This window comes from Microlunatus phosphovorus NM-1 (genome assembly GCF_000270245.1).
In the GTDB taxonomy this organism is placed as follows: Bacteria; Actinomycetota; Actinomycetes; order Propionibacteriales; family Propionibacteriaceae; genus Microlunatus; species Microlunatus phosphovorus.
In genome coordinates this window covers 403,700-461,370 of the sequence record NC_015635.1, presented here as the reverse complement: position 1 = coordinate 461,370, position 57,671 = coordinate 403,700, and the positions used below count along the sequence as shown (strand labels likewise).

Here is a 57,671-nt window from a genome sequence, read left to right as displayed (position 1 = left end):
CCCATCACGAAGAAGTCAGCGAGGGCGACCCAACTGGTCTCGTCTCCGCGTGAGGTACGCGATCTCGGCGGTGTTGCCGGCCAGCTCGATGGCCCGTTCGTAAGCGGCATGGGCAGCAGCTGAGCGACCGAGTCGGCGGAGCAGGTCCGCGCGGGTGGCGTGGTAGGCGTGATACTGGTCCAGCTCCAGTCCCTCGACCACCGCCAGCGCCACCTCCGGTCCGTCGAGCTCAGCGAGCGCGACGGACCGATTGAGCACCACGATGGGCGACGGGTCGATCGCCGCCAGCTGGTCATAGAGGGCGACGATCTGAGACCAGTCGGTGTCGCGGATGTCGCGGGCGGAGGTGTGTACGGCATTGATGGCGGCCAGGATCTGATAGCGCCCCGGGCGAGCGCGACCGGAGGAGACAGCAACCAGCCGCTCTCGGACCAGCGCCTGTCCTTCGGCAATCAGCCCGGCATCCCAAGCACCGCGGTCCTGCTCGTCGAGCGTGACCAGCTCACCCGACGCCGAGACACGCGCCGGCCGACGGGCCTCGGTGAGCAGCATCAGCGCCAGCAGACCAGTCACCTCACCATCGTCCGGCAGCAAGACCCGCAGCAGTCGAGTGAGCCGGATCGCCTCACTGGTGAGGTCGCTGCGCACCGCCTCCTGGTCGGGTGCCGAGGCAAGGTAGCCCTCGTTGAAGACCAGGAAAAGCACAGCAAGGACACCGGAGGTGCGGGCTGGGAGATCCTCGGAAGACGGAACCCGATAAGGGATCCCGGCAGCTTTGATCTTGCTCTTCGCACGAGTGATCCGCTGCCCCATGGTCGCCTCCTGCACCAGGAAGGCCCGGGCGATCTCGGCCACGGTCAGCCCGCCCACCAGCCGTAGAGTCAAAGCGATCCGAGCGTCCACCCCCAGGGCGGGGTGGCAGCAGATGAAGATCAGCCGGAGGCGATCGTCCTCGATCACGCCGACCGGCTCGGGAGGACTGTCGTCGAGCAGCATCTGAGCCTCCTGCTGCTTGTCGTCACGGCGGGACTCACGGCGCAGCCGGTCGATGGCGCGCCGGTTGGCGGTGGTGGTGATCCAGGCGCCGGGATTGGGCGGTACGCCGTCGGCGGGCCAGCGCTCGACGGCAACCGCGAACGCCTCAGCCGCCATCTCTTCGGCGAGATCCAAGTCGCCAAGACGCCTGGCCAGCCCGGCGACCACCCGGGCCCACTCCTCACGGTAGACCCGGGTGATCGCGTCGGCGATGAGTGTCATCAGCCCTGGAAGGGACGCACCTCGACCTTGCCCCGGCACGCCTTCGAGCCCTCTGCGGCAAGCCGCAGCGCGACATCGAGGTCAGGGGCTTCGATGATCCAGAAGCCGCCGAGGTATTCCTTGGACTCCAGATAGGGGCCGTCAGTGATCACCGGCTCAGCGCCCTGCCCGTCGACGACCGTCGCGGTCGTCGCCTGCGCCAGACCGTTCGCGAACACCCAGTAGCCCTGCTCCTGCAGCCGCTCGTTGAACTTGCCGGTGTCGGCCATGGCTTGCTTCATCGCCTCCTCCGAGGGATAGGTGCCGTACTCGGCGTAGTCGGCCGGTCCGTAGACCGACATCATGTACTGGGTCATCTCTGTCTCCTCACGTTGCGGGCCCGGTTCGGGCGCCCTCTCAACCGTGCTACGAACGGACTGGGCCCGATCCGACAAGCCGCACGCAGATTCGGTCCGGCAATTTCCATCCATCGGCGCGAATTCCGTTGCCGATGTGCCGCACTTCGTCCGGGTCTCCATCCACGGATGGAACTGACGAACGGGGCCGCGGTCAGAGCTGCAGGAAGCCGACGGTGCCGAAGATCAGGAAGAGGAGCAGGTAACCGGCACAGACTCCTGCGGCGCCGAGCAGGCTCACCTTGACCCCGGCGCCCTCGACGGGATCGAGCCAGCGCCTGAGCAGACGTGCGGACAGTGGCATCAGCACCCAGGTCAGCAGCACGATGCTGATCGCCAGGTTGAGGAAGGTCCCCAGCCAGGGCTGAGGGGCGATGGCGCTGAGTGTCGGACCGACGAACTTCGCCAGCAGCATCACCGTGGGATAGAGCACCAGCAGGATCGCGAGCGCGGTCTTCCAGTCGGGCGTGACGACGGCCTTTCCGTCGGTGACGCGAAGCGTGGAGCCAAACGTCGTGGCGGTGGTGACCTTGGCCTCCTCACTCAGGTGTGCCTGGAAGCGTGGCAGGGCTTCGGTCAATGCCGGGGACGCCAGCCATGCTTCGAGTTGGCTCTCCGTCCGGAACCGGATGACCGATGACCAAGATGTCAGGATGCCGCCGGGCGGAAAGACACTAGAGCCCTCCCAACCAGGCTGGGCTCGCTCCAGTTGGGCCAGGTGCTCGGCGGTCTCCACGAAGGCCGCTTCGCGGCCGGACTCCACGGCCTCGTTCACCACCACGACCCCCGGCGTACGGGGAGCGCCGTCGATGATGAACTCGATACTGGCGCGCTGATAGCCGGAGCCGGTGATCAGGTCGCGGGCGCGATCCAGCCAGTCATGCACCGACGACTCCTCGCGGAAGCGCACCGCGATCGCCCAGTCCAGCAGCGGTGAGGCCAGCACCGACGCCTGCCATCCGAAGAAACCGGCATCCTCAGCCGCGTCCGCGGCGACTCGCTCGGCGAAGGCGGCGAAATCGGCCTCCTCCCCCACGCGGTGGAAGCTCATGACGACCGTCGTACGTCCATCGCCCATCGGATACCTGCCTTCGCTACGCCGCAGAGTCGGTCCCTGAACGCCCCCGTGTGCGTCCGAGGCGAGAGACTAGCGTGGATCCGCGAGCCTTTGCTGGAAACGGTGGATCCGCAGCAGCGCGGCGCCGATGGCCTCCGGCCCGGCCGCCAACGAGAGCCTGATCGCCGTCCCGCCGTGGACGGTGTCGAAGTCGGCGCCGGGCGTCACCGCGACCCCCTCGGCGTCCAGCAGGGCCGCGCACCAGGCAGTGCTGTCGGTGTACGGACCGAGCTGGTCGGCGATATCGGCCCAGATGTAGAAGGCGCCGTCGGCGGGTGCGACCTTCGACCAGCCGAGATCCGGGACCGCGTCCAACACCAGCGACCGGGCTGCGGCGAACTCCCGTACGGCCGCCTCGGCCTCGGTGTAGGAGCATTCGGTGAAGGCCCCGATCGCAGCGTGCTGTGCGGGCACAGGCGCACAGAGCGCGTAGTTGCCGGCGAGCGCGTCCACGGCACCGACGAGATCGTCGGGGACCAAGGCCCAGCCGAGCCGCCAGCCGGTCATCCCCCAGAACTTGGAGAACGAGGAGATGACCACCGACATTCGATCGTGCTGCCAGGCACAGCTGCCCGGTCCGACTCGCTCGGCCAGGGAGGCATCGACGATGCCGTGGTAGATCTCGTCGCTGATCAGCCGTACGTGGTGCTCGGCACACCAGGCGACCAGCTCGGCCAGTTGCTCGTGGCCGACCATCGTCCCGGTCGGGTTCGCCGGCGACGCGAGCATCAGACCGGCGACCGGTCCCTCGGCCAGAGCCTGGTCCAGCAGTGCGCGAGTCGGTTGGAACCGCTCGGCCGGTCCGCACCCGAGCTCGACGACCTGGCAGCCGAGGCTGGTCAGGATGTTCCGGTAGGCCGGATAGCCGGGCCTCGCCAGCAGCACCCGGTCACCGGGATCGAAGGCCGCCAGGAAGCTCAGCACGAAGGCGCCGGACGAACCCGTGGTGATCGCGATCTGCTCGACCGGGATGTCGAGGTCATACCAGCGTCGGTAGTGGCCGGCGATCGCCTCCCGCAGCGGACGGATCCCGAAGGTCTCGCTGTAGCCGAGTGGGGTCCGGTCGATCATCAGCTCACCCAGCCGTCGTTTCACGTCCGACGGAGCGCCCTGGGACGGCTCACCCGCGCAGAGCGAGATCACCTCGCGTCCGGTGGCGCGGAGTTCGGCAACCCGCTGCAGGACGGTCATCACGGTGAAGGGCGGCACAGCCGACCGCTTGGAGGGAGTGATCATCTGGCTCGCTTCCGCGCTCGGTAGGCGGCAACCGCCGCCCTGTTGCCGCAGTTGCCGTCGTCGCAGTAGCGCTTCGAGCGGTTCTTGGAGAGATCGACGAGGACGTCGTGGCAGTCGTCGGCGGCACAGGTCTTCAGCCGCCCCCAGTCATCGGCGCGGACCAATTCCAGGAACGCCATCGCGGCCTCGGCGGCCATCCGCTGAGCCAGCGGCGCATCCGGCGGGGTCACATGCAGGTGCCAGTCCCACTCGTCGTGCCTGGTCAAGAAGGGGCGCGCATCGGCGGCAGCGAGGAGGTCATTGATGATCGGGACTGCGGCATCGCGATCGGCGACCTGCCACAGCCGCCGGAGCTGGGTCCGCACGGCGCGTACCTCGGCAACCTCGTCCGCGTTGCCCAGGATGACGCCCGTGAAGGGATGCTGCGCCAGCCAGACCTGCAGCCCGGCCGGGTCTGCGAGCGCATCCACACCGTCACTGTCCACGGTGTTCACCAGCATCGCCGCTTCGACCAGCGACACCTCGGTGTCATAAGCGAAAACCATCTTGACTCCTGACACCTCCCCTCGTAGTGTCATTAGCGTAGATCAATTTACTCATTACTAGTAGGACCTCGCACTGTGCCCAGCACCGCCAGCCAGCCTGCCGCCACGGCAGTGGGCAGCACCACCGTAGACCTGCGGACCGGTTTGCCGATCGCGCTGGTGTCGGCCGCGGCCTTCGGTCTTGCCGGACCGTTGGCCGGCACGATGCTGGTCACCGGGTGGTCACCGGCCGCCGTGGTGGCCGGCCGAGTGGGCGGAGCCTTCCTGGTTCTGCTGATCCCATGCCTGTTCCTGCTCCGCCGTACCGGACTGCCGTCCGGCCGGCAGACCCGGCGGATGATCGCGTACGGGATCGTGGCCGTCGCCGGCGGCCAGCTCTGCTATTTCAACGCCGTTCAGCATCTCTCGGTCGGCGTGGCGCTGCTGCTGGAGTATCTGGCGCCCGTGCTGTTGATCGGCTGGCTCTGGTTGCGTCGCGGCCAGCGGCCGAGTGCGACGAAGCTGGTGGGAGCGGCGCTGTCGCTGGCCGGGCTCGCGCTGGTGCTCGATCTGACCGGTGAGGTACGGATCAGCCTGGTCGGCGTGGCCTGGGGGCTGAGCGCCGCGCTCTGCCTGTGCGGCTATTTCCTCATGTCGGAGCGCACCACCGCGGCGCCACCGCCACTGCTGATGACCACCGTCGGCACCGGCGTGGGGGCTGTCCTCCTGCTGCTGGCCGGAGCAATCGGCATCGTCCCACTGACAACAGCTTCGGCTCCGGCGCTCTTCGCCGGACACCCGGTGCCGTGGTGGGTGCCGATGCTCGCCCTGGCCTTGGTGTCCGCCGCTTTGGCATACATCAGCGGCATCGAGGCAGTCCGGCGGCTCGGGAGTTCGATCGCCTCATTCGTGGCATTGTCGGAGGTGATCTTGGCGGTGGTCTTCGCGGCCATCCTGCTGGGCCAGATCCCCACTCCCGTCCAGGTCGTCGGCGGAATCTTGATCCTGACCGGCATCGCGGTGGTGCAGACGCCGCCGGGCACGCTCGTCGGTCCGCGTAGTACCCGTCGCCGCCTTGACCATGGTCGGCGATGACGGCGAGATGGCAGGTCAGTGCAGCCGTGGGCCCAGTTTGATGGTCATCGCGTCCTGATCTGCAATCACCTCGCCGATCGACCAGAGTGCCGCCTTGATCTGATGACCGGTCGCGGTCTCATACGCCGGCACGGCGAGCGCCAACGCGGCATCGTCCAACTCCACGAGCTCGGCTTCGAGTTCGACGCCATCACTGAACATCAGGTCCACACCCGACGCTCGCACCGGGAGTGCCACCGCTGCCGGGCCGCGTAACCGGACGCCACGGAACAAGTGGCTGTAGGAAACGGTCAGCTCGAGGCGCATCAGTCACGCCGGTCCGAGGTCAGGCGAAAGCCAATGCTCAGGGGAATGCGGGTCTCGTAGCTGGTTGGGGTCGTCTTCCCAGTCGCAGACGGGGCACCACTCGCAGGCGCTTCGCTCCGGCAGAGTGCGCTCACCACAGCAGGGGCAGGGCAACGGCCGACCGTCCTCGAGAGCGCGCAGGTACTTCCTGGTAACGGCGTCTTGGACGCTCCGCGCCAGCGGGTCACCCAACCGGGTGAACCACCGCCCGGGCCGGGAGAACGCCCGGATCTCGGCCCACACGATGTCGTCCTCGTCGATTTGAACGGCGAAGCGTTCCTCACCGATCTCGGGGTGCCCTGGCAGCGTCCCGTAGGCGAACCCACGCTCGGTCGGGGTGTCGATGTAGTCGACGACGCGTACCGGAGCGGTGAACCTGAGCGGCCCGAAACGGAGCCGCAACACCACAGCCTGGTCGAGCGATACCGGCGACGCAGTATCAACTCGGACCCCAGCCCGCCGGTGAGCGTTCCAGCTGAGCAGCCGCTGCGAGGCCTCGATGAACCATTCCTGGCCGAAACCGATCTGACGCCACTCGTGCAGATGCCGGTAGCCGGACGGCAATTCAGCTGCTGCAGTCGCCCCGACCTCGTCGTACGTGAGCACCGAAGAGGACTCCCCACTGTCACCCGACGCCGCTGACCCGGCGCTCTTCCCAGCATCTCTCCGACTGCGGTCTGTCATGCGCGTCCCGCAGAATCGCCGATCAGTGGTTTGGCGAAGTCGCAGATGAGGTCACCCAACCGTCGCGGCTGCGACTGGTTTGCATTGTGACCAGCCCCCGGCAGCATGACCAAGTCGGCTCGGGGATGCGTGGCGGCCAACCGCGCGGACCGTTGCCGGAAGTGAGCCGGGCTCTTCTCCCCAGCGAGGACCCACAGGGGACAATCGATAGTCGCGTAGGCATCTAAGCGGACACCGAGCCTGACCATCGACTCGTAATCGTCGATCTGACGAGGTACGAACTGTCGAACCACCGGCAGCAGTGCCAGCGCCGGCGCAACGGCGCTCCACCAGTTGGGTGCTCTGAAGCCCTCACGGAGGTAAATCTGCAACGCGCGGCCGACATGCCCAGCGTCGAGGGCAGCGCGAGCCCGTGGCCCGAGACCTGGCTCACCAAAAGGAAGCTCAGGCAAGGGGGTCGGCGGTTCGTAGATGATCCCGCCCGCAAAGGGACCCGAATCGGCAGCCAACGCCTCGAGCGCAATGAGTGCGCCAGATGAATGGCCGACGATGACGCAAGGCTCATCGAACCCACGGGCGACGTCCAAGACCTCTGCCACCTGGTCCGCGATGGCCTGCTCCAGTCGAACCGGGATCTCCAAGCGATACAGCCGTCGACGGATCAGCACAACCCGATAGCGCGTACTCATCGCCTTGGCGACCCGCAGCCACGGCACCTCGTTGCCCATCCCCCCGTGGACCACAAGAATCGGACGCCCACGACCCAACTCCCGAACCATGGGCGCTCGCTCGGCAGTCACCCCGTGATTATGACCCGGCATCGCCCCCGCGCGGATCTTCAGCGTCAAAGGTCAGCGACGTCGTACTCCGTGACATGAAACTCGCGGACGTACGCGGATGGGTTGGCGTCGTCCTCACCAGACGGACTGCTTCGGAATGCCTCCAGCTCCGCTCGGCTCGACCACAGCTCGGCAATCGCCACCCAGGCTGGCTCGACAGGGTCGGCCGTGACCGTGAAATGCAGGCATCCGGGCGTACGTCGGGCTGCTTGAATTGCCCCCAGCGACACCGCGAGGAACGAGTCACGGTTTTCGGGATCCACGACCAGATGACCCAACACAGCAATCATGGTCTTTCACACTATTCGAGCGGTCCGTTCTCGTCGAGCGCCGAGAATGTCGAGCGCCAAGAATACGGAGGAGGATCTGATGACGTTCTTGCTCGCGCAGATCGCGGGAATCTTCAGTTCCGGTGAGCTGAGCACTGTCTCCATCTTGTTCGCCGCCGGGTATGTGGATCATCAACGACCGGAGTGGATCGAGTTCGACGGCCCCGAGGAGTTCATCGCGATCGTATCGAGCGCACGGCGGTCGCTGGCCGACCTTCGAGTCCATGCCTCAGATGTCGTCCGAGTGGGTGATGTGGAAGCTGGCGTCCTGCACTGGGCTGGCACGGCCGACGACGACACTCACGTAGAGCGCCGCACGGTCGAGATCCTCAGACTCAAGGACGAGCACGTGGAGGAGCACTGGGGCCTCGAGCTCTCGAGGTCGGTTGCGGCCACGACCCCAAACGACGATCTGACCGTGATCACCACCCCGGACCCACAGTCCAACAGCGATTTCGGAGCGCTTCTCGCAGCACTGGGTGAGCGCCCCAATCACCGGATGGTGGAGGCTGCGCTCCGGGCCACCGGTTGGACCAAGGTGGCGGCCGGGGACTGGGCAATCGCACTCCGCTCCCCCGACGGAACCATGGCGGCCAGGATCAGCCCGTTCGATCCGACCGGTCCCTACGCCGCTGCGCTGTACCGAGAGGCGACGGCGACCGGACAGGTTCCGATCCTGCATGCGCACCGCAGGCTGGCTGGCGGAGGTGACCTTCAGATCATGGAGTGGCTGGATCCCGTCCCCGAACACGTCGCCGCAGCCGTCCACCGGGCAATTGCGGAGCGAGCTCCCGAGTACGAGGAACTCGTTGACACGATCCAGCGCATCCACGAACGAGCGAAAGCAGAACTGCCCTGGTGCGGCCCGCTCGACGACAATCCCAGCAACATCATGCGCGCGTCCGACGGGCACCTTGTCGTGACCGATCTGTTCTACGCCGACGGACCGGACCTGTACGCGACCGCCGCAGAAGACCCGGATCTCGTCGTCGCGCGGATTCCGGAGCACGAGCGGCGATATCTCACCGAGATCCCACTCGCCGGCTCAGGCGGATGGCAGCCCGGAGACCAAGAAGCAATTCGCGCCGGCATCGACGCCGCCGAGGTCCGCGCGATCCTTGCCAGCGCCACCCGTGACGCTGCTTCAGCTCTGGCGGCTGAGGGCCTCGGTGACCTTTCGGGTCGTCTTCACGGTCGTTCAGGCCCCGCGGCGCTAAGCGCGCGCTCCCGGCGCATGGAATCTCGGTAGTACTGGAGTGCGGCTCAGTAGTCGCTACCGATGTCCGCGAGAACGGGTAGTTGAAGACTGAACTTCATGTCACGCATCATTTTCGCCACCACGCCCGCCGACGGCCACACTGTCCCCGCGTTGCCCATCGTCCGCGCTCTGATCGAGCGCGGCCACAGCGTCCGGTGGTACGCCGGCCGCAAGTACGCCGACCGGATCCAAGCCATCGGCGCGGAGTATCTGCCGATGAGCGACCACGACTTCAGCCTGGTTGGACTGGACGACTTCTTTCCCCAGCGAGCAGAACTGTCCGGTCTCGCCAAGCTGAAGTTCGACATGGCCGTCGCCTTCTCCCAGCCCGCCCGGACCCACCTGGCCGATCTGCTGGCCGCCCTCGAGGACGAGCCGGCCGATCTGATCGTCGGCGACACCGGCTTGATCGCGGGCCCCATGCTCAGCGAACTCGGCGGGCCGCCGTTCGCCGCGTTCGGGGTCAGCGTGGTCGGGTTCCCGAGTCGCGACGTACCGCCGTTCGGACTGGGGCTCCGACCGACCACCGGTGCTCTTGGGTCCCTCCGCAACCAGGTCCTGCACACATTGGTGCGGCGGACCTTGTTCGCCGGGATGACCGACGCCGTCAATGAGGTCCGGGCCGATTTCGGCCTGCCTGCCCGCGACGAGATCGTCTTCGAGTACATGTTGCACGCTTCGCTCTATCTCCAGTTGGGCGCGAAGGGCTTCGAGTACCCACAACGCAATCTCCCGGAGCACGTGCGCTTCGTCGGACCTGTCAGGCCGCTGCCCGTTCAGGGCTGGACGGAGCCGGACTGGTGGTCGGATCTGGATGCCGGCAAGCCGGTGATCGTTCTCAACCAAGGCACCGTGGCGACCGACCCGACCGAGTTGCTCCAACCTGGTTTGGCCGCACTGGCCGGCGAGGACGTCCTTGTGGTGGCGGTCACCGGCGGCCGGGATCCACGTGAACTCGGCCCGCTGCCGGCGAACGCCCGGGTCGAGCGGTTCATCCCGTTCGACCGGTTGCTGCCGCGGGCCGACGTACTGGTCACCAACGCCGGCTTCGGGGCGGTTCAACTCGCCCTGGCCGCCGGGGTGCCGATCGTTGCGGCCGGGAAGACCGAGGACAAGGTGGAGGTCGCAGCCCGGGTCGGCTGGTCGGGCGTCGGGATCAACCTTCGGACCCAAACGCCGCGACCGGAAGCCATCACCGCCGCCGTCCGCCAGGTGCTGGGCGACGAGCGGTTCCGCCGGAGAGCAGCGGAGCTGCAGCTGGAGATAGCCTCGACCGGTCGCGAGTTGGCAGCTGCCGAGGAACTGGAGAAGCTGCTGTCCGGAGCCGCAACCGATCGAGGTTCTCGACCAAGTCGAGCAGGCCGTTGACCTCGGCGCTGGTCACAAGACTGAACCTCAGCTCTGGACTACCGGAGCAAACGGAATCAACTCGAGTTCTGTCCGCTCGTGATCCGCGTCCTCGTGCCTTGTCCGGATCATCGCCGAATCCTCCGAGACGTTCCCGCGGGAACGTCTCGGAGGACTGTCCGACGACCTGTGCCGTACATTGCTCAGGCCCGTGTAGCCGTGTCGCCCAGGTTCCTGGACCACAAGACACTGGCGATGCCGACCGGCGGGTCAGGGGCCGACGCTGAATCCGTACCGAGCTCCCGCGCTCTTCCCGACCACGAAGGTCGGCCGGTATCGGTCGATCGGGAGTCCGATCAGCACACCACCGGTGTTCTTGTTCTCGCCGGGAACCCCGATCAGCGACCGGGTCGCCCCGGTGGCGACCGAGCCGCCGAGTGAGGCGCCCATTCGGTCGCCGGTCTCGGCGTGACCGGGAACGCCTTTGCTGTTCTGCGTCCAGCCCTTCCCGGTGCCGATCGTCTGGACCATGCCGGCGTCGCGCTTCTTGCCGACGTCCTCACCCGGGGCGCCGACGAGGAACAGCGTGCGCGATCCGGATCGCATGCTCGACACGGCCGCCCCGAACTGGTCACCCCGTTCTGAGGTGCCGGCCATCCCGGCTGAGTTCTGGTTCACGGTCCGGGCCTTTCCACTGAGGTCGGCGGTGGCCGACGAGATGCGGGCAATGGTCACGGCTCCCGCGTCCACGGCGCTACCGACGTCCTCCCCCGGCGAACCCACCAGCAGGGTGGTCGTGCCAGGGGTCGAGCCCGGCACCAGGTGCACCGCTGCGCCGAACCGGTCGCCCTTCTCCGCGGTTCCCGGCACACCGTCGGTGTCCTGGGACAGCAGGAGGGGGCCCGGACGGTCGGGATCGGTGCCCACGATGTCGACCAGCACGGCGCCCGCGCCCGCCCGGCCTCGAGTCGGGAAGCCGGGCATGCCCATGGCGATCTGGCCACCGGCGGCCGCGAGCGACGATCCGAGAGCGGCTCTCGATTCGGGAGCGTCGGTCACCGGCTCCCCGAGCCAAGTGATGTGGGTGTCGTGGACGTCGGGGTCCTCGTCGGCATCGATCCAGAACGAGGTCACTTGGCCGGTGTCCGGGATACCGTCGATGTCCCTGCCGGGTGAGCCGACGTACAGCGTGCCCGGCCGAGAGGTGACCTGGCCGGCGCCGCGTTGTTCGGTGGCCAGGGCGGCACCGAACCTGGCGCCGGACTCGCCGGGCTGCTCGAACAGGTTGCGCAGCGCGAACCGCTTGGCGGAGCTGCTCCAGTAGTAGGTGTAGACCACTCCGCTGCGCCGCAGGTCGGTCCGGGTGCTTTCCTCGGGACTGCCGACGACCAGTTGGGAGCACAGTGCCTCGTCGCCGGGAGCCTCGTACGAGGACAACGAGGTGAGTGCGGTGCCGAAGCCGTGGGGCCCGGCGATGGTGGTGGTGTGCGGCTTGCCCTTGTTGCTGAGCCGGACCTGCACCGCACCGGGCTTCCCGGATCGTCCGGGTATGCCGACCGCGACATCGGGCGCCCCGTCCGCATCGAAGTCGGAGCTGGGAGTCCGGCATCCGCTGGCGGACTCGGCCGTGGGCGCTTGCCCGGTCATGCCGATCGTGGCCAGGGTGGCGATCGCGGTGATCGCGCCCAGGATTCGTCTGCGCCTTCGCATTGTTGTCTCCTTCTATCGGTCGCTTCTATCGGTCCAAATGACAGCTTCGACGTTAGAAATATTGAGCGCACTTGGTCATCGGGAGTGCCTCCCCATTTGTGTCGGCGTACTCCCCATATATCGGTGGGACATATCGGAGGGTCGCCGTACCGGCGGGTCCTTTCGTGGACTGCCGTAGTGACATCCTGGGGCCCATGGTCGAGATCGACGCGATGACGTCGAGCGGTACGCGGCTGTTGGAGCGGGCATCGCAGCTCGACGCGTTGCGTGCCCAGCTCCTCGATGCCGCCGCCGGCCACGGGTCGTTGACGCTGGTGCTCGGGGAGTCGGGCGTGGGCAAAACCTCACTCGTACGCGCCCTCGCCGAGGAACTACCGACCGGGAGCAGGTTGCTGTGGGGAGCGTGTGACTCGTTGAGCACGCCCCGTCCGCTCGGCCCGTTGCATGACATCGCGTTCGAAACCCGCGGTGACCTGCTGGCTGCGCTGGCCAACGAGCGGCCACGGTATGAGTGCTTCACCGGTCTGGTTGCCGAGCTGCAGGCCCCTCGGCCGCCCACACTGGTGATCATCGAGGATGTCCATTGGGCCGATGAGGCAACACGTGACCTGCTGGTGTTCCTCGGCCGACGGGTGGCACGCACCCGAGCAGCAGTGGTGGTGACCAGTCGCGATGACGAACTGGACCGCTCTCATCCGCTGACCGCCACCTTCGGGCGGCTGGCGACTCTTGGTGGCGTGTCACGGCTGAGGCTGGACCGGCTCGGGCCGGCCTCGGTTGCGGCCCTGGCCGCCAAGGTGGGCGCCGGACTGGACGCCACCGAACTCTTCGAAGTCACCGAGGGCAACCCGTTCTTTGTGACCGAGGTGGTTGCGGCCGGATCGGTGCACGGTGTGCCGGTGAGTGTCCGTGACGCCGTCTTGGCACGGGCGGCGCCCCTGTCGGCTGCGGCCCGGCAGGTGCTCGACGCCGTGTCGCTCGCACCGGCGGGAGCGGTGCCGATCGACGTCGTACTGACCGTGGCGTCGGTGTCGGCGGACGTTCTTGACGAGTGTGTCACTGCGGGAATGCTGCGGATCAGCGGCTCGACGGTGTCGTTTCGCCATGAGCTCGCCCGGCGCGCGATCGAGGACGCGATGCCACCGGCTCTCGCCCGGGCCGCCCAGCTGCGGCTGCTTGCGGAACTGGAGCGGCGCGGGGCCGATCCGGCAAGTCTCGCCCACCACGCCGAACGTGCCGGCGACATTGAACGGACAGCCCGGTATGCGGTGGTCGCAGGGGACGCCGCGAGCCGCGCCGGCGCGCATCGATCCGCGGCACAACAGTACGAGCGCGCGCTTGCGGCGGGTGCCCTTGGACCGGAGGACGCGGCGCGTACCTGGGAATGCCTTGCTCGTGAATCGTCGACCTTCGGTGATGACGTCCGGGCTCTCGCGGCCTCCGACAAGGCGCGGCTGGCGTGGCAACGGCTGGATCGGCCGGACGACGAGGGGCGCGTGATGGCCAATCGTGCCCGCGTCCTGTGGGACATGGCGCATGGTGCGGAGGCACACGAGGCGGTACGCGAGGCGATCCGGCACTTCGACAACCGGCCGGACAGCCGGGACAAGGCAGTCGCGCTGATGAGCGGGGCGGTGCTGCTGATGCTGGCCGACGAGTCGGAGGAGGCGGTCGCATTGGGGCGGCAGGCGGCCCGGCTGGCCACCGACTACGGCGACAACTGGACGCTCGTCCGCTCTCTCAATGCCGTTGGTTCGTCATTGTGGCTGTTGGCGCCCGACGAGGCCGAGGAGCCGCTGCTGCGGGCTCGGCGCCTGGCAGAGGAGATGGGCGATGACATCGCCGTGTCGGGGGCGCTGATCAATCTCGGCTCCGGAGCCGGGGATGTCCGACGCTATGCCCAAGCCGACCGGTGGCTACGTGCGGCTCGCGACTGGTGCGCAGACCGCGATCTCGATCGCAACAACGGCTATGCGACAGCCTGGCTGGCTCGGCTGAGTTTCGAGCACGCCGATTGGCCGACCGCTCTGACAATCGCCGAGCAGGTCAAGGACGATCCCGCCATCACGACGCGGATAGTGGCGCTCACCGTCATCGGACGGGCACGAGTCCGGATAGGCCGAGACGACGCCGACGAGCCGTTGAACGAGGCTTGGCGACTCGCCGAGAGCAGCGGAGATCTGCAACGACTCTCCGGTGCCGCGGCAGGCCGTGCCGAGTCGGCCTGGATTCATGGACACCCGGAACGGATTCCGGCGCTGGTGCGCGACACGTACGAGCTCGCGCTGCTCCGGAGCCAGCCTTGGGCGATCGGCGAACTCGGCTACTGGCTCTGGCGTGCGGGTGAGCTCGAACTGTTGCCGTCCGGTGCCGCCGAGCCCTTCGCCGCGCATGTCCGCGGTGAGTTGTCGAGTGCGGCGGCGCTGTGGAACGAGCTCGACTGCCCGTACGAGGCGGCCGCTGCCCTTGCCGACGGACACGAGGCTGCCGACCTGCTGCGCGCTCTCGAGGTCTTCGACCGGCTGGGCGCCGCACCCGCGGCAGACGCCTTGCTCGCTCGGATGCGTGCGGTGGGCTCCGCCGTCGTCCCGCGGCGGCCATCGCGCCGGACGGCCGCCAACCCGGGCGGGCTAACCGTACGCGAGTTGGAGGTGGCCCGGCTGCTGGGCGAGGGGCTCACCGATGCCGAGCTCGGCGCTCGACTGCACATCTCGGTGAAGACCGCCGGCCATCATGTCTCGGCGATCCTGGCCAAGCTCGGTGTGGCCTCGCGTCGCGAGGTCGCTGCGGCGTTGACCGCCGCGGAAGATGGGGAGCCGCGCGCCAGGAGATAGGGAACGGTCCCGATTCCGTGGCTTTCGGAGTCGGTGAGTCTGGATCACAGCCGGCCCGGGTGGTCCGGGCGAGAGCGAGAGGATCCGACATGACCCGCTACCTCGTGCAGCGCACCTTCCCGAATGGACTGCACCTTCCGATGACCGATCGCGGAGCCGAAGGGCTCACCGGAATCGTGCAACGCAATGCCGACCAGGATGTGACCTGGGTGCAGTCCTTCGTCACCGACGACAAGATGACGACCTTCTGCATCTACGACGCTCCCAGCCCCGAGGCCATCCGGCGAGCCGCCGAGGCCAACGGGCTTCCCGTCGACTCCATCACCGAAGTGCGGGTGCTCGACCCGTACTTCTACCACTGAGGCGATGGAGTCGGGACAGGGCCAGATGGAGCGGAACAGGGCCAGACCTGCGCCGGCCTGGCAGGCACAACTTCCGGAGAGGCCGACGGAGCCGGCTGCACTGAGGCCGAAGGCGCCGACTCCGGCTCCGGTGAGGCCAGTGGCACCAGGTCCGGTGGCACCGGCCGCGCCGCCCGGCGTGGCGCAGCTGGCGTGGTTGCAGTCCGCAGCCGGGAACCGCGCGGTCGGTCAGCTCCTGCGGCAGCGCCCAGCGACAGCCGGGAGGGGGACGCGTCCGGTCCCCGTCCAGCGTTGCGGACCCATCCCACACGAGGTGTGCCCCTGCAACGAGGAGAACGAACTCGGCGCTCCCGTCCAACGGATTCCGTCCGCCCCGGCGCCTGCACCGCCGGCCAAGGCAACTCCGCGCGTACCCACTCCGGCACCGATCCGCTCCACGCTGGACGAGAGCGAGATCAAGGACATCGAGGACTTCTCCACCTACAGTGTGGGCGAACGGCTGGGGTTCGTGGTTCGGCTTCACCAGGAGCGCTGGGTAGGACCCGGCGACGAGTCGGCGTTGGAACGCATCTGGCGGAGCTTCGGGGAACAGCTCCCACAGATCGCGGGTGACAACATCGCCTTGTTCAACGCCAGCATCGACTACGGCGCCGAGCTCGACGACCTACCCGTCGTGGTGCGTCATCGGCGGGCCTTCGAAACGGACGTGAAGGGCACGGCAGCCCGATTCCTGTCCGACAACCGCGGATACGTGACCCAGCAACTGGAGCAGCTCGGCCTGGCGCCGGGTGGCCCGACCGGCACGGCACAGGACGCCGCACTGCGGCGGGCTGACGCCCTGGCCGAGATCCGTCAACACGCCAAGATCATCGCGCGGGCTCAGCAGGCGCAGCGGCAGTTGCGGACCCTGCAGGTCGGCTGGGCGATCGACTACGAGGAACGCCCGCGGGGCGGCTGGCGGCGGATCGGCCCCTTCCCCTCGCTGTTCAACCCTGCCGGCCGGCCGCTCCAGGGGCCGCGCGGCACCGAGCACCCGCCGCTGCCGAAGTGGGAGGACGTCAATGCTCGTTACCGTCCGCTGAGCGATCTGATCGTGGGCATCACCAACGCCGACCCCGCGGTGTACGCCGCGATGCGCGACGAGAACCTCCCGGCGCTGGCCGGCGACGATCCCCAGGCTGTATTGAACGTGGTCGGGAGGTCGCTGCGCGCCGTGCTGGCCGACATCAACGCCACCGGTCCCAAGATCTCCTCCGGCGATCTCGACTACCGGGATCTGGTGCCCATCCATCAGCAGCTGTTCGGTGGCATCACCCGCGGACCGTCCCAGACGGACTGGTCGACTCCGTTCGGAAAGTCGATCGGCAAGAAGGTGCTGGCCGATCACCAGGCCAGTGAGTTCTGGATCGCCCTCGGGCTGGGCAGCCTCGCCGCGGCAGCGTTCATCGTGGCTGAGCTGGCGACCTTCGGCTCGGCCACCTTCTTCGTCGCCGCCGGGGTCGGTCTCGGCGCCGGGGCTGTGCAAGCCGGACGAAGCTGGGAGAAGTACTTCGACATGGCCACCGCGGCCCGAGCCACCGTACGCGACGACCGCAGCGTGTTGAGCCGGGGTCAGGCGTCGGGAGCGCTGCTCGCGGCGGTGTTGGACACCGCGTTCCTGTTCCTCGACGCCTACCAGGTGGGAGCCAAGGGCGCGCGAGCCGCCGCCGGCACGACGGAACGTGTCGCGAGCAAAGAGGCCGCCGAGCAGGCCGAACGCGAGGTCGCGGCGCTAGCACGGCGCGAGGCGGCGGAGATCGCGCAAGCGTCGGAGCAGCGGGCCGGAGCCGCCGCGGGGCGGCAAGTGGCAGCAGGGACCGGCAGCTCCGTACTGCACGAAGTGCCCGTTCAGATCGGCAAGGGAGGCCACCGGCTCAAGATCATCGAGGTTGCCGGGCGGCTCACGTTGTGGCTGTGCTCGGACTGCATCATGCTGATCGAACACGTCCAGGCGATTCTCGAACGCATGCCGGCCGCTCACCCTGTTCGCGACGACCTCACCACGATCCTGGCGACCGCACAATCGGTGCAAGGCAGGTTCACGGCCGGTGCCATCAAGAGTCCCCGGCTATTGCGCGAGACCAACGACCTCGCCACCCGTCTGTCGGAGCTGTCGGCACGACATGCCGACATCGAGGGACTGGTGTTCTTCCGGACTTGGATGGCAGGCACCACGGAGGCGGTGACGATCATCGGCGAGGACACTGTCCGACGATTGACGGCCGAACTCGGAGCGGAAGGATACGTCCAGCTGGTGCGCGATCTGGGCCCGAAGGCCGTGCACGAACTGGATCAGCTGACCGGACCCGAGATGCGCCAACTCATCGCCCAACACGGCCGGGACACGATCCGCTGGGTCGGCGATGGCGGGCTGAAGGCAGCCCAGGCTCGTACGCTGCTGAGCGAGCTCCCGGCAAACATGCTCACTCGTTTCCGAGAGGGCAGCGCGAAGGTGTCCGCCAACGTGGTCGAGGAAGCTCTGGTGCAGTTCGGCGCTCCGACATTGGTGGGGCTCGGGACGATGCTGGGCACCAGGTTCACCGGCAACGTTCTCGACGAGTTCCGCCGCTGGACGATGTTCTCGGTCTATCCCACACTCCAGCGGCTCGTGGAAGCCGGCAGTGGCGCAGTCGTCCGTGCCCTCCCCCGCCTGACCGGTCGCACGCTCACCACCATCGAAACTGAGCTGAGCCGTGCAGGCATGCAGGGCCCGGTGATCGAACGCGGCATGCGGATCTGGACGCATGCCGATGGGTCCGTGGTGCGCATCAAGGTCGCCCCGCCCGCCCTCAAGGAACGCTCCGCGCTACCGCATCTGGTCTAGGAGATTTCGGACAAACCGAACCGGTTCGGCGGCAAGAAGGACATCATCGCCAAGGTTGCCGAAGGTGGGCAGCTGATCCCCGCCGGGACCAAAGCGGCCACCGTCGGTCTGAGCGATTGGTTCCGCGGAGTCACCGGCCGACCGCCGACCGAGGCCGAACTCAAGTTCTTGATGAATCTGTGGGGAGAGGCCGGTCACCGCCCGATCATCATCCCGTGAGAACGGGAGTGCCATGCCGTTCGAGTTCCATTTCCAGCCCTCGCGTGATGCCGTTGTAGCCCTGCGTCCTGAGGCGATGCCCGCATGCTCGAACGCTCGCACCAAGAAGGCCTGTAGCCCTGGGACAGGATGTTCGTCAACGGACACTGCGCACACTGGCGAGCGGTCGCGGCGTACGCGCGCGCACGTCCGACGGCATGGGCGAGCGCTATCGGCGGCTGGACCGGCGATACGCTCACCGCGGACGTGTGTCTCGTGACCCCGCCGCATCACGTGCGGGTGACGATCGACGCCGGCCGTGAATCGTTCGTGTTCGATGACGACGGCACCTGGATCCGCACCATCATCGACGCGACCAGGCGCCCTACCCGGGCGGGCCGAGCAAGTCATTCCAACGTTGCATGGATCCAGAGCCAAGCTGTGCGATCTTGCCGTGACATCCCGGCAGAATCGCTCAACTAGCTACCGGAGACGTTCCCGCGGGAACGTCCTCAGCAGTCAGGATTGCCCGCCCTTGGCGGCGTGAGCGCATATCAGCTCGGTGGCCGCCGGATGATCCTGGGGCCGATGAGCAAAGCCGGCCAAGACCCGGTGTTCAGCACCGACGATTCGACGAGCGATCTCTTCGTACTCGTCGTTCCAGCCGCCGGTGAGAACGAGTGTCGGGACCTTCAACGCAACGTCGGCGGGCGTCGACAGTGTCCACGCTCCTGGTAACAGACGCTGCCGCTCAGCTCGAGGGAGCTCCGACGGTTCAGCCGGGCGAGGCTGCCGCTGACTGATCGCGGCCAGGAACTGCGACCAGAACTCTCCCGGCTCGAGATCGGCGGCTCTGTCGAGGACGGGAGACATGCGGGCAATGTGACCTTCGATTGCTGGCACGCCACGAGCGAGAGCGTAGGCGGCAGGCTCGATCAACACGAGCGCTTGGATCAAGTCAGGTCTCCTGCTGGCAACCGCCATGGCGATAGGTCCGCCGAAGGAGTGTGCGATCACGCAAGCCGGGCCATCGCAAGCGTCGATGATCCGTTGCTCCCAGGCAACCTGCGCGAAAGCGACTGGTGACTCGTCACCATAGCCCGGCATCGTCGTGAAGACGGCGTTCGGTAGATCGACTTGGCGCGGCCAGGCATCAGCCGGGCTCCGGCTCGTCGAGCCGTGCACGAAGATCAAACGCATGTCTTACACACTCCGAGTCTCGCCTACTGGGCTGAACGTCTCTCGGCATTGCTTCGGTCGCAGTGGGCCTGAAGTGCGGCGACGTCGTCGAGGTCCTTCTGACGCCGCCGAAGAGTCGGGTTCCACACCGGCAGCATCGTCTTGATCTCGATCTGAGCTCCTGGGCTGATCACCGGGGCCCTGGTGTCACCGATCCGACCGATGCGGCCGTCGAGCATCCCGACCGGCCACGGTTCGCCGGCCCAGGTCCCGCCAGCGACGACCGCGTTTCCCTGATCATCCAGCCGGATGATCGCGATCCCATGGTCGACTCGACCGCGACGCAGATCGATCTGTTGTTCCGGGTCGGCCGTAGTGACATCAACAAAGCCGTGTTGCAGCAGTTGCTCGCGCAGCCGGGCCGCATCCTCGACGAGCACGAACCAGTCAATATCCAGATGTTCCCGTGTCACGCGACCGAGGAAGAAGTCCATCGCCCAACCGCCCCGAAGCCAGACTGGTGCATTCAGTTCACCGGCTGCGTCGACCAGTTCGGCGATCGCAACCAACTGCACCTTGGCGAGGTCCTCCACCAGCGCCACCCTAGGCCCAGCAGCTTGCATGCTGCGGAGCTGCCTACTCTCCTCGACTCGGCCGAATCACCCGAGACGTTCCCGCGGGACGTCTCCCCCGGCTCGGCACCGATCCGGCAGCTTCCTTCCGCTACCGGTGCCACCTCGGACACCGGGCAGAACCCTGTGGCCCTTGACATTGGCCTTGCGAGATGACGGGAGAAACGCATTGGGATTCGATCCCCGAGTTCCCCGTTCCGGCGCGTGAGCTACGCAGACCACGAACGAGGGTCCGAGTCATCAGCAGTTTCGTGGTTCTCGCCTTCCCGGGGCGTGCATCTGCCCGCCTCAACAAGTCCGTCGAAGCTGGCGATGGGAAGCCTGCGAGAAGGAGTATTGGCACCTGATTTCGGCCAGATCAGGTGCCGAATCTCCTTCTCGTCGGCGGCATTCTGTTCTGTTGGGCGGTGTCGTCGAGGGCTCGGCTGACCGCCACGTCGCCCAAAGCTCTGGCTAGCGCCGGTCTGCCTCAGCTAGCAGTGCAGTTGCCAGGCGCACCATGGTCTTGGCCCTGTCGACCGTGATGAGGTTCGGGGAATAGTGGACGGCATCCTTGTCCGCGACCAGGCGACCGAGTTTGGTGGGCAGAGAGTGATCATGCAGTGCGACTTCGTTCAGCAGATCCACCGCCTGGCGATGGTCCTGACCACGGCTCCACTTGCCGAGATTCAGTCCGCAGATGGCGTCAGCCGCAGCGATTCCTGCCAGAACAGCCAGTGCCGCGGCGACGTGCGCCTCGCGGCGTTCTTCGGTCAGAACCAGTTCGGCGACTTCGAGAAACGCTCGCGCGTGGTCGCGCCGCGTCCGGCTCTCGGACGGCGTGCAGTCGACGATGCGACCCGAATGACGCGGGCTCACCGCAGCCTCGCCAACAGGTCGAGAAGACGCTCACCGTAGACCTGGATGGTCTCGCCGCGCCAGGAGCCGACGAGAGGGTCACCGTCGCTGGCCATCCGAGCCAGCGTGGTGGAATCCAGGTCGATGATCTGCGCGGCGTTGCCGGTCCACGCTCGGATCCGGCGATCGAGGTGGTCGAGTTGCTCCAGCCATCGGTCCTCGTCGAAACCGGACACCGGTTCGGGGCGCACCAGCAGAATGTCGATGTCGCTGTCCGTACCCGCAGTTCCCCTAGCGAACGAGCCGAACAATCCAGCAAAGCTCGGCTTGATCTCCCAGTGCGCAACCTCCTCGCGAATGTTGGTCACGATCTGATCCCTAATCCCGGTCAGTGCCGCAATGTGGGGAACGGCCACATGGTCACGGTTCAGCCGATAGACGGGGTAGCGCGCCAATGTCTCGACGAGCACCACACCCTGCGTGGCCAGCCGCGCCAATACCTTGCGGACGCCCTCATCACTCCCGCGCCCAAGGCGGCGGTGCACCTCTGCCGCGGTGCAGCCCGTGGTCGTGGCAGCCAGCACCTGCAGGACTCCGGCATCCAGAGTCGGCGTGACAGTAGCGAGCGGGAAGGACAGATCCACGGCTCAATGATCCAACTATCATTGGCATGAGTCAACTATAGTTGGATCACTTGCTGGAGGGTCGCCTCGGGTCAGCGTCGCATCGGTCGACCTACACCAGACGCCAATAGACTTCTCCAGTGCCCCACCAAGCCGCCAGCGGAGTTCTGATCGCGGGCACGTCCTCCGACGCGGGCAAGTCTTTGGTGGTCACCGGGTTGTGCCGGGCGCTGGCGCGGCGCGGGATCAACGTCGCGCCGTTCAAGGCGCAGAACATGTCCAACAACTCGATGGTCTGCGCCGACGGGTCGGAGATAGGGCGCGCGCAGCATCTGCAGGCGCAGGCCGCCGGCGCCGAGCCGACCTCGGCGATGAACCCGGTGCTGTTGAAGCCAGGGTCGGATCGGCGCAGTTTCGTGGTGCTCCGCGGAAAGCCGTACGGGACGTTGGAAGCCGGCCAGTACGCCACCGGCCGGGCTGCACTGGCGGAGGCGGCGTTCGCCGCGTACCAGGAACTGGCCGCAGCGCACGACCTGGTCATCTGCGAAGGCGCCGGTTCCCCGGCGGAGATCAACCTGCGTACCGGCGACTACGTCAATCTCGGGCTCGCACGTCGATTCAAGCTACCGATGATCATCGTCGGTGACATCGACCGAGGTGGGGTGTTCGCCTCCCTGTACGGGACGTACGCCTTGCTGGACGACGCCGATCGAGCGACATTGCGCGGTTACGTGATCAACAAGTTCCGCGGTGATCAGTCGATTCTGCAGCCAGGATTAGAGATGCTCACAGAGCGGACCGGGCTGGTCGGTCTCGGAGTGCTGCCCTGGCTACCGAATGTCTGGCTGGATGCCGAGGACACTCTGGAGGTCGGCGCCTGGCGTTCGTCGCCCAGAGCGAGTGGTGATCGTGATCGGCTGCGGGTGGCCGTGGTCCGGCTGCCACGGGTCTCCAACATCACCGATGTCGAGGCTCTCGCTGCCGAGCCGGGGGTGGATGTCCTGGTGACCACCGACCCTCGGGTGGTGGCCGATGCTGACCTGGTGGTGCTGCCGGGGACGAGGACGACGGTGTCGGATCTGACCTGGCTGCGCGAAACCGAGATCGCAGAGGCGGTGATGGGGCGGGCCAGCCAAGGGCGACCCGTGCTGGGGATCTGTGGCGGCTACCAACTGTTGGCCCGCGAGATCGACGACAAATTGGAGTCAGGCGACGGTGCGACGTCGGGGCTGGGTCTGCTTCCCATCCACGTCACCTTCAGCGACGACAAAGTGCTCGGTCGACCCGTTGGCTCCTGGCGCGGTCACCCCGTGGCGGCGTACGAGATCCATCACGGGGTCGCCGAACCGATCGACGGGACCGATGCCGAGCAATTCCTGGATGGCTGGCGGTCAAGGCAGACCTGGGGCACGATGTGGCACGGCACGCTGGAGAACGACGACTTCCGTAGGGCATGGCTGACCGAGGTCGCCGCAGCGTCCGGTTCTGACTGGCGTCCGCGGCAGGATGCCCCGGCGTTCGCCGAGCGGCGCGAGACCATGATCACGACCATGGCCGACGCGGTCGAGGAGCATCTCGACCTCGACCGGTTGCTGAGCTGGACCACTGCCCGCCCCACCAAACCGAACTTTTGGCGCAAAACCCCCGCTGCAGGTGGATTTCGGACCAAAACTCCGCCGAAGGGCGGCACCGGAGCCCGGTCGGAGGACCAAGCAGGATCGGGAGGAGACGCATGATCACGGTGCTGGTCATCGGCATCGGCAGCAGCAGTCCGGGCCACCTGACCAGGGAGGCCGTGGCCGCGCTCAATCGGGTCGACGTCTTCCTGGTCGCCGACAAACGGGCCAGGACCGACGACCCGGTCGCCCGCGATCTGGCCGCGCTGCGCAGCGAGCTGTGCCAGGCAGTGATCAGTCACGATGACTACCGAGTGATCGAGGTGGTCGACCCGCCGCGAGATCGAGAGACCTCGGGCTATCGCGAGGCGGTGACCGACTGGCACGCCCGCCGCGCACGCATCTACCGCGAGGTGATCGATCGTGAGCTGCCCGACGGTGGCACTCTCGGCTTCCTGGTCTGGGGAGATCCGGCGTTCTACGACAGCACGCTGCGGATCGTCTCCCAGATCCGCGATGCCGGTGTCGACCTCACCATCGAGGTGTTTCCGGGGATCAGCAGCTTCCAGTTGCTGGCCGCCCGGCACCAGCTCATTCTGAACACGATCGGCGGTCCGATCCACGTGACCACTGGTCGTCGGCTGCTGGAGGAGTTCAGCCCGGAACTGGGGACTGTTGTCGTGATGCTCGACGGCCAGCTGACCTGTCGCGGATTGGTTGACGATCATCCCGACCTGAAGATCGCGTGGGGCGCCCAACTCGGACTGCCCGATGAAGCACTGGTCCGCGGCCGGCTGGCCGACGTCGTTGACGAGATCGCCGAGCTCCGGACCGCGATCCGGGCCCGTCGCGGCTGGGTGATGGACGTCTACGCCCTGCTCTGGTAGTGCCACACCCTGCGCGGCTAGATCATCCCGGCAGCTCGGCCCTGACCTCGACGGCCTCGGTGTGCACCGAGACGGTGGTCTCGGTCATCGCGTTCGCTCCCCGGATCAGCAGACGATAGGTCCCGGGCGCCGACACCATGATCGAGAACCGGCCTGTCGCATCGGTCAACGCCGCGATGTCGGGCACCGGCACCGGGGCCGCAGCCACCATGACCACGGCCCCAGGTACCGGCTGGCCCGACGGGTCGGCGACGACTCCTTGAATGATCATGGTGGCGCCACCGACCCTCTCGATCTCGTCCTTCTCGATCAGGACTTCCAGAGCTGGAAGTTGTCGAACACCGGCTTGGTGATCCGGGTGCCGCTGTTGCTGCTGGCCCCACCGTACGCGTGCACAGCGACCCCGTACCGGCTGCCGTCCTTGATCACGTAGACGGCGCTGCCGCTCTGTCCGCCGAAGGTGTCGATCGTGTAGTAGACCTTCCGCGGGCCGAGGGCTGCGATCGCACTCGACTGGTACCACTGGGTGCCGGCCGGCTTATCCCCGGGATATCCGGACAGGTTCACCGTCATCGGCTGCAGGGTGGCGTCGGAGTAGTTGGCGAAGCCGAACCAGCCGGTGGTGTTCCCGAGTGGGGTCGGCAGCACCATGGCCCCGTAGTCGTACTCCTCGTTCGGGCCGTTGACGGTCCAGCCGGTGACGCTGCGCAGATTGGCCCGCGGGACCGTGACCGACCCGTACGGCAGGGTGGCGCCATTGCGTCCCGGCATCACCCGGATGCTCTGCACCCAGCCATGCCGCGGGGTGCCCGGCGCGTGGATGAAGACGCAGTGGCCGGCGGTGACCACGGTCTTCGGGCCGATGAACCAGCCGGTGCCGATCCACTGCGACCCGTCGTTGGCAGTGATCAGCAACGAGCAGTGCACCCGCCACGGGTAGTCGGCGGTGTTGTTGATCTGGATCCGGGTGTCAGGTCCGAGCACCGACTCGGTGGTGATCGCCGCGCCGTACGTCGCCTCGCCGATGGGCCGCAAGGCTGACGTGTCCGGTGCGGTCTCGGCCACCACTGCCTCCGCGGAGACGGCAATGACGGGCTCCACCTCGCCTATGACCGCGACGCTCTCCCCTTCGCCGCTCGACGCCTCGGCGACAACCTCGACGTCCAACTGCTCGTCGGTGTCATCGACCTCCGGCTGGACCGGTGTGTGCGGGTTCTCGAGTGTGTTCTCACTCATGGTCAGGTCCTCCTGAGTTCCGGCGACCTCCCCGATGGAGCCGCCTTTGATGGACCTGGATGAGCCTTGAAGCGGCCAGGGAGATACATCTCAGTCCCTCGCGCCGAAGTGAGTGCGCACTCACTGGTGCGCCAGGGTGGCTTCAACGCAATCGAAGCCACCACAGCGCACCAGTCGATGAATCACACGAAACGATCTGTGAGAGCAGCCACCTCGTCGAACTTCCTCTTGATCTCCGGCAAGGTGGCCGTGCCGTCTCGATACGACTGCTTGGACATGTCAATCTCGCCGAAGCGCAATCTGCCGGAGTCGCTGTCGATGACGTCGGCTACCAGGAGTTCACCACTCTCACGATCGAAGCCGCATTCGATCTTGACGTCGATGTAGACCCCACCTTGTTGCTTCCAAGCGTTCTCGATGACCTCGAAAGTCGAAACGGTACGGCTCCGAAGTCTGGCGATGAGTTCCGGCGAAACATCGGCGTAGCGGCTCTCACCCAGCGGCTCTTCGCTGATGAAGTCACCAGCTCTGGCAACTGGGCCAATCGCCTCGGCCGCCTTGTCGTTGGGCACGTACCGTCGTAGGACGCTGGCGTCGAAATCGAACTCCAGCAGCGGGTCGTGGTTGGCATCGTCCTTCTCGAAGACCTCAAAGACCACCTCGTCGAGGAGTGCGCCATCAACCAGGTCAGGAAAGCGATCTTTGAAGCTGGCGGTGGCGTACCGACGCGCCACCAACTCCAGCGGAATCATCTCCACTTCGCGCGCCCGGAAGGTGACGTCGTCGACACCGTTCACGAAGTGCGTTGGGATGCCGTGGCGCTCGAGGAGTCGGAAGATGTTGCCTGTCGTACGCGTGGACGCGGCAGCCTTGCCATCGATCACATCGTGCTTGGCTCCGTCGCCGGCGGTGATGTCGTCCTTGCTGCGGACCAGCACCTCACCGTTGCCAACTTCCTCGACGATCTTGGTCTTGCCTTCTGCCACCACACGCGCCAACCGCGCCCATGCGGTCTGCTTGGTGACACCCAGAGCCCGACCGATCTCGGTCCACGAGCGCCCTTGCTCACGCGCCATTGCGACGAGGAGATCCATCTTCGACTCGATGTCACGAACGAATCCCGATCCGGCATGGATGAGTACCAACGGGTCGGCCACGCCGTCCAGCTCGGAGAGGTCGGATGGCAGCGAGAAGTGGATCGTCCACGGCTCGCTCTTGAACTCTGGCAGCGCGGCGCGTCCGAACAGGATGTCTGCGCCCTCCAGTTCCAGGACCCAGTCAGGGTGAACCGGCTTCGCCTTGGCGGACGGGGCGTCCTGCGCCATGCATCGATTCCTTGCTAAATCGTCAGAAGATACTGACGTCAGGATTAACTGACGTCAGTATCTTCTGACGCTTGGAGGGAAGTCAAGTGACCGACCGAGTCCCTACGCACCTCGGCAGTGAGCTCCAGTCTTGAGCCGAGTCGACAAATCGTGGTGCGTTGGCCAATCGATCCTGGTAGGAACACTCGGTGACCACACACTCCTCTGCACCTGCCGTGGACCAGCCTCGCGTGCTGTGGTTCTACGGCGCCGATGCCGTCGGCAAGTCCACGATCGGCTGGGAGGCGTACACGCTGCTCACGCAGCAGCCTGGCCAGGTTGCCTACGTCGACACCGACTATTTGAGCTTCTGCCATCCGGCACCGAACAATCCTGCCGAGGTCGTGGCCGACAACCTCCGCGCCATCTGGGCGGTCTACCACGCCCGGGGCGTCAACACCCTGGTCGTATCCGGCATCGTTGTCACTTCCGAGGATCGCGACCTGTTCACCGCCGCCATCCCTGCCGCCGAGTTCACCTTCTGCCGGCTGACCGCGGCTCCCGAAACCGTACGACAGCGCATCGTCGCCCGACGCGAGGCAGAGGCCGCGACCCGAGGCTCGGAACTGGACGCGCAGACACACGCCGAACTCACGGAGTACGGGCAACGCAGTGCGGAGTTCGCGGAGCTGCTCGAGAGATTCGCCCTGGAAGACTTCACGCTCGCGACCGACACGGTCACACCCCAGATCCTGTCTGCCGAGGCAGTGGATCGCTTCCTCACTGCCTAGCCGTGCGCCCCGATCCGCGAGCAAGCTCAAGGGCAAAGCAGGTCGGCAACCGTCAGCTGAGTTGTTCCAGCTTGTAGTGCAGCCGGACCACGCTTGCCGAATGGAGACGCAGGTCATGATCGGTACGCAGCACGCCCTCCTCATCGACGTGCACGTGAAGGTCTCCCGGAGCGGGACCGCCGCCGCGTAGGTCCGTCCGCGGTCGACGACGAGTACGTACGTGCCGTCGGCACCGAACCGGCCACCCGCCGACCGCGACCACAGCGACCTGTCGTCGGCTACGTCGGGACGCAGGAACACTTGGACGTTCCGCTCTGTAGGGGAAACGAGACATGCACGCTCGGCCGAGCCGCGCCCGGTAGCAGCGTGTGGGTGTAGCAGCCGCTGTAGACGTAGCCGCCCGTTGCACGCAGTTGGCGAAGCCAGCCTGCGGCCCGCTGGTGCCCGGCGGAATCGGTGATCACGGCGAGCCGGCTGGGCCCCGCTGGCGATCTTGTTCGCCTAGTGTGCTCCATCCTCGTGTATGGGCATGCTGGTGCTGTGGCAGACAACCTTCGCAGCATCTTCGACGAGGACGCTGACCTCTACGACCGCTCCCGGCCGGACTACCCGCCCGCACTGTTCGCCGACCTGGTCAACATCACCGGCATCGGCGCAGGCAGCACCGTCGTCGAGATCGGCCCTGGCACCGGGCAAGCCACCCGTGGCCTGCTGGCCACCGGTGCCGCGATCACCGCGGTCGAGATCGGCGCCAATATGGCCAGGCGCCTGCAGACCAACCTGCCTGACGTGAGGGTGGTCAATGCCGCCTTCGAGGACTGGACTCCCCCGGCCGCGGCCGACCTGGTCACCAGCTTCACGGCGTGGCACTGGGTCGACCGCAAGGTTCGCGCCCGACTGGTCCACCAGGTCCTGTGCGCCGGCGGTCATCTCGCCACCGTCACCACCTCCCACGTACGCGGTGGCAGTGTCGAGTTCTTCGACCGAGCTCAGGAGTCATACCTGCGCTGGGATCCGGCCACCGATCCCGACGAGAGACTGCTGCCGCCCGATGACATCCCGCCGACCACTGACGAGATCGACACCTCGGAGCTGTTCGGACCCGGGGTCCGGCGACGCTATGTGCGCGACATCGACTACACCGCGGACACCTATCTCGACGTGCTGCGCACCTACTCCAACCACCGCGCCTGGCCTGAAGACGTACGCAACGGGCTGCTCAGTGAGCTGCGCTCCCTGATCAACGACGACTACGGCGGCGTCATCACCAAGACCTACCTGCACGAACTGCGGATCGCGCCAGCACTGAGCGCGAGCGGCGGAGGCCGCCCGCCGGCGTGCTGAGGAGGAGAGAGGAGAGGCGCTCTTTCCTCTCCGAACGACGACGAAGTAGCCGGGTCTGAGGGCGGTCTCAGCGAGTGCGGGCAACACTGAGCGCGAGCGGCGGAGGCCGCCCGCCGGCGTGCTGAGGAGGAGAGAGGAGAGGCGCTCTTTCCTCTCCGAACGACGACGAAGTAGCCAGGTCTGAGGGCGGTCTCAGCGAGTGCGGGCAACACTGAGCGCGAGCGGCGGAGGCCGCCCGCCGGCGTGCTGAGGAGGAGAGAGGAGAGGCGCTCTTTCCTCTCCGAACGACGACGAAGTAGCCGGGTCTGAGGGCGGTCTCAGCGAGTGCGGGCAGCACCGATCACCCGAGCCTGCTGGAGCCGAGCATCCGATCGACCTCGATGATCAAAGCCACCCGCTTCGGGTTCACCCGCGGCTGCCGATAGCGCTGCGCGTATCGGGCGACGGCGTCGGCGATCACCTCGGGATCGCGGTCGACGCGGACCGGGCCGCTGACCGTCAGCCACCGGGCGCCGTCCACCTGACAGATGGCCGCCACAGCCCCAGGCCGACCAGCATTGCGGGCCTTGACCGAGTCGCCGCTGGTGATCACTCTGGCGATCCTGGTCGCCGGGTCGTAGGTGAATCCGACCGGCACCACGTGCGGTGTCCCATCGGCCCGCAGCGTCGTCAACGTCGCCAGATGTCGCTCGGTCAGGAAGTCGAGCACATCGTCAGGCATCGCATCGAGATCCACGGTCATGGGCGTAGCCTCTCGGGAGTGCAGGAGTGTTTCCGAACGACCCCGCAGCTTTGCACCGCGGCACAGCCGGTCGTTCGGAAACGCGACGAACGAGCGAGACTCGCGGAGCTCCATGACCGCGGAGCGCGCAGCGCGACAGAGATCACGCTCACCCCCGGTCCTCGAGATCGCCCTCGACATCGAGATAGACCTGCTGCAGCGCGGACATCGTCTCCGGATCCGGCTCGGCCCACAGACCTCGCTCCGCTGCCTCCGACAGCTTCTCGATGATCCCGGTCAGCGCCCACGGATTGGCCTGCCGCAAGAAGTCTTGGTTCTGCTTGTCCAGCACATACGAGCTGGCCAACTGCTCATACATCCAGTCGTGCACCACCCCGGCGGTGGCATCGAAGCCGAACAGATAGTCCACCGTCGCAGCCAGCTCGAACGCGCCCTTGTAGCCATGTCGCTGCATCGCCGCGATCCAGCGCGGATTGACCACCCGCGCCCGGAAGACCCGCGCGGTCTCCTCGCTCAGCGTCCGGGTGCGGACCGCATCGGGGGTGGTGGAGTCGCCCACGTACGCCTTCGGCTCGGCGCCGGTCAGTGCCCGGACGGTGGCGATCATGCCGCCGTGGTACTGGAAGTAATCGTCGGAGTCGGCGATGTCGTGCTCGCGGGTGTCGATGTTCTTGGCCGCGACGGAGATCCGCCGGTAGTTGGTCTGCATGTCGTCCCGAGCCGGTACGCCGTCGAGGTCCCGCCCGTACGCGAAACCACCCCACGCCGTGTAGACCTCGGCGATGTCGCTGTCGTCACGCCAGTTGCCGGACTCGACCAGGGGCAGGATGCCGGCCCCGTACGAGCCGGGCTTGGAGCCGAACACTCGCGTGGTGGCGCGGCGCTGGTCACCGTGGCTGGCCAGGTCGGCCCGGGTATGTGCCCGGACATAGTTGTCCTCGTCGGACTCGTCCAGGTCGGCGACCAGTCGCACGGCGTCGTCCAGCATCGCGACGACGTGCGGAAAGGCGTCCCGGAAGAAGCCGGAGATCCGTACGGTGACATCGATCCGCGGCCGACCCAGCTCGGCCAGCGGCACCACCTCGAGATCGACCACCCGGCGCGACATCTCGTCCCAGACGGGAAGCACGCCGAGCAGCGCGAGCACCTCGGCGATGTCGTCGCCGGAGGTACGCATGGCCGACGTGCCCCAGACCGACAGACCGACCGACTGCGGATAGCCGCCGGTCTCGTCCAGATAGCGTTGCAGCAACGAGTCGGCCATCGCCTGGCCCGTCTGGTACGCCAACCGCGACGGGATCGCCTTCGGATCGACGGAATAGAAGTTGCGGCCGGTCGGCAACACATTGACCAGCCCGCGCAACGGCGAACCCGACGGCCCGGCCGGGATGTAGCCGCCGTCCAGAGCGTGCAGCACCGCGTCGATCTCCCCGCTGGTACGCCGCAGCCGCGGCACCACCTCCGTGCACGCGAAGGTCAGCGCCGCACTCACCCCCGCGTTGGGCTCGCCGAGCACCTCCTCGATCACGGTTTCGACGGCCGCGACCTGCCAGTCAGCGGCTGCCAGCCCCTCCACCAGGGACCGCGCCTGCGCCTCGACCTGGTCGACCCGCTCCGTGCCCGACTCCTCGTGATCAAGGCCGAGAGAGACGCGCAGACCCGGCACTCCGTTCACCTGGCCGCCGAACACCTGACCAGCCCGGAGGATGGCGAGCACCAGGTTGACCAGGTCGTCGCCCGCGGGCGCCTGTCCCAGGATGTGCAGACCGTCGCGGATCTGGACGTCCTTGATCTCGCACAGCCAGCCGTCGACGTGCATGACGAACTCGTCGAAGTCGTCGTCCTCCGGCCTGTCCTCCAGACCGAGGTCGAGGTGTAGCTGTGCGGACTGGATGAGGGTCCAGATCTCCCCTTGCAGCGCGGGCGCCTTGGCCGGATCCATCACCGAGACATTGCCGTACTCGTCGAGCAGTTGCTCCAGTCGAGAGATGTCGCCGTACGACTCCGCCCGCGCCATCGGCGGCACCAGGTGGTCGACGATGGTCGCGTGGGCGCGCCGCTTGGCCTGCGTACCCTCACCCGGATCGTTGACCAGGAAGGGATAGATCAGCGGCAACGAGCCGACCGCAGCATCGGTGCCGCAGGCGGCCGACATGCCGAGGGTCTTGCCCGGCAACCATTCCAGGTTGCCGTGCTTGCCGACGTGCACCATCGCGTGCGCGCCGAACTCGCGCTCGATCCAGCGGTAGGTGGCCAGATAGTGGTGGCTCGGCGCCAGATCGGGGTCGTGGTAGATCGCGATCGGGTTCTCCCCGAAGCCGCGCGGCGGCTGGACCACGATCACGATGTTGCCGGCCCGGATCGCGGCGGCGACGATCTCTCCGTCGTTGTTGCGCGAGGTGTCCACAAACAGTTCGCCCGGCGCCGGACCCCAGGCCTCGGTGACCTCCTGAACCAGTTCCTCGGGGAGGTCGGCCAGCCAGCGACGATAGGTCGCGGCCGGGATCCGGATCGGCTGCCCGGACAGCTGCTCGGCGGTCAGCCACTCCGGGTCCTGGCCGCCGGCTTCGATCAACGCATGGATCAGCGCGTTGCCCGCCGTGGTGTCGGGGTGCTCACCCTCGACCTCGGGCAGCTCACCGGTGCCGGGAATCTCACCGGGCGAACCGAGGTCATAGCCCTGGGCACGCATCGCCCGGAGCAGCCGGATCAGCGAGACCGGGGTGTCCAGACCTACGGCGTTGCCGATCCGGGAGTGCTTGGTCGGGTACGCCGACAGCACGATCGCGATCTTGCGTTCGGCAGGCGGGATATGCCGCAACCGAGCATGGTTGACCGCGATCTCGGCCACCCGGCGGCAGCGCTCGGCATCGGGGACATAGTGCGGCAGCCCGTCGGCATCCAGCTCCTTGAAGGAGAAGGGCACCGTGATGATCCGGCCGTCGAACTCCGGCACCGCGACCTGGGTGGCGACATCCAGCGGGGACATGCCGTCGTCCGAGCCGGCCCACCACGTGCGATCGGAGGTCAGGCAGAGTCCTTGCAGCATGGGGATGTCGAGGGCAGCCAGGGCGCGGACGTCCCAGCCCTCGTCTTCCTCACCGGCCGAAGCGGTCGCCGGTCGGGTGCCGCCGGCGGCCAGCACGGTGGTGATCAGCGCGTCCAGGGTGCCGAGGTGAGTGATCAGCGCATTCGGTGCGTCGCGGAGTGAGCTGGCAAAGATCGGCACACCCTGACCGCCGACGGCGTCGATCGCGTCGGCGAGCGCGGTCACGTACGCGGTGTTCCCGGCCGCGTGCTGGGCGCGATAGAAGAGGACACCGATCCGCGGACGGATCGCGCCATCGGGCCGCGGCTCGGGAGTTTCGCGGGGCAACTCGCCCCAGGCTGCCTGCTCTGCCGGCGGCTCGAAGCCGACTCCGGTGAGCAGGACGGTGTCGGACAAGAAAGCATGCAGTTGCGTGAGATTGAGCGGGCCACCCTGGGCCAGATACACGTGGGCTTGCGCCGCGACCCCGATCGGCACCGTGGACAGCTCCATCAATGCGGCGTCCGGGGTCTGTTCGCCGCCGAGCACGACCACCGGTCTGCCGAGCGCCCGGATCTGTGCGAAGTCTCCGCCCAGCGACTGCGGTGAACCGAGAAACCGATAGACGACCAGGTCAGCACCCTCCGCCAGCGCCCGTGAGTCCTCTGCCGCGGTCTTGGCCGGGTTGGCGTACCCGTAGTCAGCGCCGCTGGCGCGCGCCGACAGCAGGTCGGAATCGGAGGTGGAGAGCAAGGCGATCCGGGTCACCGGCGGCATTCTAGGCGGCCGGCTCGAACCGAGCTGACCGTGAACACGACCGAGCGATTGCGCGCTGCGATGAGTACGCTCGGTGCTGGCCAGATATCGATGATCCCGGGGGACTCCGCTCATGACCGTGTTCGAGAGGCTCCGCCCATGACCGCGCCAGGCAGCATGATCGCTGACCGCTACCGGGTGGTGCGTCAACTCGGTGTCGGCGGGATGGGCGTTGTGTGGGAGGCCCACGACGAGCGGCTGAACCGCTCGATCGCTATCAAGCAGTTGCGGACCCAGCACGGCGTGACCGAGGCGGAGACCGAGGTGATCACCCAGCGGGCGATCCGCGAGGCCCGGATCAGCGCTCGCTTGCAGCACCCGTACGCGGTGTCGGTGTTCGATGTCGTCGAGCACGAGGGCAAGCCGTGCATCGTGATGGAACTGGTGCCCTCGATACCGTTGAGTGAGGCGATGCGCGAGCTCGGCTCGCTCGCCCCTCAGGAGGCCGCCCGAGTGGGCGCCCAGGTCGCCTCCGCCTTGGCCGCCGCCCATGCGCTGGGCATCGTGCACCGCGACATCAAGCCCGGCAACATCCTGATCGGCGACGATGGCACCGCACGTATCTGCGACTTCGGCATCTCCCGGGCGTACGGGGATACCACCCTCACCATGACCGGGATGATCACCGGCACGCCGGCCTATCTGGCGCCGGAATCGGCCCGCGGCGAGGAGTCGACCTACGCCTCCGACGTCTTCTCCCTCGGCGCGACGCTGTACGCAGCAGTTGAGGGTGAGCCGCCGTTCGGAAACGACGGCAACGCGATCGCCGTGCTCTACCGGGTGGCCGCCGGCGAGTTGCGGCCACCGGAACAGGCGGGGCCCCTGGCTCCGCTGCTGCTGGCAATGCTGAGCACTGACCCCGCCGGCCGGCCGTCGATGGCCGATGCCGCGGCACAGCTGTCCGCCCTGGCCGACGGTCGCGGCCAGCCGATGCCGCCGATCCCTCCAGTGGGCGCATCGCCGACCCGGGTGATGCCTGCACCACCGCCGGCCGAGCCGACCGTGCCGACAGCAGCCACCGTCGCGCTGCCGCCAGGCCGCTCGACCCCCGATGACCCCTCGTCACCAGCGACGTCGCTGCCGACATCGACGCCGCCGTCATCGACACCTGTCTCTGACCCCGAGCCCACCACGCCGCGTCGCCGCTGGGGTCTGATCGCGATCATCGCGCTGGTCGTGGTGGCCGGGATCATCGCAGCCGCGACACTGCTGCCCAAGTTGGGCCAACCCAGTGCTGAACCCTCTTCGGACGCCCCCGCGACGAGCGTCAGCAGTGCGGCCTCGACCGAGCCGTCGACCACGGCACCTACCCAGAGCGCTGTCAGCACGCCGGCCCAAACCCCGAGTCCGACAGCCACCCCGACGACCTCGGAGATACCCGCGGCCGAGCTGACGAAGGCGGTCACCGACTACTACGCCCTGCTGCCGGACGACACCGACGCTGCCTGGGAGCGGCTCACGCCGGCCTACCAGAGCAAGACCGGTGGCAAGAAGAGCTATGAGGACTTCTGGAAGACCATCGACTCGGTGACGGTGACCTCGGCAAAGGCCACCGGACCCAACAGCGTCGAGGCAGCCATCAGCTACGTCGAGAAGAGCGGCAACAAGAAGTCGAGCGAACGGCGTTCATTCACGCTGGTGGACTCCGATGGGACGCTCAAGATCGACCAGTCCGCCGTGATCGGATAGCCGCCGTCCTCCACCACCGGCCAGGCCCGGTGATATATCAGCCCCGACTTCCATCTTTGCCGCGATCTACCCGCGTAGCAGACGCGGTCGGAGCACGAATCAATCAGCTTGGGCCCGGCACCCATTTCGACGATGAGCGGACGATGAGCGGCTGTTGAGCCGATCGTGAGGCCAACGTGGACCGTTAGGGCAACGGGTAGTTCCCGTGTGTACCAACCAAGGGGGTTCCACCGATGTCCACCGCCGTCGCTACCTATGTACATGCTCGTGATCCGATCTCTCAGGCCGGCGTCGTCGCTCAACTGCGGCAACGGCCGGAGATCACGATCGTCGGCAGCGCGCCCCAGTCCGCGGTAGCGATCCTGATCACCGATTGTGTCGACGAGATCGCTACCCGAGAGCTGCGGGCGATGCACAAGGACGGTCACCCCCGGCTGATGCTGGTGGCGACCACCATCGACGACAACGCTCTCGTCGCCGCGGCAGAGGCCGGCGTCGCGGGACTGCTGCGGCGCAGCGACGCCAGTGCCGACACGATGGTGCGGACCATCATCAAGGTCGCCTCCGGCGATGGTGAGATCCCGCCAGATCTGCTCGGTCGTCTGCTGGAGCAGGTGGGCCGTCTCCAGCGCCAGGTGCTGGCGCCACGCGGGCTCACGTTCACGGGTCTGACGCCGCGGGAGACCGAGGTGCTACGCCTGGTCGCCGACGGCCTCGACACCAGCGAGATCGCCTCTCGGATGTGCTACAGCGAACGCACGGTGAAGAACGTCCTGCACGATCTGACGAGTCGACTGCAACTGAAGAACCGCACCCACGCGGTCGCGTACGCGGTCCGCGAGGGTCTGATCTAGCGCGGTTTGGGACCCACCGCCGCGAACCTGTGGTCCATCGGGCCAGTTGAAAGGTGCCTAGATGTAGCTTCGCCGGCGCGAGACTACATCCACGCACCTTTCAATTCGTGGCCCCCACAGACTCCTGTCTCGACGGCTGACCTCCCAGACGTCTCGTCCAGCCGAGTCCTCCGTCGACGCGGCTCAGGGGTCCAGGGACTCGTACTGTTCTTGGCCCGAGGGAGCGAGGGGATCGGGTACGCCGCCAACCTCACCGGTGGGCAGCGAACCAGCGCCCAGCCCTTGCCCGAGCGGGTCGGCCCCGAGATTCGCGCCGAGCGAGTTGGCACCGACCGTGTCCGCACCGATCCCACCCGAACCGATCCCACCCGAACCATAAAGCGGGTTCACCGCGATGCCCGGGGCACCGGCCGCCATGCCTGGACCAAGGGGATCGCTGCCCAGACTCAGCTCGGCGGAATCGGTGAGGCCGTCCAGATCGCTGTCGGCGAGCAGCGGATCGGTCTTCGAGGTGAAGACCTCGTACGAGTCCGACAAACCGTCCCCATCGGTATCGGCCTTGGTGGCATCGGTTCCAGCCAAGCGTTCGAAGGCGTCGCTCAGTCCGTCATGATCGGTGTCGACATTGGGATTGAGTGCCTGCGCGCCGTTGCCGAGCAACTGCCCACCGTCGATGTCGAACTGGTCTCCGCCCGCCTGGGGAGTTGGCTGCGACGGCACGACGGGTGTGGTCGCCGGCTGGTCCAGCGGACCCCTCGCCTGCTGATACTCCTCCCAGGTCCGGATCGTCTCCGGTCGCGGTTGGTCGTCCTCACGGTTGCCTTTCAGACCGTCGCGACCTGCGTAGTAGCTCTTGACCTGGCCTGCGGCGATGCTCGGCAGACCCTTGGTGCCGATCGCGATGCCATGCCAGTGTTCCCCCCACGGACCCTGGCTCGGCAGCCGCCGCCAACTCGCGAAACCGACCTCGCGCAGCGCCATGCCGATGATGTCCTTCTGCTCGCTGCTGTAGCCGGAGGTCATCATGTCGAAGGCGCCGGGGCCGTCATGGGTGCCGGCCGAGGCAGCAACCCCGTGACAGAAGCACCCTTGCGAAAGCTTGAACTTGCCGATCGAAGGGTCCTTCAGATTCGCCACCCGCTGAGCCTCGGTCAGCATCGAAGCGGTCCGTCGGTCCACGGTCTCGCCGCCGAACTTCACCTTGTCGAGGTCACTGCCTCCAGCAGATTGGGTTGGCACAGCCGGCGGATCCGCCGCCACCGAGGCGCTGCTGACCGGGTCAGTGCCGGCCGGGTCAGTGGCGGCCGGGGCGACTGCGGTGGGGACAACGGGCGTCGATCCGGCAGCAGACCCAGCAGCAGGTAGCCCCGCACCCGGCACCCCACCAACCGGCGGCGTCAAGCCATTCGCCGCCGAGGCCGGCGACGGCACCCCCGGCATGTACGCGCTGGCCGGTGCGATTCCGGTGTCGAGCTGATAGATGTTCAGCCGGCGGGCATTGCCTCGGGCCTCCTTCACGCCCATCAGGTCGCCGAACATGCCCTCCGGCTCCTTGTGCCCCGTGCCGGTGCTGGTGATGTCTTGCGTACCCGTCTGTTGGCCCGTGGTGAAGGAGAAGGAGTCGACCCAACCCCGGCGATTCGTCTTCCCGGACAGCACATAGAGACTGTCACCCACGATGGAGAAACCTTGGCGCGGGCCCTTCGGAGTCACCACCTCCTGGCCGATCTGCTCATGGGTCGCGAGGTCGTACGCGCGATAGCGGTTGCCCTTCCGGATCACCGCGAATCGCTGGGTCGGGTCGATACTGATCTGTCCACGCCAACCGGTGGGTTGCCGGTCCTCGGCGCTGGTCGACGCCCCACCCTGGTACGGGAACGTGACGACCTCGCCGTCATAGGTGGCATACACCGTGTTGCCGACCATGGCGAACGAGGTGGCATGAGCGGCGCCGAACACCTTCATCTGGTCGATCTCGTTGCCGTTGCTGTCGAGCCGGTGGAAGATCTGATACTTGTCGTTCGGGCCCGCCTCGACCAGGAACCACTGGTTGCCGGACTTGACCGCACCCTGCCAGTTGCCGTGGCCGGCGGCATCCAGGGAGGCCACCAGTCGCGGCGCGCCGCCGGTGGCGGTGACCCGACCGCCCTTGAGGTCCGGCACTTGTGTGGTCGGCGGTGGCTGCGGGGCAGGCACGGCCGGACCGGGATCGACCGGTGGCGGCGCGGCCTGAGCGGGCGGCGCCTGGCTCTGAGCCTGCACCTGAGTCAGGTGGCGTTGATAGCCGGCGCCGATCGTCCAGCGCGGCACCTCCGGCCCGTCATCCCCGAGCCGCAGCGGATCGCTCTGCTGACCAATCTCGAACCCGTCAGTCGTCCCGTCCTGATCGGTGTCGACCGAAAGCGGGTCGGTGCCGGAGACGTACGCCTCGAATCCGTCGGCCAGCCCATCCCCGTCGGTGTCAGCCTTGGTGAGGTCGCTGCCGATCAGCCGCTCGAACACGTCGGACAGGCCGTCGCCGTCCGAGTCGCCCGGGCGCGGCTGGTTGCCGATGGGCGCACCCGCCGGGGTCCAGGGCGAAGGCGCCTTGCCGATGCCGGCCCCTTGGTCGATCTCGTACGACCCCACGGGGCCGCCGCTGCTCGCTGTCGCCGGTTCAGTCATCGGCCTGACCTTCTGATCCGATGGACGCGATCAGTGCGAGCACGGACCGGGGCACTGCCGCGCGCACGCCGAGACCTCTCGCGCGCGCTGTCGTAGATCTCGCGAACCGTCAATACGGGCATCGTGCCCTCCGATGTCACTCATCCCGCGCCGACACCGTCACACATTCGACGCCGGTCGGATAATCGTACGACCGCGCCGGGGGCCACCACACTCGAGTCAGGCCAACAATTACCAAGATTTGCGCAATTCAAACCCCGGCAGTGCTATTCAGCGGTCGAACTGTGTGCGGCAACCATGCCTTCCAGGGTACGAACCGCGGCCCTTGCCGCCATCTTGACCTGACGTCCGGACAGCGGGTGCTCGGCCAGTCGCTGCCAGCTGGCCAGCGACGACAGCGCTGCACCTCGGATCTCCGGCGCCGTGGCGCTCTCGGCCAGCCCAAGGCGGATGGCGGGAGCGTGACCGCTGCCGCCCAGTAGCCGATCGAGCTCGACTGCTCGCTCGGGTCGGACCTCGATCTGGCCGCTCCGTAGTGCGCTGAGCAACCGGACCTCCTCGAACTCGTGGGTGCTCGCCGACAGATGCTCGACCGTGGCCAGCAAGGCATCCCCGTCCGTACAACCGCCGTTGCGCAGCACGTCGGTCAGCACCGCGAGCGACGAGCGAGCCTTGAGGATGCGGCTACGCTGCTCGAACTGCCTGGTCAGCACCGCGCGGAGCCGGGTCAGGCCACTGCGGTCGACCAGTTCGGACGAGAGCTCGATGGCCGAGGTGACGAAGCCCGCCCGAATCAGCTCCACCGACAACCGGATCCCGTACAGACCCATCCGGTCCATCAGGTGCTCACGCTCGATCTCGGTGAGCGGCACACCGGTGGAGCGGTGCAGGAAGCGGTCCGCGGTCAGCAACAACTGCTCCACCTCGCCGCGATCCCCTCGGGCCAGGGTGGCCAGCATCGCGTACTCGATCTCACGCAACGTGGTCGCGGCAAAGGCCAGCAGACCGTTCACCGGCACGATCACCGGACACAGCCGGCGCAGCCGAGGATCGGCCTCGTAGCGGCGGGCGATCCGATCCGCGACCTCCATGGCATCCAGCCGGCACGACCCGATCTCGTCGGCTCGGGACAACACACCGACCGAGTTCATCGGCGTGCCATGAGCCAGCTCGTCGTCGTGGAACGACTCCAGGAACCGGACGTCGCTGGCATGCGTGTGCCGCATCAGATAGAGCACCGCGTCGGCGACCGGCGGCCGCCCGTCTTCCGCGGCCAGCACCCGCTGCGTACGAGCTGAGATGTCGGCCGAGATCGAAGCGATCCCGGGGGTGTCCAAGATGGTCAGCGTACGGAGCTTGCTGGTCGGCCAGCTGACCTCGATCCGGTCCACAGCGCTGGCCGGCAACTGGCCCAGATCGACGTCCAGCGCTCCGGAGTCACGCGACCAGGGACGTGGCACGGCGCCGCCGCTCAACGGATAGACCGTCACCTGCGGCGAGTTCCCTTCGCGATACCAGGTGACGATCTTCGTGCACTCGCCCGCATCGGTCGGCGCCAGCTCCTCGCCGAGGATGGCGTTGAACAAGGTTGATTTGCCCGCCTTCACCTTGCCTGCGATGGCCAGCCGGAGCGGCCCTTCGAGCCGTTCACGGGCGTCGGTCAGCCGGGCTCGGGCATCGGCGGTGCGGGCACTCGACACCGCCCGATCGAGCAGCTCGGCGAGGCTGTCCACCAGTGCATCAGCCACGGCTGCCCACCGGCTCCCGTGCGCCGGCGACATCGCGTGCCGCGGCCCGGACCGAGCCCAGTCGGCCCTCGCGATCGGTCAGCTCCCGTTCCCGGGCCGCCAGCTGGGTCTCGTCCAGACCGCGGAGCCGGCGCGCGGCCTCTATCGCCTCGTACGCCGACCGCTCGAGCTGGGCCGCGCGACCCTGAAAGTCGTCTCGGAGGTGCCGCTGCGCGGTGCGTAGGACGTCGCGTGTCTCCTTGTTCAGCGTGAACGCCACCTCATCGATGAACCGCCGCGCCGCCGCCTTGGCCTGCTGCTGCCGATAGGTGCGCTGCCGCTTCTGCTCGTCGCCGATGATCTTCTTGCCGATACCGCCGCCGAGGACGAGCGACACGCCAGCCATCGCCAGGTGGATCACCAGGCCGCCGCCCATCAGGTTCGCGGCGAGGGTGCCGAGCATCATCGGCAGATAGAAGCTGCTACGAGCGGCCACCATCAGCGGCGCCAGCTTGCCGCCCGGCATCGCCAACGAGGACGCCGGGGCGAGAGTGACCGAATCGACATGGGCATGGCCGGCCAGCGGAAGGACCAGTTTGGCGCCCTCCGGCAGCTCGAAATGGAAGGCGACGTCCTGCGCAAGCTGCTCAACGCGTTCGGTCAGCAGATCCCTGTTGGCCACGGTGACGATCGCGATCTGGCGGCGCAGCCACACCTCGGTGTCGGACCAGGTGTCCTTCGGGTCACCGGAGTCGATCACCTCTTCGACGTCGTGGATGACGGTACGCAGCCGAGCCTGCAGATCGTGCTCCACGTCGGCCACCAGGTCCTGGATGCCGTCGGACAATGTCTGCTGCCAGGTCGCGGTCGGGTGGATCAAGCGTTTGGCCTGCTCCTGGACCCGATCCAGTTCCTGCACGACCTGTTCGCTGGACTGCGGCGAGGCGATGACGGCCCGCTCGGCTTGCGATTGCTGCTCCAGCTGGCTGGCAACGAAGTCGACCTCGGCGGCCGCGGTCTTCGCGGCTTGCTCACGGGTCTTGGCCACCACGTCGCGGGCCAGGAAGGTGACCAGCTCACCGAAACCGGACTCCGCGTTGAGCTCGGGGTCACGGGCCGCCCGTAGCCGCAGAAACGATGACACCGCGAACAGCGGCAGATCAAGGCCGGCCTTCTCGAGGTGCTGGCGGTCGAGTTCCATGATCCGGCGCCAGTGCGGATAGAGGTCGGTCTTGGTCACCACCACGGCCGTGGTCGGGCAGCGTTCGACCGCCGTCTTGAGGAACGACAGCTCCGGACCGGTGAGCTCTTGAGCAGCATCGGTGACGAACACGACCCCTTTGGCATGGCGGAGTGCGCCGAGGGTGAGGAAGCCATGCGCCGAGTCCAGCCCGCCGACACCAGGGGTGTCCACCACCGCCAGCCCGCTGCGCAGCATGCGGTGCGGCAGCCCGACCTCGACCACTCGCTCCCGCTCCGGGTCCGACGGATCCGCCTCTTCGGTGACCAGCAGGTCGATCTCGCCGACCGGGCGCTCGCGCTCCTCGATCCGGCTGCCGTCCTCGGATCGGACATAGGTGGTGACCTTGGGCTTGTCCGCGTACCTGACGACGGTCGGCACGGCGGTGACCACATCGGCGTCGACCGGGCAGACCGCGCGCTGCAGCAAGGCGTTGATCATGGTCGACTTGCCGACCTTGAACTGGCCGCAGAAGACCACCTGGATCTGCTCGGCAGCGAGCCGCTTCTTGGTCTCGTCCAGGTGCTGATCGAGGTCGCTACGGCCCTGGCTGGCCGCGATCTCCCGACCTGTGTCGATCGCCGCGATGATCTCCTGCACACTCGAGTTCGGATTGCCGGCTCGTGGTTTCGCGGGCTTGGTCGTTTGCTCGGGAGTCGGCGCGATGGGCGCCGGCTTGGCTGCCAAGCGCGGCGTTGGTGCCGGGATCCGCGGCGGCGCCGGCTCGGGCGCGGGTACCGGTGGAGTCGGCTCGGGCGCCGGCTGGGGATGGGGTGCCGGCTGGGGTTCCGGCTCGGGTTCAGGAAGTGGCGGGGCCGGCTCGGGCTCTGGTTCCGGTGGAACCGGCTCCGGCGCCGGTGGCTCTGGTTCCGGTGGAACTGGCTCGGGCTCGGGTGTCGGCTCGGGCTCGGGCTCCGGTTCGGGTGTCGGCACCGGATTGAGTGCGGCGACCAGATCCGACGAGGTCCGCCGACGGCGAGGGCGCGATTCGCTGACCGGCTCCTCCCACTGCAGGAAGTGATTGCATGCGCTGCAGAACACCGAGTCGGGCTCGTTCTCAGTGCCGCAGTTGGCGCAGGTGATCACGTCCCCATCCTGATGGTCGAACGTCTGGTCGGCCAAACAACTCGTTCGGCCGGCGATCTTGTGCTGGCAGGCTACCGCGTCGGAGTACCAACCCTGATCTGCCCGCGGACCGGACTTCCGGACCGGCTGCTCTCACGAGCGTCCGTGGCCCGCGGGCGCAACACGTACGCATTCCCCGCACGGCCAGCGCTCGTCCGTGGCCCGGCGGCGCAACACGTACGCCGCGACCTCTCTCTTTCCCTACCGACCGGCCGCACGGTTGCGTCGGATTGCCCGTTGGTGCCAAATTCCTTGGCCGGAGAGCGATCCCTCTCGACGGAGCCCACCGGGGTGCTGGACACTCGGTACGTGATCTGCGAGGACTGTGGCGAGTCGAACAAGGCCGGCGCGCAGTTCTGCCTCTTCTGCGGGGCATACCTGGAGTGGCAAGATTCGGACGCCGAGGAGGCCAACGAGGTCACCCAGCAGCTGCCACCGGTGACCAGGACGTCCGCACCGGCGGTACCCCCTGCCGCACCGCCGTCGGCGAGCACGCCGGCACCCGTCGCGGCAGCCGCCCCGGCAGCCCGACCAGCGCCCCCGCCCACACCGGCCCCGACCCAGTCGACTCAGCCGGCGCATCAGCCGACGCCGGTGGACCTCACACCGGACGTGCCCGTGGTCAGCATGGCCAGCGCTGCCCACGGCTGCCCGCGCTGCGGCCGCCCGATCGATCCGAAACGCCGCTTCTGTGCGCACTGTGGGGAGCAGTTCATCAAGCCCGGCGGCGACGCACCGGTGACCCGGCCGACGCAGAGGCGCGATACCTGGTGGTCTCGGCTGTGGGACAGCAAGGACCGAGTGGCACGCCGGGCGTACCGGCGCAGCCTGCCGCCGCTCTACCGCTGGCGTCGCGTGATCATCTCGATCCTGGCGCTGACGTTGATCGGCGGTGGTCTCTACGCCATCGGCCGCTCCCCCAAGGCGTTCTTCGTCGCGCGGTACTACGACCTCCGCAGAGCCATCGTCACCGTGCCCAATGTTCAGGCGGAGATCATCCCGCCCGATGCGTCGGCGGCCGATTCCACACCGGATGCCCTGTTGGACCGCACCGCCAAGTCCTGGAAGATGACGTGGACCCCGACGACCCAGGGGAGCCCGTGCCAGGTGCCACCCACGACGCCGGTGATCAACCTGTCGTTCGCGCCCGCTCGGATCAAACAGATCGAGATCTGGGCGGGCCTGCGCGAGAAGGACCCCAACCGGCTCCTGCAGTACCGCCCGAAGAAGATCTGGGTCGCGTACTCGGATCAGTGCAAGGACATCGAACTCGAGAACGTGGAAAAGCAGACCATCAAGCTGGACACCAAGAGTCAGGTGGAGTCGATCCGAATCTCGGTGCAGACTGCGTACCCCCCGGAGCCACCCGAGGGTGGCCAGGATCTGCTGGCCTTCACCGAGATCACCCTGGAGTCAAGGCCCCCGGTCAACTGACCCTGTTGTCGTCACCCCGGATCTGCTCGGCCGGTCGCGAGCGCGAACGGCGAGCGACAACACGGCTCAGGGATCAAGCTGGATCGAAAGGCAGCCCGGCTGGACCTTCTTGACGGTGGGACATGCGGCTTCGGCCTCGGCTCTGGTGTCAAACGGGCCGATGAAGAGCACCCAATTGGTGGCCTGGAGGTTGAGCGTTATCTGCGGATAGAGATCACTCGACACAATCCCGGCCCGCTTGTCGACAGCCTGCAACTTGGCGAGCCGGTCCGCCGGGTCGAAGATGGACACGTTGGGATCCCAGAAGTCTGCGGCAAACCACTTGCCTTTGAAGTCGGGATTCGCCGTCGTCGCGGCACCGGTCGGGACCTTGCTGGGATTGACCGGCACGTTGCCGGGACCTGTGCTGGTGGCGGAGGTCGGTTCCTGCGACGGCTCGCCACTCTCCGACGGAGAGCCAGGATCCCCGGTCGACGCTGACTCCGAGGGCGACCCGGAGCCGCCATCCGTCGGTGACGGGCTGGCAGCCAACGCGGCCGTCGTCCCGCATTCCTTCTCGGAGAACGGCCCCAGCAATTTGTCCCTTTTTGCCTGCACGGCGTAGCAGACCTCAGTAGCCGGCTTCAACCCCTCGAATGTCAGGGCATTGTCAGTCGCCGTGACGTCCTTCGACCCAGTGCGGCTGCCGTCGGCAAGCACCTCGACCACGGTGTAGGCCGTGACGTCAGGCACCGCAGCCCAACCGACCCGCAATGATTCCGGCCCCAGCGCGTCGACCTTGACCGCCGCGGGCGCGGGAGGCGGACCGAGTTCGGCGAACGTCGACTCCTCGACCAGCGGGTGGGTCAGCAGCCAGGCCACCCCACCACCGATGCCCAGCAAAGCGAGCACAGCGACCATCACGGAGGTCTTGGTGAGGATCGGCTTCTGGTTGAACGCGCCATCGACGGTCGGCCGATCGAGACTCCCTCCGTACGGTGTCGGCGGGGCCTGCGGAGGCGGCGCACCCTGGCGCTCGCCGGCGACCGTGAACGGGATCCGGGTCGCAGTGCCACGCAACGTCGGCGACTTCGTCTTCGCCCAGAGCCGAGCGGTCGCCGTGCCGCCGAGGGGCAACTCGACCACGTCCGGTCGGATCATGAAACCGAGCGCCTGGTCGGCATCAGTGGCGGAGAGCTTCAAGGTCACCGGCGAATTGCCCCAGTTGGTGATCTGAATGACGTGGCGCCCGTTCCACCGGCCGGAGGAATTCACCGGCAGCAGCTTGGCCTGCAGGCCGAAGACCTTGCCGATCTCCAGGTCGCCCTCCGCCACCGCGCTGGCATCGGCGTCCTCGGTCGACCGCACGCGGATCCCGAACGGCCAGGTGCCGCCGGGCGCCCCTGTCCCGCCGGGTGGGCTGAACACAATCACCGCGGTGGCTTCCTGCTGCGGATAGACCGAGACCTCGGGAGGCAGCACATCAGCCCACTGGGAGACTCCCTCGCCCACGACCTCGATCTGATAGCCCTCGACAATCGTGCCGGGATTCCTGACCGTCACAGTCACCGAAGCCTGACCGCCGGGCTCGACCGCCACATGGTCGAGATCGATCGAGACGATGGGGTCGGTCACGCGGTCAGCATAGGGCGAATGAATTGAGTTACGGCAGGGTCTGCTGCCCGATCGGGCAATCGCCGACCAGTTCTCGAGGGCCGGGATCAATTCCGCCGTCGACAGATAGATTCCTGTCATCTAAGTTCTATCCGTGGCGACCAGCGTCGGGCCCGGGACAGGGCGCAGACGTTCTGCGCCATGCCCGGGCTCAGGTCGACGGTTGGGTTCGGGCCGACGAGTGGGTTCAGGTCGGCGAGCGGTACGCCGGGTGCTCGGCGCCCTGTTGGCGCTCATCCTCGCCGGGATCGCCCTCGGCCTGCCGCCGCTGAGCCCGCTCCCGGCGGCCGCTGCCTCACCCTTGGACGTCACACTCACACTGGAGCAGAGTTCCGCCGATAGTGTGATCGGCACCGAGGTCACGCTGACCGCAACGCTCAAGGCACCGGACAACGCCCCGTTGCCAGAGCTTCCGGACGGCTGGTTCATCACCTTCTCGGGCACCCGCAGTGGTGGGTGGTCCAGCGGACCAATCAGGGCCGTCAATGGCGTGGCGACCTACCGGACCGCCAGCCCGGTGGAGGCAAGCGACACGATCACTGCCACCGTGGTCAGTCCGGGTTGCACCGCCGAGGGAATGACCGCCTTCGTCACGCACGAATGGTGGACGTCGGCGATCATTCTGGACGAGGGTGTGCCGGACGCACGCGACACACCAGGCGACGACCCCTTCGAGTTGACTGGTGACGTGCGGCTCGGCAACACGAGGGTGCCGGACGCCACTGTCCGGGTGACGATCGACAGTCTGACCTCGAACGCCGCCACGTCGACCATCGACACCGAGACGGACGCCGACGGCAGGTTCAGCGTCGAATGGGAAGGCGCTGCGCCAGGAATCGAACAGGTCACGGTTACCGCCACCAAGGCCGCCGCCACTAACTCCGGCAATTTCGAGGCCAGCGTAGTGACCAGCCACACGTGGTCCGGAGACGGCGGCGATCCCGCCATCACAGACCTGTGGGTCGTTGCCTTCGACCAGCGGCGCGGCGCTCCGATCAGCGCCTCGGTGGGGTTCGATTCCGACGACTCCGCGGTCCTCTCCGGCCTGGAGTACTGGACAGGCACCGGCTGGGCTGACGCCGACGACAACGACCGGTACGTGTATGCCTCGCCATCGAGCCCAGGCGCGAAGGTCATCGGAGCCCGGTTGGGTTCGGACGGACGGTATGCCGCGAAGACTGTGCACTGGTGGCAGCCGACGATCACCTTCCTAACGCCCGCCAGCGCCTCCCTCGGGAACGAGGAGCATCCGGTCACGGTGATCGTCACCGATGAGGGCTGGCCACTGCCGTACGTCGACCTGGAGTTCCGCGTCAGCGGGCTGGCGGATCCCCTCAACCCTCCGTTCACCGACCAGGATGGCACCACGACGGTGACGATCACCGGCGTGCCGGGGGACAACAAGACGATCGACGTGACCGAGGTCCCACCCCAATCCGGCCCCGAGGTGGAGCTGGCGACGGCCTCCACCACGCACCGCTGGGTGAGTCTGCCGGACGACAGCGGCAACCTGACCTTGTCAACACCCACTTACGAGAGCCGCGTCGGCACTCGGGTTCGGTTCACTGCCCATCTCAGCAACGACAGCGAGGACCCACTACCCAATGTGGATGTCGACTTCTTCCTGAGCGACGAGACCCTCCTGGCCACGGTGTCCACCAATGCCAACGGCGACGCCAGCATCGAGATCTCTCGCACCAGCGAGACCTGGGTCGGGATCAACGCCGGCGCCGTGCTTGGGTGCGACCAACAGTCTGTGGACGCGTGGAACTACCACTACTGGTGGGAGACACAGCTCGACCTGGAGCCCAAGGCCGCAGAGTCCCAGGCGCGAAAGGACGTCACCTTCACTGCTGATGTCGGCCGGACGTACCCCAACGAGGGCGGCGGGATCGATCTGAACGAGCGGATCAGTGCTGAACGCCTCAAGCTGGGTAGCGGTCCGTCCGGCGGCATCCGCGCCGGGGACAAGAAGGTGACAACAGCCAACCTCCCCGAGAATACGATCCCGCTCTCCGATCAACTGGTCAGGTTCACGTTCACGCTGACCGACTCCAAGTGTGAGCTTCCCGTGGTCGTCAAGGAAGCGCGCACCAATGGCGAAGGACGAGCCGAGGTCGAGCTGACCCGAAATGCCACGGGCATCGACAACGTCAAGGCCGAAGAGGTCGGCGTGTTCAAGCCGGCGTCGGACACGACGACGCACAAATGGACCCCGACGCCCCTGTCGATCGCGCTCACTCAGTCCTCGAGTCTCAGCCGTGCCGGCACCTCCGTCACCATGACCGCAACGGTGTACGAGCGCCCGAATGTCCGCGCCGCGGCCGGCACGCCGGTGACTTTCCTCGGCACCACTCCCAGCCGGACCGTCAAGACCAACAAGAACGGTGTCGCCAAGCTGACCTTCACCGGCAGGGGAACCGCGCCTAACATCATCTCGGCGACCACCCCGTACGGCTGCGGTGTGGTGGAATCCCCGGAGATCACGCACCGCTGGTTCGTACCCAAGCTCGTGCTCACGCCGAGCACCGCCACCAGCACCACGGGCAATCAGGCCAGTGTGACGGCCCGCCTCACCCATGACGGGGACGCGGTAGGCGGCCAGGAGATCGAACTGACGATCAATCACTCGGTGTCTGGCCAGCCCACCAGGACGATCACCAAGAAGACCGACGACGCGGCCGGTGAGGCCACCTTCACCTGGACGCGCTCCGTGGCGGGCACCGACGAGCTCACCGCAACCGAACAGGTCGACGTACAACCGCAGCGAGACACGGCTGAGCACATCTGGGAAGCACCACCCGTGACCCCACCGCCGACCGTGATCACCGAGCCACCGGTCACCATCACCGAACCGCCGACCGAGCCGCCGGTCACCGATGAGCCCTCGGAGGAACCGACCGAAGAGCCAACCGACGAGCCGACCGATGAACCCACCGAGGAGCCGACCACCGAACCGACCGAGGAGCCGACTGATGACCTGCCGGCCACCAGCACCATGGTCGACGGACCAGAAGTGGGGCGGCCAGGCGGCGATATCCAGCTGTCCGGCACCGGGTGCAAGCGCGGCGAGCAGGTGACGGTCAACCTCGGCGATCGGGAACTGGGCAAGACCAGGGCTGCCGGCGACGGAAGCTTCTACCTCCGTGCCGCGGTGCCCGATCTGCCGCTCGGTCGCTATGTCATCCACTCCAGCTGCGGCACGACGATCGGTGACCCCAACGTCGACATCACCGCACCTCAGGTGGACAGGGCCGGCGGAGCGCTGGCCACCGCGGGTCTGACCACCGGATCGATCCTGGTGTTCTTCGTGCTGGTCGCCAAGGGGGTCATCTCCTTCCTCCCCCGACGGCCGTACTAACCATTGAGCTGTTGCTAACATCCGGTGACCATCCCAGTCCGCTCCCGCGGCCGCGGTGGCCACGGCCGAACACACAGGTACGGGGGTCCGAATGGGGTACGCACTAGGCATCGACCTGGGTACGACATACACGGCGGCCGCAGTCAGCGACGGTTCGCACGCCGAGGTCATCACCCTGGGAGACCGGTCCCCCCAGGCGCCGTCGGTGATCTATCAGGGGATCGACGGCACCTTCCGCTGCGGTGAGTCGGCGGAGCGCCGGGCAACCACCGAGCCGGAGCGGATCGCCCGCGAGTTCAAGCGGCGGATGGGCGACCAGACCCCGATCTTCGTCGGCGGCACCCCGCTGTCGGCGCACGCCTGCGCCAAGGCCCTGCTCAGCTGGACGATCGAGCAGGTCGTGAACGGCCAGGGCGAGGAGCCGGACCGGGTGATCGTGACTTGCCCCGCCAACTGGGGACCGTATCGCCGGGAGCTGATGAGCCAGGTCACCGCGCTCAACGCCGACTATCCGATCACCGTCTGCACCGAACCCGAGGCGGCCGCGCTGCACTTTGCGTCGACCCGCCGGGTGGCGGAGGGGCAGTCCATCGCGGTGTACGACCTCGGCGGCGGGACCTTCGATGCGGCCGTCCTCCGACGTGGGCCGGGTGGCAGCTTCGAGGTGCTGGGCGCTCCCGACGGCGTGGAGCAGCTCGGTGGTGTCGACTTCGACGAGGCCGTGTTCGAGCGGGTCAGCCGCAGCATCGAGGCGGATGGGCTCGATCCGGACGACCCGGAGACCCTGCTCGGTCTGGCCCAGCTCCGACGGAGCTGTACGGAGGCCAAGGAGGCGCTCTCCAGCGAGACCGAGACGATCGTGCCCATCACCCTGGGCGGTCAGACGACCCGGGTACGGCTGACCCGCGCCGAGTTCAACGAGCTCATCGGCCCGTTGATCGGCGACACCTTGGACGTCCTCGACCGGGTGATCCGCCGATCGGGGGTGGCTACCGACGAGCTCGCGGCCATTGTGCTGGTCGGCGGCTCGTCTCGCGTACCCCTGATCAGCGAGCGGATCACCCAGCGGTTCGGGCGGCCGGCCGTCCTCTCGCCACAGCCCAAGCTCTGTGTCGCGATGGGGGCCGCCTTGCTGGGGGCGAGCCTCGACGCCGGGAGTGCTGGATCCTCGACCGAGGCACCGGCACGTCCGAGCGAGCCCGTGATCCAGACCGCGGCGATGGCACCGACGCCCACCGCCGCGCCGGCCCCCGCCGCGTCCGTTCCCTCTCCGGCCGCTGCCGTGACGCCGTCCGTTGCTCCGACGACTCCTGCTCCGGCACCGACCGCTGCTCCGGCTCCGACTAGTGCCGAATCATCTGTGCCAGCCGTGCCAGTCGCGGCACCCGTCACGCCGACACCCTCACCGGTGCCCCCCGCGGCGGTGACCCCGCCGCCACCCGAAGCTCCGGCGCCTGCGGCGGCCTCCGGTGCAGCACCTCCGGCAGCACGCTCCCGCGGTGGCGTACCGGTCTATCGGCTGATCTCGGCAGTGTGCGCCGTCGGGGCGATCCTGCTGATGCTGTTCGGTGCGACCGCGGACAAGTCGGGGATGACCTGGAACGACGACTTCAAGGTATCCGCGGCTGGGCTCCCGAAGGATGCCGCACTGACGCCGACCATCTTCGGAATCTCGCTGATGCGGCCGCCGGAGCCGATCAAGGCGAAGGCCTTCGACCTGCACAGTCGGAGTGTCTTCCTGGCCGGTCCCACGCGAGCCGAGATCACCAGTGCCGCAGGTCCCCGCGAAGTCGTCCTCTCTGCCGCCGAACGCTGGAGTCCCCGACGGTGGCTCAGCATTCCGTTCGGCGCGCTCGCGTTGACCGCGCTGTTCTCGATCGCCTACATGGAGTCGATCCTGCGCCCGATCCGGCGCCGCCGGATCCGCGCCAAGTCCGGTGATGTGATCGGCCTGATCGGCTCCGGGATCGCGCTCGGGATCGCCGGCGTGCTGGCCACCTGGGTGATCGGCGATCGCCTGCCACAGGTCCCGACCGCACTCGGCATCATCGTCCTGGTCTGCGCGGCAGTCGGCCTGCTGGCCTTCGTCTGGCCACCCCGAGAACGCCCCAGCCCAACCCGCTGACCCGTGCGCCGGCGCCGCCGTCTCGCACTGCGCACCATTTCCTGCGACTGCGCACCAGGTACGCGAGGTGCGAGGTTGACCCAGTTGGTGCGAAGTGGGGATTGGGGTGGTGTGACCTGCGGTCGCCGGTCCGGCTGGCGCCGCCGGGCCAGAGATGTACGCGGCTCTCGGAATGCTGAGTCGTTTCGCACCGCCGGGCCAACGACGACCACCACTTGCGCGTGCACGGCGCACGTTTCGCGCCGCCGGGCCACGGACGATCGTTGACCCGGGCGCACACGACGTACCTCTCACGCCACCGGGCCACGGACGGCCGCTGGCCGGGCGGGTACGGCGTACGTTTTGCGCCGCCGGGCCACGGACGATCGCTGACCGGGCGTACGCGGCGTACGTCTCGCACCACCGGGCCACAAACGACCACCATTTACGCGTGCGCGGCGTACGTCTCGCGCCACCGGGCCACAGATCAGCGCCGGAGCGGTGACTTCTGGCTCTGTCGGGTGGGATCGCTGATCGAGAAGGAGGCAAGGCACCTGTTCACGGCCGAAACAGGTGCCAAACCTCCTTCTCGCGAGGACCGGCGCCGAGCGGACAGGCCGAGAGGGACTGGCCTGCACCCGCCTTTACCGCCGACCGCCTTAGATCCCGCATCGACTTCGCACCATTTGCTGTCACCGCGCACCACGTGTACCCGGTGCGCAGTCGCATCAGTTGGTGCGAAGTCGAGAACCGACCACCCGAATATGGTGCGGGCCACCCGAAATGGTGCGAAGTCGAGGACGTGATCCGATCAGTTGCCTTGCTGCTGTTCGAACAGCTCCGACAGCTCAGCCTTCTCCTCGTCCGACTCCCCATCAGGAGAGTCCGAGTCATCCTCGGAGGGCTGCTCATCGCCTGAGCCAAGCGGCAGGAAGTAGCCGAGCAGGAAGGCCCCGCCGCCGAACAGCAGCAGGATCGGCAGCCACCACCAGGCATTCGGCACCAGGAGCCGGAGCGCCGACAGGGTGAAGGTCAGCACCACACCGATCCCGAGCCCGGAGGGCAGGAATCGCAATCCTCGCTGCCAGCGGTTGGTCGGCAGCTGTCGGCGGCGGATGGCGAGCAGCAGACCGGCCAGCACGACCGCCGTGATCCCCGCCATGGCCAGGCCGAAGGCTCCGTAGATCGACACCGCCGAGCCGCGGACGTCTACCGGAAAGCTCTTCTCGGCGACCGTCTTGCGATCCGGTCCGATCAAGACAGCCGAGGTCGGCAACAGCCCGGTCGCCTGGCGGCTGAGATCGCTGATGTCAATGTCGAAGCGGCGCTGAGTCTGCTGACCAGCGGGTACGACGATGTCGAGACGGGTCGTGTAGCTGAAGAAGGTCATCCCGATCACCTGACCTTCAATCCGGACACTGCGGATCTTCAACTCCTCCGCGCCCCCATTGGTCAGGTCAAGCTGCACTCGCGCCGAATCGGAGCTGCCGAGCTGCAGTGGATCGGTACGAGTCACGGTCTCGAGGTTGCGCCCGTCGATGCTGATCGACCATTCCAGTCCCGGCGGCTCCTCGGCACTGGCCGGCAGCGCCGGCAGCACGACGAAGGCTGCCACCATGAGCACGGCCAGCAGTCGGCCCAGCCAGCGTGGCAGAGCGCGCGGAGCGCGACCATTTGACCCGGTCATGGGCGGAGCCTCTCGGGAGTGCAGGAGCGATTCCGGGCGACACGTTCTTCGTCGCACGGAATCGCGACGAACGAGCGAGACTTCGCGGAGCTCAGGACCGCGGAGCGCGGAGCGCGACCATTTGACCCGGCCATGGGCGAAATCTAAACCCGTACGATCCGCCTCAGCACTCGGGTGCCCGATGAGGCAGACATCTGTGCCCAGAGATCGGATCAACGGCCCTGCCATCGACCGGCCACGACCGGGCATGCTGCTGGGGTGATCCACGAGGTGGACTCTGCGTTGCGCACCCTGATCGAGCGAGAAGCCGACGGCATGCGGGACGTCGAGATCGTGTTCGAAGCCCCGACCCGGGAGTGGGCGGGACGTCGCAACTCGCCCACCATCGATGTCTATCTCTACGACATCCGCGAGGACCTGCGCCGCCGCGAGCGGGGCATGCACCAGGTGTATGAGAACAACGTCGTCGTCTCCAGGCATCTGCCGCCGCGCCACTTCAAACTCTCCTATCTGGTCACCGCCTGGACGCAGCGACCCGAGGACGAGCACCGGCTGCTGTCATCCCTACTGACCTGCTTCGTGCGGTACGAGGCGCTGCCGAGAGATGTGTTGACCGGACCGTTGACCGAGCTCGGGCTGCCGATCCCGATCACCATCGCGCTGCCGCCGCCGGAGGACCGTGCCTTTGCCGACGTCTGGTCCGCGCTGGGTGGGGAACTGAAACCATCCTTGGACCTGGTCGTGACCACGCCGATGGACAGCGGTCAGCGGCCCCATGTCGGGCCACCTGTCCAGAAGCCGATGGAGATCACCATGGGCGGCGTGGCCGGCTGGCCGGGGACAGAGACCAAGACGTCCCCGGCCGATCGCTCCGACGCCACGGCATCCGAAGGCGACGCCAAGAGCGACTCCGACGCGCAATCAACGGCCAGCACGTCTGCTGGCAGCACACCCGCCAAGACCGGTGGACGCCCCGGTCCGCGCGTGGCGATGGCGCGCAAACGGCCGCCCAAGAAGGCCACGTGACCACACCCGACCTCGCCTACCTGCTCGGCAGAGCCCAACTGGTGGAAGCGCGCGTACGGGAGCTGGTTGCGCTGCGGCGCGCCGACGACCCTGCGCCGGACGATCCGTTTCGCGGCCTCTACGTCAGTGAGGAGACCGTCACTCGGTTGCTGGCGGCCGAGCAGCCGGTCGATCAGTCATCCGACCGCGAGGCCCGGGCCGCCCTGGAAGCCGACGCCGACGCGGTGGAAGCCGGCGGCCGTCCGCTGCGACTGCGCCGGCTCGCCCGAATGGCTGGGCTGAGCGAGGTCGACGTCGAACTGCTGATGATCGCGCTGCTGCCTGATCTGGACAGCCGGTTCGAGCGCCTGTACGGATATCTCAACGATGATGTCAGTCGACGGCGTGCCTCTGTCGGGCTGGCGCTCCAGCTCGCCGGGGAGTCCGCGATGACGGCCACCGCCCGAGCCAGGCTGGAGCCGAGCAGACCGCTGATCCGGCGCGGCCTGATCGTGGTCGAGGAGCCTGACCGACCGTTCCTGACTCGTGGGCTCCGGGTGCCTGATCGAGTCAGCGCTCATCTGCTCGGCGACGATGCACCGGCCGCGGGACTGGCCGGGCTGATCGACGAGGTCGCCCCCTATCGGGCGCCGGTCGCGGACCAGCTCGGCCGGGCGCTGGCCGCCGGAGTACGGCTGGTCCATCTGCGTGAGCAGGTCGTCGGCACCGGCTCGGCGGTCGCGGTGGCGGCGCTGACAGCCGCCGGGATGGGCTCGTTGACCCTTGATCTGCGCCGATTGGCCGGTGCTTCCGCTGCTGAAGCGGCGACTCTGGCGGAACTGGCCATCCGTGAGGCGTTGCTGCTCGGCGCCGGGCTGGTGGCCGACCCGGTGGAGGCGCTCGCCGAGGCCGGGCAGGAGCCGTTGCGCCGACTGACCGAGACCGACCTTCCGGTGCTGCTGATCGGCTCGACCACCTGGGACCCGCAGTGGTCAAACGAAAGCCCGCTGCTGGCCGAGGCACCGGTGCTCGGGGGCCGGGATCGGCTGGTGCTGTGGGAGCGCGAGCTCGGCGAGCACGATCCTGCCCTTGACCCGGCGTCGTTGGCGGTACATCTGGCGCTCGGTCCCGGACAGGTCCAGAAGGCGGTCCGGGCGGCGGAAGCATCGGCTCGGATGAACGGTGGGCCGGTCTCGGCGGAGGACTTGCGCCGCGGCGTACGCGCTCAGAACGCAGCCGGGCTGGAGCGGTTGGCTCGACGGATCGAACCCGAGGTGACCTGGGACGACCTTGTGTTGGCACCCACCGTGCTGCGCGGGCTGAAAGAGGTCGCAGCCAGGGCTCGGCATCGAGACACCGTGCTCACCGACTGGCGGATGCGCCGCGGCGGCGGTCGGGGGCATGGGGTGACTGCGCTGTTCGCCGGCGACTCCGGCACCGGCAAGACGATGTCGGCCGAGGTGATCGCCTCCGATCTGGGACTGGATCTCTACACCGTCAATCTCGCCACCGTGGTGGACAAGTACATCGGGGAGACCGAGAAGAACCTGGAGCGCATCTTCGCCGAGGCCGGCGGGGTGAATGCGGTGCTGTTCTTCGACGAGGCGGATGCGATCTTCGGCAAGCGCAGCGACGTACGCGACGCTCACGATCGGTACGCCAACATCGAGAGCGCCTATCTGCTGCAGCGGTTGGAGACCTTCGACGGGTTGGCGGTGCTGGCCACCAACCTGCGAGCGAACATCGACGAGGCGTTCACCCGACGGCTGGACGCGATCCTCGATTTCCCCGAGCCCACCGAAGAGCTTCGTCGGTCGCTCTGGCAACGGTGTCTGGCGCCCCCGCTCCCCCTCGCCGACGACATCGACTACGACTTCTTGGCGGCGTCCTTCGACTTCGCCGGCGGTAGCATCCGCTCCGCCTCGACCTCGGCTGCGTACCTTGCTGCGGCTGAGGGCGTACCGGTGGGGATGCGGCAGTTGGTCGCCGCCGTCGAGCAGGAATACCGCAAGCTCGGACGCCTCGTGTTGGAGCGCGAATTCGGCCGCTACTTCTCGATGATCGCCTGACCCCTGGCCAGCTTCTCGCGGTCCCGCCGGTTTGAGAGGTGCCTGGATGTAGCTTCGTTTGCCTGAAGCTACATCTGCGCACCTTTCAAACCCACCGTCGCAGTGGCGTCGGTGGCTGGCCTGGGGTCGCCCTCAACCGCGTGGCCCGACAAGTTCCGGTTCTCCGCGCTCAGGACGCAAGCTGCCCTCTGACGCATCGATCACTGCCCGATCGCGCCGCCTCGGGGACCTGTTCGCGGGGCTTGTTTCGTGCCACAGTAGATGGGTCGCTGACTCGCGGAGGTTTGGCCATGCACGAGCATCATTACGACGAGCGCATCGAGACGATGCGGCCGCCTGCGTCACGAATCGACAGCACCGAGAGCCGTACGCATGCGCCCAGAGCGGCCGCCGCGGGGCGTACCGACGCGCTGACCGCCGATGACGTGCTGGGACTGCAGCGCAGCGTCGGGAACGCGGGCGTCGCGCAGCTGCTGGAGGACGAGCGTTCTCCGGTGCACGACGTCATCTCCTCCGGCGGCCGACCGCTGGACTCCGGTGTACGGGGCGAGATGGAGGCCCGGATGGGCCACGACTTCTCCGACGTACGCGTGCACGACGACTCCGCCGCAGCGGCATCGGCGCAGGCGGTCAATGCCCATGCCTACACGGTCGGCTCGAACATCGTCTTCCAGCGCGACCAGTACGACCCGTCGTCGACCGCCGGCAAGACAACCCTGGCGCATGAGCTCACCCATGTGGTGCAGCAGCGCAGTGGACCCGTGGACGGTACGTCGGCGCCGGGCGGGATCAAGGTCAGCGACCCGTCGGACCGGTTCGAGCGCGAGGCTTCCGCCAATGCCGACCGGGTGATGTCAGGTCCTGCTCCCGTACAGACCCTGAGCAAGAGCGGACCCGCTGTCCAACGTGAGGCCGAGGAGGAAGAACTCCAGGGTCTCTTCGTGCAACGGCATGCCGGCCATGACCACGACGAAGACTCCGTGCAGGGGATGTTCGTGCAACGCGAGGGCGAGGCCCCCGAAGAGGAGGCCGAGGAACCCGTCCAAGGACTCTTCGTGCAGCGTGACGGCGAAGAAGCCGAAATGGAGGGCGAGGAGTAGTCGCCGGCACCGCCGGTCGTCGGCCGACGGCCACCACGGCTGCTGACAGGTGCCCGTAGCTCTCGGCCACTGCTTCGTCGACCGGCAGCGCATCGAATCGCCGCTGCAAGACCGGCAACCGCCGCACTCGCTCCGCTCGGGCACGAGGCTCATTGGCCACCAGCACACCGAAATGCAACTCTGCCAGCGTGATCGAACTGATGGCCAGTCCCCCATCGATCCGCCGCTTTCCCTTTCGGGCAGATCTTGTTGCCCCGGGTCAGGTCCGACGGGACGTATCTCTAGCCCTCTTCGGGCGGCACTCTGAGGTACGCCACGTCCATCACCCGAGGAGCCAGCATGCCGTCGTATCAGTCACCCGGGGTCTATGTCGAGGAGGTCGCATCCGGAGCCGCTCCACTTGAGGGCGCCGGGACTGCGATCGCCGCCTTCATTGGCCTCGCCGAGGAAGGCCCGTTCAACACTCCCACCCTGGTGAGCAATTGGACGCAGTTCACCACGACCTTCGGCGGCATCGTCGCCGGGTCCTAC

At 67.4% G+C, this 57,671-nt stretch carries 44 protein-coding genes (1 of these 44 cut by a window edge); 20 read left to right on the top strand and 24 right to left on the bottom strand.

Annotated features, from left to right (window positions below; genetic code table 11):
- Nucleotides 1–15: 15 nt before the first annotated feature.
- The 5 genes from MLP_RS01980 to MLP_RS01960 all read right to left on the bottom strand — a co-directional run bounded on the left by MLP_RS01980 (nucleotide 16) and on the right by MLP_RS01960 (nucleotide 4,550).
- Nucleotides 16–1,257, bottom strand: a complete 1,242-nt coding sequence (locus MLP_RS01980) for an RNA polymerase sigma factor (RefSeq protein WP_013861318.1) — start codon at nucleotides 1,255–1,257, stop codon at nucleotides 16–18.
- Nucleotides 1,257–1,613: a YciI family protein gene (locus MLP_RS01975; protein ID WP_013861317.1), complete on the bottom strand. Its 357-nt coding sequence runs from the start codon at nucleotides 1,611–1,613 to the stop codon at nucleotides 1,257–1,259. Before MLP_RS01975 ends, MLP_RS01980 begins: the two co-directional genes overlap by 1 nt.
- A 193-nt stretch (nucleotides 1,614–1,806) precedes the next feature.
- Nucleotides 1,807–2,703, bottom strand: coding sequence for an antibiotic biosynthesis monooxygenase (locus MLP_RS01970; protein ID WP_041789615.1), 897 nt, complete (start codon nucleotides 2,701–2,703; stop codon nucleotides 1,807–1,809).
- Between the two features lie 96 nt (nucleotides 2,704–2,799).
- A complete protein-coding gene (locus MLP_RS01965) occupies nucleotides 2,800–4,005 on the bottom strand; it encodes a pyridoxal phosphate-dependent aminotransferase (RefSeq protein WP_013861315.1) in 1,206 nt (401 codons plus the stop codon).
- Complete coding sequence (locus MLP_RS01960; protein WP_013861314.1) at nucleotides 4,002–4,550, bottom strand: CGNR zinc finger domain-containing protein; 549 nt, start codon at nucleotides 4,548–4,550, stop codon at nucleotides 4,002–4,004. The genes MLP_RS01965 and MLP_RS01960 overlap by 4 nt, the downstream gene beginning before the upstream one ends.
- 75 nt (nucleotides 4,551–4,625) lie before the next feature.
- Between MLP_RS01960 and MLP_RS01955 the strand changes: the two genes are divergently transcribed.
- On the top strand, nucleotides 4,626–5,624 hold the full coding sequence (locus tag MLP_RS01955) for an EamA family transporter (RefSeq protein WP_013861313.1): 999 nt from the start codon (nucleotides 4,626–4,628) through the stop codon (nucleotides 5,622–5,624).
- 15 nt (nucleotides 5,625–5,639) lie between these two features.
- Here the strand turns inward: MLP_RS01955 and MLP_RS01950 are convergent, their stop codons facing one another.
- The 4 genes from MLP_RS01950 to MLP_RS01935 all read right to left on the bottom strand — a co-directional run bounded on the left by MLP_RS01950 (nucleotide 5,640) and on the right by MLP_RS01935 (nucleotide 7,782).
- Nucleotides 5,640–5,930, bottom strand: a complete 291-nt coding sequence (locus MLP_RS01950; protein WP_013861312.1) for a hypothetical protein — start codon at nucleotides 5,928–5,930, stop codon at nucleotides 5,640–5,642.
- A 3-nt stretch (nucleotides 5,931–5,933) separates the two neighbouring features.
- On the bottom strand, nucleotides 5,934–6,575 hold the full coding sequence (locus MLP_RS01945) for a DUF1990 family protein (RefSeq protein ID WP_013861311.1): 642 nt from the start codon (nucleotides 6,573–6,575) through the stop codon (nucleotides 5,934–5,936).
- Nucleotides 6,576–6,649: 74 nt separating this feature from the next.
- Nucleotides 6,650–7,453 (bottom strand): alpha/beta fold hydrolase, encoded by an 804-nt coding sequence (locus MLP_RS01940; RefSeq protein ID WP_172641528.1) that lies wholly within the window; start codon nucleotides 7,451–7,453, stop codon nucleotides 6,650–6,652.
- A gap of 44 nt (nucleotides 7,454–7,497) precedes the next feature.
- Nucleotides 7,498–7,782 carry a putative quinol monooxygenase gene (locus MLP_RS01935; RefSeq protein WP_013861309.1) on the bottom strand — a complete coding sequence of 95 codons (285 nt, stop codon included), beginning with the start codon at nucleotides 7,780–7,782 and terminating at the stop codon, nucleotides 7,498–7,500.
- A gap of 79 nt (nucleotides 7,783–7,861) precedes the next feature.
- Between MLP_RS01935 and MLP_RS01930 the strand changes: the two genes are divergently transcribed.
- Both MLP_RS01930 and MLP_RS01925 read left to right on the top strand, forming a co-directional pair.
- Entirely contained in the window at nucleotides 7,862–9,070 is a 1,209-nt protein-coding gene (locus MLP_RS01930) for an ester cyclase (protein ID WP_172641527.1), read from the top strand.
- 66 nt (nucleotides 9,071–9,136) lie between these two features.
- A complete protein-coding gene (locus tag MLP_RS01925; protein WP_013861307.1) occupies nucleotides 9,137–10,447 on the top strand; it encodes a glycosyltransferase in 1,311 nt (436 codons plus the stop codon).
- Nucleotides 10,448–10,696: 249 nt separating this feature from the next.
- Here MLP_RS01925 and MLP_RS01920 read toward each other — a convergent pair whose 3' ends face one another.
- The gene (locus MLP_RS01920) at nucleotides 10,697–12,136 is read right to left on the bottom strand and encodes a hypothetical protein (RefSeq protein WP_013861306.1); all 1,440 of its coding nucleotides are present in this window, start codon (nucleotides 12,134–12,136) and stop codon (nucleotides 10,697–10,699) included.
- Nucleotides 12,137–12,330: 194 nt separating this feature from the next.
- Between MLP_RS01920 and MLP_RS01915 the strand changes: the two genes are divergently transcribed.
- The 4 genes from MLP_RS01915 (at nucleotide 12,331) to MLP_RS01895 (ending at nucleotide 18,876) form a co-directional block, all read left to right on the top strand.
- Complete coding sequence (locus MLP_RS01915; RefSeq protein ID WP_013861305.1) at nucleotides 12,331–14,970, top strand: ATP-binding protein; 2,640 nt, start codon at nucleotides 12,331–12,333, stop codon at nucleotides 14,968–14,970.
- 89 nt (nucleotides 14,971–15,059) lie between these two features.
- Nucleotides 15,060–15,332 carry a DUF4242 domain-containing protein gene (locus MLP_RS01910; RefSeq protein ID WP_013861304.1) on the top strand — a complete coding sequence of 91 codons (273 nt, stop codon included), beginning with the start codon at nucleotides 15,060–15,062 and terminating at the stop codon, nucleotides 15,330–15,332.
- Between the two features lie 313 nt (nucleotides 15,333–15,645).
- Entirely contained in the window at nucleotides 15,646–18,195 is a 2,550-nt protein-coding gene (locus MLP_RS01905; RefSeq protein WP_041789614.1) for a hypothetical protein, read from the top strand.
- 348 nt (nucleotides 18,196–18,543) lie between these two features.
- Nucleotides 18,544–18,876 (top strand): hypothetical protein, encoded by a 333-nt coding sequence (locus tag MLP_RS01895; RefSeq protein WP_013861301.1) that lies wholly within the window; start codon nucleotides 18,544–18,546, stop codon nucleotides 18,874–18,876.
- A 36-nt stretch (nucleotides 18,877–18,912) separates the two neighbouring features.
- On the opposite strand, the gene MLP_RS01890 is transcribed toward MLP_RS01895, so the two are convergent.
- From MLP_RS01890 to MLP_RS01875, 4 genes are all read right to left on the bottom strand, one after another.
- Complete coding sequence (locus tag MLP_RS01890; RefSeq protein WP_013861300.1) at nucleotides 18,913–19,593, bottom strand: alpha/beta fold hydrolase; 681 nt, start codon at nucleotides 19,591–19,593, stop codon at nucleotides 18,913–18,915.
- 23 nt (nucleotides 19,594–19,616) lie between these two features.
- A complete protein-coding gene (locus tag MLP_RS01885; protein ID WP_013861299.1) occupies nucleotides 19,617–20,165 on the bottom strand; it encodes a nucleotidyltransferase domain-containing protein in 549 nt (182 codons plus the stop codon).
- Between the two features lie 492 nt (nucleotides 20,166–20,657).
- Entirely contained in the window at nucleotides 20,658–21,062 is a 405-nt protein-coding gene (locus MLP_RS01880; RefSeq protein ID WP_013861298.1) for a hypothetical protein, read from the bottom strand.
- Entirely contained in the window at nucleotides 21,059–21,685 is a 627-nt protein-coding gene (locus tag MLP_RS01875; RefSeq protein WP_013861297.1) for a nucleotidyltransferase family protein, read from the bottom strand. The genes MLP_RS01880 and MLP_RS01875 overlap by 4 nt, the downstream gene beginning before the upstream one ends.
- Nucleotides 21,686–21,804: 119 nt before the next feature.
- Between MLP_RS01875 and MLP_RS01870 the strand changes: the two genes are divergently transcribed.
- Together MLP_RS01870 and cobF are read left to right on the top strand one after the other, a co-directional pair.
- Nucleotides 21,805–23,400, top strand: coding sequence for a cobyric acid synthase (locus tag MLP_RS01870; RefSeq protein WP_013861296.1), 1,596 nt, complete (start codon nucleotides 21,805–21,807; stop codon nucleotides 23,398–23,400).
- The gene (gene cobF / locus MLP_RS01865) at nucleotides 23,397–24,167 is read left to right on the top strand and encodes a precorrin-6A synthase (deacetylating) (RefSeq protein ID WP_013861295.1); all 771 of its coding nucleotides are present in this window, start codon (nucleotides 23,397–23,399) and stop codon (nucleotides 24,165–24,167) included. The genes MLP_RS01870 and cobF overlap by 4 nt, the downstream gene beginning before the upstream one ends.
- A gap of 22 nt (nucleotides 24,168–24,189) precedes the next feature.
- On the opposite strand, the gene MLP_RS01860 is transcribed toward cobF, so the two are convergent.
- The 3 genes from MLP_RS01860 to MLP_RS25930 all read right to left on the bottom strand — a co-directional run bounded on the left by MLP_RS01860 (nucleotide 24,190) and on the right by MLP_RS25930 (nucleotide 26,728).
- Nucleotides 24,190–24,438, bottom strand: a complete 249-nt coding sequence (locus tag MLP_RS01860; protein ID WP_013861294.1) for a carboxypeptidase regulatory-like domain-containing protein — start codon at nucleotides 24,436–24,438, stop codon at nucleotides 24,190–24,192.
- Nucleotides 24,439–24,476: 38 nt separating this feature from the next.
- Complete coding sequence (locus MLP_RS01855; RefSeq protein WP_013861293.1) at nucleotides 24,477–25,403, bottom strand: trypsin-like serine protease; 927 nt, start codon at nucleotides 25,401–25,403, stop codon at nucleotides 24,477–24,479.
- Nucleotides 25,404–25,585: 182 nt separating this feature from the next.
- A complete protein-coding gene (locus tag MLP_RS25930) occupies nucleotides 25,586–26,728 on the bottom strand; it encodes a phosphoribosylaminoimidazolesuccinocarboxamide synthase (RefSeq protein ID WP_049804424.1) in 1,143 nt (380 codons plus the stop codon).
- A gap of 188 nt (nucleotides 26,729–26,916) precedes the next feature.
- Here MLP_RS25930 and MLP_RS01845 point away from each other — a divergent pair, with 188 nt between their 5' ends.
- A complete protein-coding gene (locus MLP_RS01845; protein WP_013861291.1) occupies nucleotides 26,917–27,498 on the top strand; it encodes a nucleoside/nucleotide kinase family protein in 582 nt (193 codons plus the stop codon).
- A gap of 540 nt (nucleotides 27,499–28,038) precedes the next feature.
- Entirely contained in the window at nucleotides 28,039–28,842 is an 804-nt protein-coding gene (locus tag MLP_RS01840; RefSeq protein WP_049804699.1) for a class I SAM-dependent methyltransferase, read from the top strand.
- Nucleotides 28,843–29,182: 340 nt separating this feature from the next.
- Here MLP_RS01840 and MLP_RS01835 read toward each other — a convergent pair whose 3' ends face one another.
- Nucleotides 29,183–29,584, bottom strand: coding sequence for a pyridoxamine 5'-phosphate oxidase family protein (locus MLP_RS01835; RefSeq protein WP_013861288.1), 402 nt, complete (start codon nucleotides 29,582–29,584; stop codon nucleotides 29,183–29,185).
- Between the two features lie 148 nt (nucleotides 29,585–29,732).
- On the bottom strand, nucleotides 29,733–33,389 hold the full coding sequence (gene cobN / locus MLP_RS01830) for a cobaltochelatase subunit CobN (RefSeq protein WP_013861287.1): 3,657 nt from the start codon (nucleotides 33,387–33,389) through the stop codon (nucleotides 29,733–29,735).
- 138 nt (nucleotides 33,390–33,527) lie between these two features.
- Here cobN and MLP_RS01825 point away from each other — a divergent pair, with 138 nt between their 5' ends.
- Together MLP_RS01825 and MLP_RS01820 are read left to right on the top strand one after the other, a co-directional pair.
- On the top strand, nucleotides 33,528–35,117 hold the full coding sequence (locus MLP_RS01825) for a serine/threonine-protein kinase (protein WP_041789610.1): 1,590 nt from the start codon (nucleotides 33,528–33,530) through the stop codon (nucleotides 35,115–35,117).
- Nucleotides 35,118–35,350: 233 nt separating this feature from the next.
- Nucleotides 35,351–35,971 carry a helix-turn-helix transcriptional regulator gene (locus tag MLP_RS01820; protein WP_013861285.1) on the top strand — a complete coding sequence of 207 codons (621 nt, stop codon included), beginning with the start codon at nucleotides 35,351–35,353 and terminating at the stop codon, nucleotides 35,969–35,971.
- 183 nt (nucleotides 35,972–36,154) lie between these two features.
- Here MLP_RS01820 and MLP_RS25925 read toward each other — a convergent pair whose 3' ends face one another.
- The 3 genes from MLP_RS25925 to MLP_RS01805 form a co-directional block, all read right to left on the bottom strand.
- Entirely contained in the window at nucleotides 36,155–38,635 is a 2,481-nt protein-coding gene (locus MLP_RS25925) for a hypothetical protein (RefSeq protein ID WP_013861284.1), read from the bottom strand.
- A gap of 266 nt (nucleotides 38,636–38,901) precedes the next feature.
- Complete coding sequence (locus MLP_RS01810; protein ID WP_070100511.1) at nucleotides 38,902–40,383, bottom strand: dynamin family protein; 1,482 nt, start codon at nucleotides 40,381–40,383, stop codon at nucleotides 38,902–38,904.
- Nucleotides 40,376–42,688, bottom strand: coding sequence for a dynamin family protein (locus MLP_RS01805; protein WP_156820990.1), 2,313 nt, complete (start codon nucleotides 42,686–42,688; stop codon nucleotides 40,376–40,378). Before MLP_RS01805 ends, MLP_RS01810 begins: the two co-directional genes overlap by 8 nt.
- A gap of 279 nt (nucleotides 42,689–42,967) precedes the next feature.
- On the opposite strand from MLP_RS01805, the gene MLP_RS01795 reads away from it, so the two are divergent.
- Nucleotides 42,968–44,161 carry a zinc-ribbon domain-containing protein gene (locus tag MLP_RS01795; RefSeq protein WP_156820989.1) on the top strand — a complete coding sequence of 398 codons (1,194 nt, stop codon included), beginning with the start codon at nucleotides 42,968–42,970 and terminating at the stop codon, nucleotides 44,159–44,161.
- Nucleotides 44,162–44,227: 66 nt separating this feature from the next.
- Here MLP_RS01795 and MLP_RS01790 read toward each other — a convergent pair whose 3' ends face one another.
- Nucleotides 44,228–45,775 (bottom strand): fibronectin type III domain-containing protein, encoded by a 1,548-nt coding sequence (locus MLP_RS01790; protein WP_041789609.1) that lies wholly within the window; start codon nucleotides 45,773–45,775, stop codon nucleotides 44,228–44,230.
- Nucleotides 45,776–45,995: 220 nt separating this feature from the next.
- Here MLP_RS01790 and MLP_RS01785 point away from each other — a divergent pair, with 220 nt between their 5' ends.
- Nucleotides 45,996–49,175: a PT domain-containing protein gene (locus tag MLP_RS01785; RefSeq protein WP_013861279.1), complete on the top strand. Its 3,180-nt coding sequence runs from the start codon at nucleotides 45,996–45,998 to the stop codon at nucleotides 49,173–49,175.
- Between the two features lie 91 nt (nucleotides 49,176–49,266).
- Nucleotides 49,267–51,300, top strand: coding sequence for an Hsp70 family protein (locus MLP_RS25920; RefSeq protein WP_013861278.1), 2,034 nt, complete (start codon nucleotides 49,267–49,269; stop codon nucleotides 51,298–51,300).
- A gap of 790 nt (nucleotides 51,301–52,090) precedes the next feature.
- Here the strand turns inward: MLP_RS25920 and MLP_RS01775 are convergent.
- Nucleotides 52,091–52,966 carry a hypothetical protein gene (locus MLP_RS01775; protein ID WP_013861277.1) on the bottom strand — a complete coding sequence of 292 codons (876 nt, stop codon included), beginning with the start codon at nucleotides 52,964–52,966 and terminating at the stop codon, nucleotides 52,091–52,093.
- A gap of 258 nt (nucleotides 52,967–53,224) precedes the next feature.
- Between MLP_RS01775 and MLP_RS01770 the strand changes: the two genes are divergently transcribed.
- The 4 genes from MLP_RS01770 to MLP_RS01755 form a co-directional block, all read left to right on the top strand.
- The gene (locus MLP_RS01770; RefSeq protein WP_013861276.1) at nucleotides 53,225–53,992 is read left to right on the top strand and encodes a DUF4255 domain-containing protein; all 768 of its coding nucleotides are present in this window, start codon (nucleotides 53,225–53,227) and stop codon (nucleotides 53,990–53,992) included.
- The gene (locus MLP_RS01765) at nucleotides 53,989–56,040 is read left to right on the top strand and encodes an ATP-binding protein (RefSeq protein ID WP_013861275.1); all 2,052 of its coding nucleotides are present in this window, start codon (nucleotides 53,989–53,991) and stop codon (nucleotides 56,038–56,040) included. The genes MLP_RS01770 and MLP_RS01765 overlap by 4 nt, the downstream gene beginning before the upstream one ends.
- Before the next feature lie 290 nt (nucleotides 56,041–56,330).
- Complete coding sequence (locus tag MLP_RS01760) at nucleotides 56,331–57,140, top strand: eCIS core domain-containing protein (protein ID WP_013861274.1); 810 nt, start codon at nucleotides 56,331–56,333, stop codon at nucleotides 57,138–57,140.
- Between the two features lie 339 nt (nucleotides 57,141–57,479).
- Nucleotides 57,480–57,671: the 5' end (the start) of a phage tail sheath family protein gene (locus MLP_RS01755; RefSeq protein WP_013861272.1), read on the top strand. The gene runs 1,362 nt beyond the window's last position; the window shows 192 of its 1,554 coding nt (coding positions 1–192); it begins with the start codon at nucleotides 57,480–57,482; its stop codon lies off the right edge, out of view.

Coding starts and splice junctions, on each gene's coding strand:
- MLP_RS01975 (WP_013861317.1), bottom strand. CDS start 1,613: ATGACCCAGTACATGATGTCGGTCTACGGACCGGCCGACTACGCCGAG.
- MLP_RS01930 (WP_172641527.1), top strand. CDS start 7,862: ATGACGTTCTTGCTCGCGCAGATCGCGGGAATCTTCAGTTCCGGTGAG.
- MLP_RS01835 (WP_013861288.1), bottom strand. CDS start 29,584: ATGACCGTGGATCTCGATGCGATGCCTGACGATGTGCTCGACTTCCTG.
- cobF (WP_013861295.1), top strand. CDS start 23,397: ATGATCACGGTGCTGGTCATCGGCATCGGCAGCAGCAGTCCGGGCCAC.
- MLP_RS01970 (WP_041789615.1), bottom strand. CDS start 2,703: ATGAGCTTCCACCGCGTGGGGGAGGAGGCCGATTTCGCCGCCTTCGCC.
- MLP_RS01915 (WP_013861305.1), top strand. CDS start 12,331: ATGGTCGAGATCGACGCGATGACGTCGAGCGGTACGCGGCTGTTGGAG.
- MLP_RS01895 (WP_013861301.1), top strand. CDS start 18,544: ATGTTCGTCAACGGACACTGCGCACACTGGCGAGCGGTCGCGGCGTAC.
- MLP_RS01825 (WP_041789610.1), top strand. CDS start 33,528: ATGACCGCGCCAGGCAGCATGATCGCTGACCGCTACCGGGTGGTGCGT.
- MLP_RS01860 (WP_013861294.1), bottom strand. CDS start 24,438: ATGATCATTCAAGGAGTCGTCGCCGACCCGTCGGGCCAGCCGGTACCT.
- cobN (WP_013861287.1), bottom strand. CDS start 33,389: ATGCCGCCGGTGACCCGGATCGCCTTGCTCTCCACCTCCGATTCCGAC.
- MLP_RS01965 (WP_013861315.1), bottom strand. CDS start 4,005: ATGATCACTCCCTCCAAGCGGTCGGCTGTGCCGCCCTTCACCGTGATG.
- MLP_RS01935 (WP_013861309.1), bottom strand. CDS start 7,782: ATGATTGCTGTGTTGGGTCATCTGGTCGTGGATCCCGAAAACCGTGAC.
- MLP_RS25920 (WP_013861278.1), top strand. CDS start 49,267: ATGGGGTACGCACTAGGCATCGACCTGGGTACGACATACACGGCGGCC.
- MLP_RS01950 (WP_013861312.1), bottom strand. CDS start 5,930: ATGCGCCTCGAGCTGACCGTTTCCTACAGCCACTTGTTCCGTGGCGTC.
- MLP_RS25930 (WP_049804424.1), bottom strand. CDS start 26,728: ATGGCGCAGGACGCCCCGTCCGCCAAGGCGAAGCCGGTTCACCCTGAC.
- MLP_RS25925 (WP_013861284.1), bottom strand. CDS start 38,635: ATGACTGAACCGGCGACAGCGAGCAGCGGCGGCCCCGTGGGGTCGTAC.
- MLP_RS01820 (WP_013861285.1), top strand. CDS start 35,351: ATGTCCACCGCCGTCGCTACCTATGTACATGCTCGTGATCCGATCTCT.
- MLP_RS01890 (WP_013861300.1), bottom strand. CDS start 19,593: ATGCGTTTGATCTTCGTGCACGGCTCGACGAGCCGGAGCCCGGCTGAT.
- MLP_RS01775 (WP_013861277.1), bottom strand. CDS start 52,966: ATGACCGGGTCAAATGGTCGCGCTCCGCGCGCTCTGCCACGCTGGCTG.
- MLP_RS01960 (WP_013861314.1), bottom strand. CDS start 4,550: ATGGTTTTCGCTTATGACACCGAGGTGTCGCTGGTCGAAGCGGCGATG.
- MLP_RS01980 (WP_013861318.1), bottom strand. CDS start 1,257: ATGACACTCATCGCCGACGCGATCACCCGGGTCTACCGTGAGGAGTGG.
- MLP_RS01760 (WP_013861274.1), top strand. CDS start 56,331: ATGCACGAGCATCATTACGACGAGCGCATCGAGACGATGCGGCCGCCT.
- MLP_RS01855 (WP_013861293.1), bottom strand. CDS start 25,403: ATGAGTGAGAACACACTCGAGAACCCGCACACACCGGTCCAGCCGGAG.
- MLP_RS01925 (WP_013861307.1), top strand. CDS start 9,137: ATGTCACGCATCATTTTCGCCACCACGCCCGCCGACGGCCACACTGTC.
- MLP_RS01920 (WP_013861306.1), bottom strand. CDS start 12,136: ATGCGAAGGCGCAGACGAATCCTGGGCGCGATCACCGCGATCGCCACC.
- MLP_RS01910 (WP_013861304.1), top strand. CDS start 15,060: ATGACCCGCTACCTCGTGCAGCGCACCTTCCCGAATGGACTGCACCTT.